This window comes from Kitasatospora sp. NPDC004745, from assembly GCF_042873275.1.
Lineage (GTDB): Bacteria > Actinomycetota > Actinomycetes > Streptomycetales > Streptomycetaceae > Kitasatospora.
This window is the reverse complement of record NZ_JBIALK010000019.1, coordinates 115,140-170,360: the sequence shown is the minus strand read 5'-3', so window position 1 is coordinate 170,360 and position 55,221 is coordinate 115,140. Positions and strand designations below refer to the sequence as shown.

The 55,221-nt window shown below is 73.6% G+C and carries 52 protein-coding genes and 1 pseudogene (2 of these 53 running past the window's edge); 26 read left to right on the top strand and 27 right to left on the bottom strand.

Annotation, left to right across the window (positions count from 1 at the left end; translation table 11 throughout):
• Both greA and ACFYUY_RS27465 read right to left on the bottom strand, forming a co-directional pair.
• Positions 1–104, bottom strand: partial view of a transcription elongation factor GreA gene (gene greA, locus ACFYUY_RS27470; RefSeq protein WP_360210934.1) — the 5' end (the start) only. Its footprint begins 397 nt before the window's first position; 104 of the gene's 501 nt are visible here — the first part of the coding sequence; the start codon lies at positions 102–104; its stop codon lies off the left edge, out of view.
• A gap of 266 nt (positions 105–370) precedes the next feature.
• Positions 371–784 (bottom strand): DUF4307 domain-containing protein, encoded by a 414-nt coding sequence (locus ACFYUY_RS27465; RefSeq protein WP_360210932.1) that lies wholly within the window; start codon positions 782–784, stop codon positions 371–373.
• Between the two features lie 258 nt (positions 785–1,042).
• Here ACFYUY_RS27465 and mca point away from each other — a divergent pair, with 258 nt between their 5' ends.
• The 4 genes from mca (at position 1,043) to ACFYUY_RS27445 (ending at position 4,496) form a co-directional block, all read left to right on the top strand.
• A complete protein-coding gene (mca, locus tag ACFYUY_RS27460) occupies positions 1,043–1,948 on the top strand; it encodes a mycothiol conjugate amidase Mca (RefSeq protein WP_360210930.1) in 906 nt (301 codons plus the stop codon).
• Positions 1,949–1,997: 49 nt separating this feature from the next.
• Entirely contained in the window at positions 1,998–2,189 is a 192-nt protein-coding gene (locus ACFYUY_RS27455) for a hypothetical protein (protein ID WP_360210928.1), read from the top strand.
• 116 nt (positions 2,190–2,305) lie between these two features.
• A complete protein-coding gene (locus ACFYUY_RS27450; protein WP_387904508.1) occupies positions 2,306–4,354 on the top strand; it encodes a thioredoxin domain-containing protein in 2,049 nt (682 codons plus the stop codon).
• Between the two features lie 28 nt (positions 4,355–4,382).
• Positions 4,383–4,496, top strand: a complete 114-nt coding sequence (locus ACFYUY_RS27445; RefSeq protein ID WP_387904505.1) for a GNAT family N-acetyltransferase — start codon at positions 4,383–4,385, stop codon at positions 4,494–4,496.
• Positions 4,497–4,505: 9 nt separating this feature from the next.
• Here ACFYUY_RS27445 and ACFYUY_RS27440 read toward each other — a convergent pair whose 3' ends face one another.
• Positions 4,506–4,862, bottom strand: coding sequence for a hypothetical protein (locus ACFYUY_RS27440; RefSeq protein ID WP_387904502.1), 357 nt, complete (start codon positions 4,860–4,862; stop codon positions 4,506–4,508).
• A gap of 90 nt (positions 4,863–4,952) precedes the next feature.
• Here ACFYUY_RS27440 and ACFYUY_RS27435 point away from each other — a divergent pair, with 90 nt between their 5' ends.
• On the top strand, positions 4,953–6,623 hold the full coding sequence (locus ACFYUY_RS27435) for an alpha/beta hydrolase (RefSeq protein ID WP_387904501.1): 1,671 nt from the start codon (positions 4,953–4,955) through the stop codon (positions 6,621–6,623).
• 117 nt (positions 6,624–6,740) lie between these two features.
• Here ACFYUY_RS27435 and ACFYUY_RS27430 read toward each other — a convergent pair whose 3' ends face one another.
• Positions 6,741–7,673, bottom strand: coding sequence for a hypothetical protein (locus ACFYUY_RS27430; protein WP_360210974.1), 933 nt, complete (start codon positions 7,671–7,673; stop codon positions 6,741–6,743).
• A 262-nt stretch (positions 7,674–7,935) separates the two neighbouring features.
• On the opposite strand from ACFYUY_RS27430, the gene ACFYUY_RS27425 reads away from it, so the two are divergent.
• The 3 genes from ACFYUY_RS27425 (at position 7,936) to ACFYUY_RS27415 (ending at position 10,341) form a co-directional block, all read left to right on the top strand.
• A complete protein-coding gene (locus tag ACFYUY_RS27425) occupies positions 7,936–8,595 on the top strand; it encodes a papain-like cysteine protease family protein (RefSeq protein ID WP_387904498.1) in 660 nt (219 codons plus the stop codon).
• Positions 8,596–8,604: 9 nt separating this feature from the next.
• On the top strand, positions 8,605–9,453 hold the full coding sequence (locus ACFYUY_RS27420) for a hypothetical protein (RefSeq protein WP_387904495.1): 849 nt from the start codon (positions 8,605–8,607) through the stop codon (positions 9,451–9,453).
• Positions 9,454–9,765: 312 nt separating this feature from the next.
• Positions 9,766–10,341 carry a hypothetical protein gene (locus tag ACFYUY_RS27415; protein WP_360210916.1) on the top strand — a complete coding sequence of 192 codons (576 nt, stop codon included), beginning with the start codon at positions 9,766–9,768 and terminating at the stop codon, positions 10,339–10,341.
• Here ACFYUY_RS27415 and ACFYUY_RS27410 read toward each other — a convergent pair.
• A complete protein-coding gene (locus tag ACFYUY_RS27410) occupies positions 10,312–11,001 on the bottom strand; it encodes a hemolysin III family protein (protein ID WP_387904493.1) in 690 nt (229 codons plus the stop codon). The two genes, ACFYUY_RS27415 and ACFYUY_RS27410, sit on opposite strands and share 30 nt — an antisense overlap.
• 276 nt (positions 11,002–11,277) lie before the next feature.
• On the opposite strand from ACFYUY_RS27410, the gene ACFYUY_RS27405 reads away from it, so the two are divergent.
• Positions 11,278–13,104, top strand: a complete 1,827-nt coding sequence (locus tag ACFYUY_RS27405) for a phosphoenolpyruvate carboxykinase (GTP) (protein WP_387904490.1) — start codon at positions 11,278–11,280, stop codon at positions 13,102–13,104.
• 233 nt (positions 13,105–13,337) lie between these two features.
• Here the strand turns inward: ACFYUY_RS27405 and ACFYUY_RS27400 are convergent, their stop codons facing one another.
• Both ACFYUY_RS27400 and ACFYUY_RS27395 read right to left on the bottom strand, forming a co-directional pair.
• Positions 13,338–14,552, bottom strand: coding sequence for a pyridoxal phosphate-dependent aminotransferase (locus ACFYUY_RS27400; protein ID WP_387904487.1), 1,215 nt, complete (start codon positions 14,550–14,552; stop codon positions 13,338–13,340).
• 99 nt (positions 14,553–14,651) lie between these two features.
• On the bottom strand, positions 14,652–15,368 hold the full coding sequence (locus ACFYUY_RS27395; protein ID WP_387904484.1) for a hypothetical protein: 717 nt from the start codon (positions 15,366–15,368) through the stop codon (positions 14,652–14,654).
• Between the two features lie 96 nt (positions 15,369–15,464).
• On the opposite strand from ACFYUY_RS27395, the gene ACFYUY_RS27390 reads away from it, so the two are divergent.
• Positions 15,465–16,175, top strand: coding sequence for a prepilin peptidase (locus ACFYUY_RS27390; protein ID WP_387904481.1), 711 nt, complete (start codon positions 15,465–15,467; stop codon positions 16,173–16,175).
• A gap of 175 nt (positions 16,176–16,350) precedes the next feature.
• Here ACFYUY_RS27390 and ACFYUY_RS27385 read toward each other — a convergent pair whose 3' ends face one another.
• The gene (locus tag ACFYUY_RS27385; protein ID WP_360210904.1) at positions 16,351–17,958 is read right to left on the bottom strand and encodes a carbohydrate binding domain-containing protein; all 1,608 of its coding nucleotides are present in this window, start codon (positions 17,956–17,958) and stop codon (positions 16,351–16,353) included.
• A gap of 381 nt (positions 17,959–18,339) precedes the next feature.
• Here ACFYUY_RS27385 and ACFYUY_RS27380 point away from each other — a divergent pair, with 381 nt between their 5' ends.
• From ACFYUY_RS27380 to ACFYUY_RS27365, 4 genes are all read left to right on the top strand, one after another.
• The gene (locus ACFYUY_RS27380; RefSeq protein ID WP_360210902.1) at positions 18,340–19,134 is read left to right on the top strand and encodes an isoprenyl transferase; all 795 of its coding nucleotides are present in this window, start codon (positions 18,340–18,342) and stop codon (positions 19,132–19,134) included.
• Positions 19,135–19,397: 263 nt separating this feature from the next.
• Positions 19,398–20,732: a PhoH family protein gene (locus ACFYUY_RS27375; RefSeq protein WP_360210900.1), complete on the top strand. Its 1,335-nt coding sequence runs from the start codon at positions 19,398–19,400 to the stop codon at positions 20,730–20,732.
• A 451-nt stretch (positions 20,733–21,183) separates the two neighbouring features.
• Entirely contained in the window at positions 21,184–21,924 is a 741-nt protein-coding gene (locus ACFYUY_RS27370; protein ID WP_360210898.1) for a transglycosylase SLT domain-containing protein, read from the top strand.
• 484 nt (positions 21,925–22,408) lie between these two features.
• Positions 22,409–23,935 carry an AI-2E family transporter gene (locus ACFYUY_RS27365; RefSeq protein WP_360210896.1) on the top strand — a complete coding sequence of 509 codons (1,527 nt, stop codon included), beginning with the start codon at positions 22,409–22,411 and terminating at the stop codon, positions 23,933–23,935.
• Here ACFYUY_RS27365 and ACFYUY_RS27360 read toward each other — a convergent pair.
• The 3 genes from ACFYUY_RS27360 to ACFYUY_RS27350 all read right to left on the bottom strand — a co-directional run bounded on the left by ACFYUY_RS27360 (position 23,922) and on the right by ACFYUY_RS27350 (position 25,559).
• Positions 23,922–24,242 carry a hypothetical protein gene (locus ACFYUY_RS27360; protein WP_360210894.1) on the bottom strand — a complete coding sequence of 107 codons (321 nt, stop codon included), beginning with the start codon at positions 24,240–24,242 and terminating at the stop codon, positions 23,922–23,924. The genes ACFYUY_RS27365 and ACFYUY_RS27360 overlap by 14 nt on opposite strands.
• Positions 24,243–24,461: 219 nt before the next feature.
• Complete coding sequence (locus ACFYUY_RS27355) at positions 24,462–25,004, bottom strand: alkyl hydroperoxide reductase (RefSeq protein WP_360210892.1); 543 nt, start codon at positions 25,002–25,004, stop codon at positions 24,462–24,464.
• Between the two features lie 3 nt (positions 25,005–25,007).
• Positions 25,008–25,559 (bottom strand): peroxiredoxin, encoded by a 552-nt coding sequence (locus ACFYUY_RS27350; protein WP_030397082.1) that lies wholly within the window; start codon positions 25,557–25,559, stop codon positions 25,008–25,010.
• Between the two features lie 190 nt (positions 25,560–25,749).
• Here ACFYUY_RS27350 and ACFYUY_RS27345 point away from each other — a divergent pair, with 190 nt between their 5' ends.
• A complete protein-coding gene (locus tag ACFYUY_RS27345) occupies positions 25,750–26,700 on the top strand; it encodes a LysR substrate-binding domain-containing protein (RefSeq protein WP_387904476.1) in 951 nt (316 codons plus the stop codon).
• Positions 26,701–26,751: 51 nt separating this feature from the next.
• On the opposite strand, the gene ACFYUY_RS27340 is transcribed toward ACFYUY_RS27345, so the two are convergent.
• Positions 26,752–27,378 (bottom strand): TetR/AcrR family transcriptional regulator, encoded by a 627-nt coding sequence (locus tag ACFYUY_RS27340; RefSeq protein ID WP_360210888.1) that lies wholly within the window; start codon positions 27,376–27,378, stop codon positions 26,752–26,754.
• 154 nt (positions 27,379–27,532) lie between these two features.
• Here ACFYUY_RS27340 and ACFYUY_RS27335 point away from each other — a divergent pair, with 154 nt between their 5' ends.
• Positions 27,533–29,713, top strand: coding sequence for an MMPL family transporter (locus tag ACFYUY_RS27335; protein ID WP_387904473.1), 2,181 nt, complete (start codon positions 27,533–27,535; stop codon positions 29,711–29,713).
• Between the two features lie 118 nt (positions 29,714–29,831).
• Here ACFYUY_RS27335 and ACFYUY_RS27330 read toward each other — a convergent pair whose 3' ends face one another.
• From ACFYUY_RS27330 to ACFYUY_RS27320, 3 genes are all read right to left on the bottom strand, one after another.
• Positions 29,832–31,673 (bottom strand): SpoIIE family protein phosphatase, encoded by a 1,842-nt coding sequence (locus ACFYUY_RS27330; protein ID WP_387904471.1) that lies wholly within the window; start codon positions 31,671–31,673, stop codon positions 29,832–29,834.
• Positions 31,674–31,744: 71 nt separating this feature from the next.
• Positions 31,745–32,443: a class I SAM-dependent methyltransferase gene (locus ACFYUY_RS27325; RefSeq protein ID WP_360210972.1), complete on the bottom strand. Its 699-nt coding sequence runs from the start codon at positions 32,441–32,443 to the stop codon at positions 31,745–31,747.
• Between the two features lie 536 nt (positions 32,444–32,979).
• Positions 32,980–35,949 carry a BTAD domain-containing putative transcriptional regulator gene (locus ACFYUY_RS27320; RefSeq protein WP_387904468.1) on the bottom strand — a complete coding sequence of 990 codons (2,970 nt, stop codon included), beginning with the start codon at positions 35,947–35,949 and terminating at the stop codon, positions 32,980–32,982.
• Between the two features lie 213 nt (positions 35,950–36,162).
• Here ACFYUY_RS27320 and ACFYUY_RS27315 point away from each other — a divergent pair, with 213 nt between their 5' ends.
• On the top strand, positions 36,163–36,447 hold the full coding sequence (locus ACFYUY_RS27315) for a hypothetical protein (protein ID WP_360210880.1): 285 nt from the start codon (positions 36,163–36,165) through the stop codon (positions 36,445–36,447).
• A gap of 294 nt (positions 36,448–36,741) precedes the next feature.
• Here ACFYUY_RS27315 and ACFYUY_RS27310 read toward each other — a convergent pair whose 3' ends face one another.
• A complete protein-coding gene (locus ACFYUY_RS27310; RefSeq protein WP_387904466.1) occupies positions 36,742–37,026 on the bottom strand; it encodes a hypothetical protein in 285 nt (94 codons plus the stop codon).
• Between the two features lie 199 nt (positions 37,027–37,225).
• Here ACFYUY_RS27310 and ACFYUY_RS27305 point away from each other — a divergent pair, with 199 nt between their 5' ends.
• Complete coding sequence (locus ACFYUY_RS27305) at positions 37,226–37,984, top strand: GntR family transcriptional regulator (RefSeq protein ID WP_360210876.1); 759 nt, start codon at positions 37,226–37,228, stop codon at positions 37,982–37,984.
• 170 nt (positions 37,985–38,154) lie between these two features.
• Here the strand turns inward: ACFYUY_RS27305 and ACFYUY_RS27300 are convergent, their stop codons facing one another.
• Positions 38,155–39,822 (bottom strand): fumarate hydratase, encoded by a 1,668-nt coding sequence (locus tag ACFYUY_RS27300; RefSeq protein WP_360210874.1) that lies wholly within the window; start codon positions 39,820–39,822, stop codon positions 38,155–38,157.
• 145 nt (positions 39,823–39,967) lie between these two features.
• On the opposite strand from ACFYUY_RS27300, the gene ACFYUY_RS27295 reads away from it, so the two are divergent.
• Together ACFYUY_RS27295 and ACFYUY_RS27290 are read left to right on the top strand one after the other, a co-directional pair.
• Complete coding sequence (locus tag ACFYUY_RS27295) at positions 39,968–40,783, top strand: DUF1707 domain-containing protein (protein WP_360210872.1); 816 nt, start codon at positions 39,968–39,970, stop codon at positions 40,781–40,783.
• Positions 40,784–41,114: 331 nt separating this feature from the next.
• Positions 41,115–41,522, top strand: coding sequence for a WhiB family transcriptional regulator (locus tag ACFYUY_RS27290; protein WP_387904535.1), 408 nt, complete (start codon positions 41,115–41,117; stop codon positions 41,520–41,522).
• A gap of 99 nt (positions 41,523–41,621) precedes the next feature.
• Here ACFYUY_RS27290 and glpX read toward each other — a convergent pair whose 3' ends face one another.
• Positions 41,622–42,662 (bottom strand): class II fructose-bisphosphatase, encoded by a 1,041-nt coding sequence (gene glpX / locus ACFYUY_RS27285; protein WP_360210868.1) that lies wholly within the window; start codon positions 42,660–42,662, stop codon positions 41,622–41,624.
• A 215-nt stretch (positions 42,663–42,877) separates the two neighbouring features.
• On the opposite strand from glpX, the gene ACFYUY_RS27280 reads away from it, so the two are divergent.
• The gene (locus ACFYUY_RS27280) at positions 42,878–43,414 is read left to right on the top strand and encodes a DUF4245 domain-containing protein (protein WP_360210866.1); all 537 of its coding nucleotides are present in this window, start codon (positions 42,878–42,880) and stop codon (positions 43,412–43,414) included.
• Positions 43,415–43,561: 147 nt separating this feature from the next.
• On the opposite strand, the gene ACFYUY_RS27275 is transcribed toward ACFYUY_RS27280, so the two are convergent.
• The 4 genes from ACFYUY_RS27275 to ACFYUY_RS27260 all read right to left on the bottom strand — a co-directional run bounded on the left by ACFYUY_RS27275 (position 43,562) and on the right by ACFYUY_RS27260 (position 47,277).
• The gene (locus ACFYUY_RS27275) at positions 43,562–44,164 is read right to left on the bottom strand and encodes a malonic semialdehyde reductase (RefSeq protein ID WP_360210864.1); all 603 of its coding nucleotides are present in this window, start codon (positions 44,162–44,164) and stop codon (positions 43,562–43,564) included.
• A gap of 112 nt (positions 44,165–44,276) precedes the next feature.
• Entirely contained in the window at positions 44,277–44,534 is a 258-nt protein-coding gene (locus ACFYUY_RS27270; protein WP_360210862.1) for an exodeoxyribonuclease VII small subunit, read from the bottom strand.
• Between the two features lie 78 nt (positions 44,535–44,612).
• Positions 44,613–45,836: an exodeoxyribonuclease VII large subunit gene (gene xseA, locus ACFYUY_RS27265; protein ID WP_360210860.1), complete on the bottom strand. Its 1,224-nt coding sequence runs from the start codon at positions 45,834–45,836 to the stop codon at positions 44,613–44,615.
• Positions 45,837–45,912: 76 nt separating this feature from the next.
• On the bottom strand, positions 45,913–47,277 hold the full coding sequence (locus ACFYUY_RS27260) for an APC family permease (protein ID WP_360210858.1): 1,365 nt from the start codon (positions 47,275–47,277) through the stop codon (positions 45,913–45,915).
• 87 nt (positions 47,278–47,364) lie between these two features.
• On the opposite strand from ACFYUY_RS27260, the gene ACFYUY_RS27255 reads away from it, so the two are divergent.
• Together ACFYUY_RS27255 and ppgK are read left to right on the top strand one after the other, a co-directional pair.
• Positions 47,365–48,339 carry a 4-hydroxy-3-methylbut-2-enyl diphosphate reductase gene (locus ACFYUY_RS27255; RefSeq protein WP_360210856.1) on the top strand — a complete coding sequence of 325 codons (975 nt, stop codon included), beginning with the start codon at positions 47,365–47,367 and terminating at the stop codon, positions 48,337–48,339.
• 155 nt (positions 48,340–48,494) lie between these two features.
• Positions 48,495–49,241 (top strand): polyphosphate--glucose phosphotransferase, encoded by a 747-nt coding sequence (ppgK, locus tag ACFYUY_RS27250; RefSeq protein ID WP_360210854.1) that lies wholly within the window; start codon positions 48,495–48,497, stop codon positions 49,239–49,241.
• A gap of 29 nt (positions 49,242–49,270) precedes the next feature.
• On the opposite strand, the gene ACFYUY_RS27245 is transcribed toward ppgK, so the two are convergent.
• Positions 49,271–49,756, bottom strand: a complete 486-nt coding sequence (locus ACFYUY_RS27245; protein ID WP_360210852.1) for a DUF6542 domain-containing protein — start codon at positions 49,754–49,756, stop codon at positions 49,271–49,273.
• A gap of 392 nt (positions 49,757–50,148) precedes the next feature.
• Here ACFYUY_RS27245 and ychF point away from each other — a divergent pair, with 392 nt between their 5' ends.
• The gene (gene ychF, locus ACFYUY_RS27240; protein ID WP_360210850.1) at positions 50,149–51,222 is read left to right on the top strand and encodes a redox-regulated ATPase YchF; all 1,074 of its coding nucleotides are present in this window, start codon (positions 50,149–50,151) and stop codon (positions 51,220–51,222) included.
• 134 nt (positions 51,223–51,356) lie between these two features.
• On the opposite strand, the gene ACFYUY_RS27235 is transcribed toward ychF, so the two are convergent.
• Together ACFYUY_RS27235 and ACFYUY_RS27230 are read right to left on the bottom strand one after the other, a co-directional pair.
• A complete protein-coding gene (locus tag ACFYUY_RS27235) occupies positions 51,357–51,620 on the bottom strand; it encodes a type II toxin-antitoxin system RelE/ParE family toxin (RefSeq protein WP_360210848.1) in 264 nt (87 codons plus the stop codon).
• A complete protein-coding gene (locus tag ACFYUY_RS27230) occupies positions 51,613–51,882 on the bottom strand; it encodes a type II toxin-antitoxin system Phd/YefM family antitoxin (RefSeq protein ID WP_360210846.1) in 270 nt (89 codons plus the stop codon). The genes ACFYUY_RS27235 and ACFYUY_RS27230 overlap by 8 nt, the downstream gene beginning before the upstream one ends.
• Before the next feature lie 179 nt (positions 51,883–52,061).
• On the opposite strand from ACFYUY_RS27230, the gene ACFYUY_RS27225 reads away from it, so the two are divergent.
• Entirely contained in the window at positions 52,062–52,493 is a 432-nt protein-coding gene (locus ACFYUY_RS27225; protein WP_360210844.1) for a hypothetical protein, read from the top strand.
• A gap of 2 nt (positions 52,494–52,495) precedes the next feature.
• Positions 52,496–54,325: a caspase family protein gene (locus ACFYUY_RS27220; protein WP_387904458.1), complete on the top strand. Its 1,830-nt coding sequence runs from the start codon at positions 52,496–52,498 to the stop codon at positions 54,323–54,325.
• A gap of 35 nt (positions 54,326–54,360) precedes the next feature.
• Here the strand turns inward: ACFYUY_RS27220 and ACFYUY_RS27215 are convergent, their stop codons facing one another.
• Positions 54,361–55,026, bottom strand: coding sequence for an HAD-IA family hydrolase (locus ACFYUY_RS27215; protein ID WP_360210840.1), 666 nt, complete (start codon positions 55,024–55,026; stop codon positions 54,361–54,363).
• 73 nt (positions 55,027–55,099) lie between these two features.
• A pseudogene (locus ACFYUY_RS27210) lies at positions 55,100–55,221 on the bottom strand (dihydrofolate reductase family protein) (it continues 1,008 nt past the right edge of the window).

Genomic DNA, 55,221 nt, shown 5'->3' with positions numbered 1-55,221 from the left:
GCGATCTCGATGCGCCAGGGCCCGGTCAGGTGATCCAGCTCGGCCTTGAGCTGGTCGTAGCCGGCCTGAGTGAGCCAGGTCACGTTCTCACTGGTCTGGGTCACGGGTGCTCCTCGTAGGTGCTGGGGCTGTGCTGAGGGTGTGAGTCGTCAGCAGGGTTGGTGGTGATAACGGTCGTAACTACAAAGCAACGCCCGCTCCCGTACCATCCGGTGCGGAAGGGGCGAAACCACGAGCCTAACAAGTCCTGCCGACAAGCGGGAGGGTCGTTGGCGCGCCATTGACGTCGGCGTTGCGCCACGGTGTACAGAACGGGGTGCGGGACTTCCTACGGATGCCCGCTCGCCCCGTCGAATATGCGCCGACGGTCCTACTTGGCCGGCGTGCAGCCCAGCAGCTCGGCCGTACTGCCGCGGGCGGTGGTGCGCAGCGTGACCACGGCGTCGTAGCTGGAACCGTCGGCCGGGACGGGGAAGTCCGCGACCCCGACCACCGCGCCGTCCCTGCCCTGCGAGCGGACGGTGCAGCTGCCGGCCGTCCCGTCGCTCTTGCGCACCGCCAGGTGCAGCTGCACCTCGGAGTCGGAGACCGCCTGGAAGGTCGGCACCGAGCCGTTGATCGCGGTCTCGCGCATCAGGTAGGAACCGCCCAGCCAGGCCACCAGGCCCAGGCCCAGCACGCCGCACACCGCGCCGACCGCCTTCAGCCGGCGGTCCGAGTCACGGTCGCCGCTCCGGCCGTAGCGCCCCTCGGGCAGCTGCGGGGTGGTGGTGCTCGCGTTCATCCGACCCGGTCCTCTCCTGGGGGAGGGGCCGCGCGGGTGGTGCGGGGGAATGCGACGCTCCTCCAGTCCGTCACTATAGGAGGGGCACGCCCGCGGCCGGTCCGGCGGGGGCGGGGCTCGGTCGCGCCGGGGTCGCTTCGCGGGCCGGTCCGGCGGCCGCGCGGCCCCGAGGTGAGCGGCCCGCACGGCGGGCGCTCGTACGGTGGGCGGGTCCGGACTTTCGCGGAACGCCCGACGATGTGGAAGGAACGCAAGGCGTTGACTGAGCAGTTGCGACTGATGGCGGTGCACGCCCACCCGGACGACGAGTCCAGCAAGGGCGCGGCCACCATGGCCAGGTACGTCGAACAGGGTGTGGACGTGCTCGTGGTCACCTGCACGGGGGGCGAGCGCGGGTCGGTCCTCAACCCCAAGCTGCAGGGGGACCCGTACATCGAGGAGAACATCCACGAGGTGCGGCGCAAGGAGATGGACGAGGCCAGGGCGATCCTGGGCGTCCGGCAGGACTGGCTGGGCTTCGTCGACTCCGGCCTGCCCGAGGGCGACCCGCTGCCCCCGCTGCCCGAGGGCTGCTTCGGCCTGCAGGACGTCGACGAGGCGGCCGAGCCGCTCGTCCGGCTGATCCGGGAGTTCAAGCCGCAGGTCATCACGACCTACGACGAGAACGGCGGTTACCCGCACCCCGACCACATCATGACCCACAAGATCACCATGCGGGCCTTCGACGCCGCCGGCGACCCGGACGCCTACCCGGAGGCCGGCGAGCCCTGGCAGCCGCTGAAGCTCTACTACAACCACGGCTTCCCGATGGGCCGCATCCGCGCGCTGCACCAGTACCTCACCGAGCACGGCCACGACTCGCCCTATGGCGAGTGGATCGCGGGCTGGGAGAAGAGCGGCCGCAAGGAGCGCGAGATCACCACCCGGGTGCGCTGCGACGACTGGTTCGAGACCCGCGACCGCGCCCTGATCGCCCACGCCACCCAGATCGACCCGGACGGGCCCTGGTTCCGCGTCCCGCTGGAGGTCCAGCGCGAGGTCTGGCCCACCGAGGACTACGAGCTCGCCCGTACCCTGATCGATGTGGACCTGCCGGAGGACGACCTGTTCGCCGGCCTGCGCACCCCCACGCTGGCGGCCGACGTCGCCGACGCGCGCGACTGAACCACCCCCCGATGGCCCGGCTCCCCGTGAGCCGGGCCACCATAGAGATATGAGCGCCCCCGTGAACCTCGTCCACCTCGCCGCCGACCTCGCCGTCGACGACGCCAAGGTCACCCCCGGTCTCCTCGGCTTCGTCGTCTTCGCCGCGCTCGGCGTGGCCACCTGGTTCCTGGCCAAGTCGATGAACCGGCAGTTCAAGAAGGTCGACTTCGTGGAGGAGCCGGAGGCCCCCAAGGAGTAGCGGGCCCCGCCCGCCCGGCGGGCGTGGACACCGCACCCGCCGGCCCGCGCCGGCCCCGCCCCCGTACCGGCCCGACCTGCCGCCTGCCCGGGGCCGGATGCGCGAGGATGGGGGCCATGCCGAACCGTCTCGCGGACGCGACCTCGCCGTACCTGCTGCAGCACGCCGACAACCCGGTCGACTGGTGGCCGTGGGGGGTGGAGGCCTTCGAGGAGGCGCGGCGCCGCGGCGTACCGGTACTGCTGTCGGTCGGGTACGCGGCCTGCCACTGGTGCCACGTGATGGCGCACGAGAGCTTCGAGGACGCCGGGCTCGCCGAGTACCTGAACGAGCGGTTCGTCGCCGTCAAGGTGGACCGGGAGGAGCGGCCCGACGTCGACGCCGTCTACATGGAGGCGGTGCAGGCCGCGACCGGGCAGGGCGGCTGGCCGATGACGGTCTTCCTCACCCCCGACAAGGAGCCGTTCTACTTCGGCACCTACTTCCCGCCGCAGCCCCGGCACGGCATGCCGTCCTTCCGTCAGGTGCTCGAAGGCGTCGACGCGGCCTGGCGCGACCGGCGCCAGGAGGTCGCCGAGGTCGCCGGCCGGATCCGGGCCGACCTCGCCGAGCGGGCCGCCGTCTACTCCGCCGGGGCCCACCACCCGCCCGCCGACGCGGACCTGCACCAGGCCCTGGTCGCACTCACCCGGGAGTTCGACGAGCGGCGCGGCGGCTTCGGCGGCGCGCCCAAGTTCCCGCCGGCCATGGTGATCGAGTTCCTGCTGCGCCACCACGCCCGCACCGGCTCCGAGGCGGCGCTGGAGATGGCCGTCCGCACCGGTGAGGCGATGGCCGGCGGCGGGATCCACGACCAGCTCGGCGGCGGCTTCGCCCGGTACTCGGTCGACGCCGGCTGGGTGGTGCCGCACTTCGAGAAGATGCTGTACGACAACGCCCTGCTGCTGCGCGCCTACCTGCACCTGTGGCGGGCCACCGGATCCGACCGGGCCCGCCGGGTCGCGCTCGCCACCGCAGACTTCCTGCTGCGCGAACTGCGCACCCCCGAAGGGGCGTTCGCCTCCGCCCTGGACGCCGACAGCCTCGACGAGGAGACCGGGAAGTCCGTCGAGGGCGCGTACTACGTCTGGGAGCCCGGCCAGTTGGTCGACCTGCTCGGACCCGCCGACGCGGCCACCGCCGCCCGGCTCTTCGCCGTCACCGCCGAGGGCACCTTCGAACACGGCACATCCGTCCTCCAACTCCTGTCCGAGCCCGAGGACTTCGCCGAGTACGAGGCCCTGCGGGCCCGCCTGTTCGAAGCCCGGGCCCAACGGCCCGCACCCGCCCGCGACGACAAGGTCGTCGCGGCCTGGAACGGCCTGGCGATCGCCGCCCTCGCCGAGACCGGCGCACTGCTCGACCGCCCCGACCTCGTCGAGGCCGCCGAACGCGCCGCCGACCTGCTGCTCGCCGTCCACCTCACCCCCGACGGCCGGCTGCTGCGCACCTCCCGGGACGGCCGGGCCGGCACCAACGCCGGCGTCCTCGAGGACTACGCCGACACCGCCGAGGGCTTCCTCGCGCTGTACGCCGTCACCGGCGAGGCCGAGTGGCTCGAACTGGCCGGCGCGCTCCTCGACACCGTCCTCAAGCACTTCACCGACGAGGCGTCCGGCGCGCTCTACGACACCGCCGACGACGCCGAGGAGCTCATCCGGCGCCCCCAGGACCCGACCGACAACGCCACCCCCTCCGGCTGGACGGCCGCCGCCGGCGCCCTGCTCGGCTACGCCGCCTACACCGGCTCCGACCGGCACCGGACCGCCGCCGAACGGGCCCTCGGCATCGTCGGAGCGCTCGCCGCGCGGGCGCCCCGCTTCATCGGCTGGGGCCTCGCCGTCGCCGAGGCGCTGCTCGACGGGCCGCGCGAGATCGCCGTGGTCGGCGCGGCCGGCGACCCGGCGACGGACGCGCTGCGCCGCGCCGCGCTCCTCGCCACCGCGCCGGGGGCCGTGGTCGCGGTGGGCGCGCCGGGCGACGGGGCGGAGGTCCCGCTGCTCGCGGACCGGCCGCTGGTCGGCGGGGCGCCGGCGGCGTACGTCTGCCGGCACTTCGCCTGCGAGGCGCCCACCACCGATCCGGCGGAGCTCGCGTCGCGGCTCGGCGTGGTCGTGGAGCCGTAGCGGCGGGTGCGCACCGGGCGCCGCCGAGGTGCTGCTGTACACCGACCTGGCCAATCCGACCAGCAACTCCATTTACCAGCAGATCGGTTACCGGGCGGTGGAGGACTGCCTGAGCGTGGACTTCGCGGGTCAGAACACCTAGGACCGCCCGTCACGCGCCGTCGGTCGGGCGCCCGTCGGCGGGCTTCGTGCCGAAGGGGTCGGCGGCGCCGGTCGCCCCGGGCGCGGGCAGGTGGTCGGAGTCCTGGTAGGCCCGTGCGCAGGTGAGCAGGTTGGTGCCGGCCGCCCGCATGTCACCGGCGAGGCCGTCCAGCAGGGCCGTCCAGGCGGCGCCGCACCCCTGCAGCGCCGCTCCCGTCCGCCAGCCGGGCAGGCTCCCGGCCGCCCTCGCGCCGGGCTCCGCCAGCTTCGCCGTCTCCTCCGGCACCTTGCCGGCGACGGTCAGCGCGTTGTGCCCGGCCGCGGTCAACTCGCCCGGCCTGACGGTGAATCCCGGGTCTGGTGCCATCGCGTCCCCTTGCCGGCGGTGTCGGTCGCGGGCGCTATGGTAGCCGTGCGTACCCGGGCGGGCACGCAGCGTCGGTAAAGGGGGTGGGGGATGGACCTCGCGGGCCTGAGGGACGCCGGCCTGGCGGACCTCCACACCGCGGCGGACGCGTACGACGCGCTCTGCCGGGCGTACGCCCGGCACGTCGCCGACTGGAGGGGCGGCACCGCCGATCGGGTCCGCGGGTCCGGGTGGAGCGGCCCGGCGGCCACCGCCGCGGCGACCGTCCTGGACGGTGTCACCGGCAAGCTGGACGCGGCGATGACCGAACTCGGCTGCATCGGCCGGGAACTGCGCGCCTGCGCCGACTCCCTGGCCCTCGCCCAGGGCACGCTCCACCAGGCGCTCGCGGACGCCCGGGCCGAGGGCTTCGCGGTCGACGGCGCGGGCGCGGTGAGCCGGCCAGTGCCGGACAACCCCTTCCGGGCCGTCGGCTGGGAAGCCCGGCAGAAGGCCGCCGCCGAGGACATCGCCCGGCGGATCGGCTCGGCGCTGTCCGCGGCGACCAGGGCCGACGAGGGCCTGGCCGCGGAGCTCGACCGGTTCGCGCGCCAGGCGAACGACGCGTCCGGTCTGGACGGGCGGACGGCCGCCGCGGACGTCCTCCGGGAGGAGCGTGCCGACCCGCTCTGGAGGCGGAACATGCCAGCCGGGGGCGCGACGCCGACGGAGGTCCGCGCCTGGTGGCAGGGCCTCGGCCCGCAGGGGCGGCAGTGGTTCCTCGACCACCACCCGGAGGAGCTCGGCAACCTCGACGGCGTCCCTGCGCAGGTGCGGGACCAGGTGAACCGGGCGCGGCTGGAGGCCCTCCTGAGGGCCGCCCGGGACAGGGCGGCGGCGGGCCTGCCGCCGACCCCCGGCGACCGGGCGGCCCTCGCCCGTTACGGGCCCGTCGCCGACCGGCTCGGAACGGGCCGGGGCGAGCCGCCGCTCTATCTGCTCGGCCTCGGCGAAGCGGGCCGGGGGCGGGCGATCCTCTCCTACGGGAATCCGGACACCGCCACCGACATCGCCGTCTACGTGCCGGGGATCACCACCACCACCGAGAGCCTGGGCACGGCGGGAAACGTGCACGACGGCACCAACGAGGCGGAGAACGCGCTGAGCCTCTACCGCGCCGCCGGCGCCAGGGCCCCGGCGGGGCGCGCGGTCGCCTCGATCGTCTGGCTCGGCTACGACCCGCCGGGGGCCGACTTCGGGGCCGCCTCCACCAGGGCGGGCAAGGACGGCGCCCCGGCGTACGCGAGGTTCCTGAGCGGGCTGCGGGCGAGCAACGAGGGGGTCCGCCCGCCGCACGTGACCGCGGTCGGGCACAGCTACGGCTCGTACCTGGTGGGCCGGGCGGCCGGGCTGGCGGCCAAGCCGGGGTCGCCGGACTCGCCCCCCGACGACGTGGTCCTCCTCGGCAGTCCGGGCGTCGGCGCGGACCGGGCCTCCGACCTGGGGCTGCCCCCGGGCCGGGTCTGGGTCGGTGCGGCCGACAACGACGTGGTGACGCACACCCCGTCCAGGCTGAGCATCGATCCGGACGAACGCTGGTTCGGGCGGGATCCGGCCAGCAGGCACTTCGGCGCGAACCGCTTCACCGTCGACGACTGGAGCCGGGGGAACCCCGTCGACGCCCACACCAAGTACCTGACCGGCCGGGGCGGGCCCTCGCTGGGCAACGTCGCGGCCATCGTCACGGGCAGCGGCGACGTCCGTCTGACGGGCGGGCGCTGACGACCGGGTGCTGACGACCGGGCGGGCGGCGGAGCCGGGGCGGCGGACGCCTGGATGGCGGGCGCCTGGGCGCCCCGGGCGCGGCGGCGGCCGTACGGGGCGTACCGGTCGGCGCCGTCACGCCCAGTCCCACCGGATCCCGAGGATGCACGGCCGCAGCGCCGTCGCGACCAGGTGAACGCAGTGGTGCCCGTCGAGGGTGAGTTCCTCGGTCTCGTAGGGCGTTCCTCCGGGGGAGTGCAGGGCGAAGCGGTGGCAGCGGACGGGGAGGGCCGCGGGGTGGAAGGTGACCTGCAGGACGTACTGGCCGGCGCCGGAGTTGAAGCCGCGGACGTACTCGCAGCTGGGGTCGGGGGAGGGGGCGTCGTCGAAGCCGTAGCCGAGGAGGTGGGTGTCGCCGGCGCGCAGCCGGCGGTCGAGGAGGAGTTCGGCGACGAGCAGGTGGTGGGCGCGGTCGTGGCGGATCCGGCCGGGGCGGCAGTTCTCCTCGGCGCGGACGCCGACGCCGGTGATGTCGCAGCCCGGGTCGCCCTGGTAGAGGGCGAGGTAGCGGTCGGTGCCGTCGCGGTGGGCGCGCAGGGCGTGTTGGGAGTCGCGGCGGGTGATCTGGCGGTCGGGGCCGAGGCGGACGCGTTCGATGTGGGTGATGGTGTGCAGGCCGGTGTCGCGGGGGCCGGCGATGGTGGCGAGCAGGTCGTCGACGGCGGTGGCGGGGGAGATGAGGTCGCGGTAGGGGCGGACGGGCGGTCCGGCCGGGGTGGTGTCGGCGGCGCGGCGGGGGCCGAGCAGCCGGGTGAGGGAGCGGTCGGGGAGGTCGAGGACCTCCTCGAGGGCGGCGACGGCGCGGAGCGATTCGGGGCGTTCGGGGCGGCGCCGGCCCTGTTGCCAGTAGCTGAGGCTGGTGAGGCCGACGTGGACGCCGCGCAGGGCGAGGTGGCGGCGGATGCGGTGGAGGGCGAGGCCGCGGGTGGCGATGGCGGTGCGCAGGGCGAGGTGGAAGGGGCCGGTGCGCAGGGCGGCTGCGAGGTCGGCCTGGTCGGTGCGGTGGATGACGGCCTCCTGGTGTGGGGGTGGGCAGACCGTGTTTGACCGTGAATATTCACATCCGGTCGGGGGTTTGTCACCGGTTCCGGCTCGTCGCGCGGGGGTTTCCGGGGTGGCGTTCACACCGGGGACCGCCCGTTCACACCCGAACTCGGGTGGCCTCGGAGGCCGTTGACCGGATCCGGCCACGGCGCGATGCTCATGGCGCGATCCGGACCGCGCCCCCACACAGCACTTCGCTTCGCTCGTGCAAGGAGGCACCTCCCCCATGCCAGTTCCACGCATACGGCTGCGCCGTGCGGTCTCACTGCTCGCCCTCGGCGTGCTGGGCCCGGCGCTGACCGTCGCGGCGACCACCCCCACGGCCGCCGCGACCCCCACCGCCGACCGGGCCGCGGCCCGGGTCCGGCAGGCCGCCGCACCCGGCAGCACGGCCGATCTGGCCGGCACCTACAAGAAGCTCAACATCACCATGCAGCAACAGCAGCAGACCAACTGGTGCTGGGCGGCGAGCGGGAACACCATCGCCACCTGGTTCGGCTACTCCTACAGCCAGAACCAGTTCTGCAACGCCGCGTTCGGCCGCTCGGCCAACTCCGGCTGCCCCAACAGCCAGGCCACCCTGGGCGACGTGCAGAACGGCCTGAGCCGGATCGGCGTCAACCCGGGTTCGTACGTCACCGGGTACCTGCGCTACGGCACGGTGCAGGCCGAGGTGGACGCCGACCGGCCGATCGAGACGCGCATCCAGTGGAGCTCCGGCGGCGGTCACATGCACGTCGTCTACGGCTACGACACCGGCAACAACTGGGTGTACTGGGGCGACCCGTGGCCGTCCAACTACCGCTACAACTGGGCGGACTACTGGTACTACGTGAACAACGACACGTTCTCGTGGACCCACTCCCTGTACCGGATCGGCGCGTGAGGGGCGACCATGACTGACCTCGGAAGGGCCCGTCGGGCCGCCGTCACCGCCCTGCTCGCCGCCGGTCTCGGGCTGGTGCTCGCGCCGGCCGCGCACGCGGGCTCCCCGGCCGGCGCCCCGGCGCCGCTGTCCGCGGCCGACCTGGCCGGGGCCCGCAGCGCGGTCCAGGACCGGGCGGTCCTGGACCGGGTGGGCCACTTCTTCGCCCGCAGGGGCGTCCCGCCGACCGGGCAGCTCACCCTCGGCGCGGCGGAGGAGGCCCGGGCGGCCGGCGCGGCCGCGCCGCGGCTGACCGGCGACACCGTGCCGGTCTACACCCTGGACGCGGCCTTCGTGGCGGGCGCCGCGGGCGTGCCGGTGGCGAAGGCCGAGTTCACCGCGAGCACGGTGGTCGCGGCGGACGGGCAGACGGCCTCGGTGTGGACGGTCCGGCAGGGCGGTGCCTGGAGGGTCGTCAACATCGCGTCCGGCGGTGACGAGGGCGACTACGCGGCGAAGGCGGCGAGCGGTGGCGGCGGCACCGCGTTCCGCGAGCCGCAGGTCAACGCCTGGTACGTGCTGCGCGACGGCCGGGTGCTGCCGCTGGACGACGAGGCGCGGCGCTCGGTGGGCGCGGGCGGGGTGTCGCTGGCCGCGTACCAGCAGCTGGTGCACCAGCGGTACGGGGACAAGCTGCCCGGCTCGGCGTACGACCGGGCGGGTGAGGGCGGCGGCTACCCGCTGGCGGCCGGTCCGGAACGGGCGGCGGGCGGCGGTTCGGCGCTGCCGGCGGTGACGGCGGCCGCGGCCCTGGGCGCCACCGCGCTCGCGGGTGCGGGCGCGGCCCTGCGGCGGCGGAGGGCGGGCGTCCGGGCTTAGCCCCTGGATGCGCCGCACGCGGGACGGGCGGGGTCCGGCCGACACGGCCGGGCCCCGTCGTCGTGTCCGGAGGGTGACGGCGGCCGGGTGACCGGCCGGGTGCGCTCCGTGATGTGTCCTGGAAGTGCAGCTTCCGCACGAGGAATTGACGCAACGTTGATCTGTCGTTCGCCGCCCGGGGGCGGTTCCGGGTGACGGACGGTAGATACGATGTGGCGGTCGGTCAGTGCGGGCCGACGTGTGCCGAGAGCGGGGAAGGGGTGGGGCGGCAGGAGCCGACCACGAGCCCGGCGCCGGGAAAGGGGAGCCGCAGTGGCCGACAGGGATGACAGGCAGTCGAGTGCCCAGGTGTGGGGCGCGGTGGTGGTGGTGGCGTCCGCGCTCGCCGTGGTCGCGGCCTACCTGATCAACGGGGCGGCGCTGGTCCTGGCGGTCGCCGGGGTCGAGGTGCTGCTGGTGATGGTGCACGTCGGTCGCAGGTGGCGTGCGATGCACCGGGAACCCGCCCCGCGCGGACACCGGTCCTCCGCCGCCAGCCCGGACGCCGCGCACTGCGAGCGCTGCCGCCGGGCCCGCGAGGCGCTGGACGCCCGGCAGGCGCGCGGCGGTGCCGCCCGGCCGGTGGTGGCTCCGCGCTCGCAGGCGCAGGCGGGCCCGGCCTCGTGGTCCGGCCCCGCGCCCGTCCCCGGCCCGGACGTCGAGCCGCACCCGGGGGCCGGTCCCGAGGCCGGCCTGGTCGACCGCCCGCCGTACCCGCGCCGCCCGCAGGGCCGGGCGCCGTACGAGCGCCCGTGGACGGCGGAACGGGCGGTCACCCGGTCCGTGGACCGGGCGGCCGCCCGCCGTGGTGCGCCGGGTTCAGCCGGCCGCGCTGTACGCCACCAGTGAGACCCCGACGTACTGCACGATGAACGCGCCCAGGGTGAAGGCGTGGAACACCTCGTGGAAGCCGAACCAGCGGGGTGAGGGGTTGGGCCGCTTGAGCCCGTACACCACGCCGCCGATGCTGTAGAGCACCCCGCCGACGATCATCAGCACCAGGACGGCGACTCCGCCGGCCCGCAGGAAGTCGGGCAGGAAGAAGGCGGCGGCCCAGCCGAGCGCGATGTACACGGGGGTGTACAGCCAGCGCGGCGCGCCGACCCAGAACACCCGGAACGCTATCCCGGCCAGTGCGCCGCCCCAGACCGCCCAGAGCAGCAGCTGCTGGGCGGCGCCCTTGAGCAGCAGCATCGTGAACGGCGTGTAGGTGCCCGCGATGATCAGGAAGATGTTCGCGTGGTCGAGCCGGCGTAGCACGGCGTCGCCGCGCGGCCCCCAGTCGAAGCGGTGGTAGACCGCGCTCACCCCGAACAGCAGCCAGGCGCTGACCGAGTAGACGGTGCAGGCGATCCGGGCCGGCGTGGATTCGGCCAGGCAGATCAGCACGATCCCGGCGGCCACGGTGGCGGGGAACATGCCGGCGTGCAGCCAGCCGCGCCACTTCGGCTTGTGCTCGGTGCTCTCACTCTCCGTGCTCCCGAGGAGCTCAGCAGTCATGCGCTGCATGCTACCCGCTACCTACGGGGCCGTAGGTTACTGGCTCGTAGTGAAGTGGCGATCGTCACTCTTGGACGTTTTGGAGCATTCGGAGAGGGGGTGGAGGCGCCCGGGGCGCGGCGCGGGTGGCTCGTTACTGGCTGGTAATCATACTTACTGTAGTAAAAGATGCGTCAATTTCGCCTTCGTGCCGTGATTCGGCCCCGAGGCCGGAGCTACGCTGCAAGCACCCTCAGACCCCCGCTACGCCATCTCCTCGCCGAGATGGCGTGAAACGGAGCGATCGTGTCGTACGAGATCTCTGCTCTCAGCGCCTCCGCGCCCACCCGTCACCAGCGCCTGCTGGCGTGGGTGAGCGAGATCGCCGAGCTCACCCAGCCGGACCGCGTCGAGTGGTGCGACGGCTCCGACGAGGAGTACCAGCGCCTCGCGGACCTGCTGGTGGCTCAGGGCACCTTCAAGAAGCTCAACGAGGAGAAGCGCCCCAACTCCTACTACGCCGCCTCGGACCCGACGGACGTGGCGCGCGTCGAGGACCGCACCTACATCTGCTCCGAGCAGGAGAAGGACGCCGGCCCGACCAACAACTGGAAGGCCCCCGCCGAGATGCGGGAGGTCTTCCAGGGCGAGAACGGCCTGTTCCGCGGTTCGATGAAGGGCCGCACGATGTACGTCGTGCCCTTCTCGATGGGCCCGGTCGGCTCCCCGCTGGCCGCCTACGGCGTCGAGATCACCGACTCCGCCTACGTCGCCGTGTCGATGCGCGTGATGACCCGCATGGGCAAGGCCGTGCTGGACCAGCTCGGCGAGGACGGCGACTTCGTCAAGGCCGTGCACACCGTCGGCGCCCCGCTGGCCGAGGGCCAGGCGGACGTGCCGTGGCCGTGCAACAGCACCAAGTACATCTCGCACTTCCCGGAGAGCCGCGAGATCTGGTCCTTCGGCTCGGGCTACGGCGGCAACGCCCTGCTCGGCAAGAAGTGCTACGCGCTGCGCATCGCCTCGACCATGGCCCGCGACGAGGGCTGGCTGGCCGAGCACATGCTGATCCTCAAGCTGACCCCGCCGTCGGGCGAGGTCAAGTACGTCGCGGCCGCCTTCCCGTCGGCCTGCGGCAAGACCAACCTGGCGATGCTCCAGCCGACCGTCCCGGGCTGGAAGGTCGAGACGATCGGCGACGACATCGCCTGGATGCGCTTCGGCGCCGACGGCCGGCTCTACGCCATCAACCCCGAGGCCGGCTTCTTCGGCGTCGCCCCCGGCACCGGCGTGGACACCAACGCCAACGCCATCGACACCCTCTGGGGCAACACGGTCTTCACCAACGTCGCCCTCACCGACGACGGCGACGTGTGGTGGGAGGGCCTGACCGAGGAGCCCCCGGCGCACCTCACCGACTGGCGCGGCAACGACTGGACGCCGGAGTCCGGCACCCCGGCCGCCCACCCGAACGCCCGCTTCGCCGTCCCGGCCGCGCAGTGCCCGACCATCGCCCCCGAGTGGGAGGACCAGGCGGGCGTGCCGATCTCGGCGATCCTGTTCGGCGGCCGCCGCGCCACCGCCGTCCCGCTGGTGACGGAGTCCTTCGACTGGCAGCACGGCGTCTTCCTCGGCGCCAACATCGCCTCCGAGAAGACCGCCGCCGCCGAGGGCACCGTGGGCGAGCTGCGCCGCGACCCGTTCGCGATGCTGCCGTTCTGCGGCTACAACATGGGCGACTACTTCGCCCACTGGCTGAAGGTCGGCGCCCAGGCGGACGCCGCCAAGCTGCCGAAGATCTACTACGTCAACTGGTTCCGCAAGAACGCCGAGGGTTCGTTCGTCTGGCCCGGCTACGGCGAGAACAGCCGCGTGCTGAAGTGGATCGTCGAGCGCCTGGAGGGGACCGGCGACGGCGTCGAGACCCCGATCGGCGTGCTGCCGACCGTCGAGGGCTTCGACCTCGGCGGCCTGGACCTCTCGAAGGAGGACCTCGACCTGCTCTTCACCGTGGACGCCGACATCTGGCGCCAGGAGGCCGCACTCGTGCCGGCCCACCTGGAGCTGTTCGGCGAGCACACCCCGAAGGAGCTGTGGGACGAGTACCGGAGCCTGGTCGCGCGCCTCGGCTGAGCCTGAGCCTCAGCCGAGCGAGAGGCGGGGGCGCGGCACGAACCGCGCACCCGCCGAGCGACAGGACGGCCGGAGTTCCGCCGGACGGTCTTTCCCCGACCAAGGAGACCGTCCGGGCCGGAACTCCGGCCGTAGTGCTTTTCCGGGGCGCCCGCGGGGCGCCCGCGGGCGTCGCCCGGGCGGGGTCCTCTCGAGGGGCGTCCTTTCGAGGGGCGTCCTCCGAGGCGGGTCCCTCAGGGCTGGGTGTAGCCGCTCAGGAAGTCGCCGATCCTGGTCACCGCGTCGGTGATCTCCTCCGCCCGCGGCAGGGTGACCAGCCGGAAGTGGTCCGGTTCGGGCCAGTTGAAGCCGGTGCCCTGGACCAGCAGGATGCGCTGGGAGCGCAGCAGTTCCAGCACCATCTGCGCGTCGTCCTTGATCTTGTAGACCTTGGGGTCCAGCCGGGGGAACGCGTACAGCGCGCCCTTGGGCTTGACGCAGCTGACCCCCGGGATCTCGTTGAGCAGCCGGTAGGCCGCGTCCCGCGAGGCCAGCAGCCGCCCGCCGGGCAGCACCAGGTCGCGGATCGACTGCCGGCCGCCGAGCGCGGCGGCCACCGCGTGCTGGGCGGGCATGTTGGCGCACAGCCGCATCGAGGCGAGCACGGTCAGGCCCTCGACGTAGCTGCGGGCCCGCTGCCGGTCGCCGGAGAGCACCATCCAGCCGGAGCGGAAGCCCGCGACCCGGTACGCCTTGGACAGGCCGTTGAAGGTGACGCAGAAGAGGTCGGGCGCGAGGGTGGCCAGCGGGACGTGCTCGGCGTCGTCGTAGAGGATCTTGTCGTAGATCTCGTCGGCGTAGACCACCAGCTGGTGCCGGCGGGCGATCTCGGCGATGCCCTCCAGCACCTCGCGCGGGTAGACCGCGCCGGTCGGGTTGTTCGGGTTGATCACCACGATGGCCCGGGTCCGGTCGGTGACCTTGGCCTCGATGTCGGCGAGGTCCGGGTACCACTCGGACTGCTCGTCGCAGCGGTAGTGCACCGCGGTGCCGCCGGCCAGCGAGACCGACGCCGTCCAGAGCGGGTAGTCCGGGGCCGGGACGAGCACCTCGTCGCCGTCGTCCAGCAGCGCGGTCATGGCGAGCTGGATCAGCTCCGAGACGCCGTTGCCGAGGAAGACGTCCTCGACGCTCAGCCCGTGCAGGCCGCGCTCCTCGTAGTGCATGACCACCGCGCGGCGCGCGGAGAGCAGGCCCTTGGAGTCGCCGTACCCGTGCGCGGACGCGAGGTTGCGCAGGATGTCCTGGAGGATCTCCGGCGGTGCCTCGAAGCCGAAGGTGGCGGGGTTCCCGGTGTTGAGCTTGAGGATGCGGTGGCCCTGTTCCTCCAGCCGCATCGCCTCGTCGAGCACCGGGCCGCGGATGTCGTAGCAGACATTGGCGAGCTTGCTGGACTGGATGACCTGCATGCCTGCCTACTTTAGGGGCACCTGCGGCACCTCGGCGCGCGTCCGGGGACACGCGCCGAGCCCGCTCGAACGGCCCCCTTGGATCGGCAGGCCGGGGTGTCAGCCGACCTTCCAAACCAGGGGCGCGGTGTCCAGGATGTTCCCGTACGTGAGGAAGCTGGGCGGGGTCTCGTTCGGAACGAGATAGACGGCACACAGCTTCACGGACTGCCCGTCGGCGAGTGGGACCAGCGACCGGGTGTCGCACTGCGGGATCGCCTTCTGCAGGGTCGCGGCCGGCAGCGCGCCCGCCGAGTGGTCCCGGGGCTTCACCCAGACCCGCATCATGTAGGCGTCCTCGCCCAGCGGGGCGCCGGTGCGGTTGGTGAAGGTGACGGTGACGTAATAGGGGGTCTTGCCGTCGGTGCTCGCCGCGGGGAGGCGGAACGGGGCGATCTCGGCGGCGGTGCCCTTCACGACCGAGACGGCCGAGGCGTCCACCACCGAGCTCTTGCCGACGTAGCGGCCGGTGGCGCCGAGCGGCAGCGGGCGGTCGTAGCTCACCTGGGTGACGTTGCCGCCGCCGGCGGTCGCGGCCGGCTGCGGGCCGCCCCCGCCGGCCGGAGCTCCTCCACCGGCCGGGGCGGAGGCCGCCGGCGGGGGAGCGGCCGGGGCCGAGGAGGGGGCGGTGGCGGCGGGCGCGGTGGTCACGGCGACCGGCGCGGTCGGATCGGCCACCGGGTCGGCGTTGTCCGGCCCGCAGGCCGACACCGCCAGGACGAGTGCCGCCGCCGGCAGGCCGGCCGCGAGCGCGCGGGTGGATCGGGTCTTCTTCACGGTCGTTCCCCCGTTGGATGATGTGGTCCGTGCGTCCCGCCCCGTCGCCGGGCGCCGCACGCCGTGCGGGCGCGATCGAGAGGGGGTGCGCCGGTGATGCTAGCCGCAGCCGGCGCGGTACTGGCCGGTTTTCTGGTGGCTCCGCTGGTGCGCGGCCTGGTCGCCCGGTTCGCCGTTCCCGAAGGTGAACCCTGGTGCGCTGCCTGTCCGTTGTGCGGGCGGGAGGTGCGCCTGCTGCCGCCGGGCGGGCGCTGCCCGGGCTGCCGGGGCCGGCTGGGCGCGGGCCCCTGGTCGGTGGAGCTGGTGGTGGCGGCCGTCGCCGTCGCGGTGGCGCGCGCGGCGGACGGGCCGTCGGCCGCGGCGCTGGGCTGGACGGCGGTGCTGGGCGTGGTGCTGGGGTTCGTCGACGCGCGGGTGCGCCGGCTGCCGTACCCGCTGACCCTGCCGCTGGCCGGCGGGGTGGCGGTGCTGCTGGCGGTGGCGGCGCTGACGGAGGGGCGCCCCGGGGTGCTGCTGCGCTGCCTGCTGGCGGCCTGCACGGTCGGTGCGCTGCTCGAACTGGCCGTCTGGCTGGGCGCCCTGGGCCCGGGTGACTCCCCGTTGGGGTTCGCCCTGGGCGGGTTGCTCGGCTGGTTCGGGTGGCGTGCGGCGGCCGGCGGACTGCTGGCCGCGGTGGTGCTGGCCGGGCTCTGGGCGAGCCTGCGGGCCGCGGTGGAGCTGGCGCGCCGCCGGCCGGTGCGCGGACTCGACGTTCCGGTGGGGCCGTTCCTGCTGCTCGGCGCGCTGCTGGCGGTGCTGGCCGGGTAGCGACGGACACGGCGGGGCCCGCCGTACCGCGTGGGTACGGCGGGCCCCGCCGCCGGCGCGCGGGCTCCACCCTCGAGGAGCGGCGCGCCGCGGGCCTGTCCCCGGTGCCCCGTCCACCGGGTGCCCCCCGGTCCGCCCCGGGCGGACGACGGGGTGGGGCGACAGGCCCCGGGAATTACGGCATCTTGTGGACGAACGGGCCGACCGCGTTGGAGAACGCGTTGCCGTTGTTGGCGTCCCAGTTGGTGGACCAGGTCATCGCGCCGCGGATGGTCGGCCACTTGGCCGGCGGGACGAAGCTTCCGCAGTTGTTGCCGGTGGCCAGGCAGTCCAGCGCGTTGTTCACCACGGTCGGCGAGACGTAGCCGCCGCCGGCCGCCCGGGTGGAGGCGGGGACGCCGATGCCGACCTGGTCGGGCCGCAGGCCGCCCTGGATGTGGGTGCAGACCTGCGAGGTGATGAAGTCGATGGTGCCCTGGTTGTAGACCTTGCCGTCGCAGCCGTTCATGCCGCCCGAGTTGTAGAACTGGGTGTTGACGACGGTGAGGATGTCCTTGGTGTTCAGCGCCAGCTGGAAGTAGGCGCCGGCGGTGCTGTACATCCCGATGGTCTCGGGCGCCATGGTCAGGACGAAGCCGGGGCCGACCTTGGCCTGCAGGGCGTGCAGCGCGTTGCCGAGCGGGCCGGCCTGGACGCCGTTCTCCAGGTCGACGTCGATGCCGTCGAAGCCGTAGTCCTTGATGATCGCGTAGGCGCTGTTGACGAAGTTGTTCCCGGCGGTGGCGTCGCCGACGGTGATCGCCCCGTTCTGGCCGCCGATGGAGAGGATCACCTTCTTTCCGGCCGCCTGCTTGGCCTTGACGTCGGCGCGGAACTGCGCGTCGGTGTAGCCGCCGAGGGCCTTGGACAGGCCCGGGTCCAGGGTGAAGCTGATCGCGCCGGTCTGGGTGGGCACGGCGTCGGCGAAGGAGACCGCGATGATGTCGTAGGCGCTCTGGACGTCGCTCAGGCGCTGCGGGGTCGAGTTGTTGTCGAAGTTCTGCCAGTAGCCGGTGACCGCGTGCGCGGGCAGGCCGGTGACCGGCGGGGTGGTGGCGGTCGCGGTGGCGGTGGGGGTCGGCGTCGCGGTCTGGGTGGGGGTCGCGGTGGCCGTCGGGGTCGGCGTGGCCGTCTTCGTCGGCGTGGCGGTGGCGGTGGCGGTGGCCGTCGGCGACGGGGTGGGGGTGGCGGTCGGGCTCGGCGTGGAGGTGCCGCCCGGGCCGGCCAGTGCGACGTCGTCGGCGAGGTAGGCGCTCTGGCCGTACCAGCCGTGCAGGTAGACGGTGACGCTGGTCGCGCTGGCGCCGGTGGTGAAGGTGGTGGACAGCTGGTTCCAGCTGTTCTGGTTCGACCAGGTCGACGGGTCGGTGCCGCCGGTGCCGCGGGCCCCGAGGTAGACGTACGGGCCCTGGACCCACGCGCTCAGCGTGTAGCTGGTGTTGGGCAGCACGCTGATGGTCTGGGTGCACTCGGCGGTGTCGCCGGCGCCCGGGGTGGCCTGCAGCGCGCCGGTGCCGGAGTGGACCGGGGAGGACACCGTGGTGGCGGCGCCGGCGCAGTTCCAGCCGCCGAGCCCGCCGTCGAAGCCGCCGTTGGTGACCAGGTTGCCGACCGCGGCGTTGGCGCCCCCGGCGAAGAGGGCCAGACCGCCGCCGGCCAGGGCGAGGGCGGTGGCGCCGGCCGCGACGGCCGGGAGGGTGCTGCGCCGGCGCTTGTGCGCGGGCTGGTTCAGCGAACGGGCCATGGGGTGACGCTCCTGGGGGAGGAGCGGCCGCCGCGGTGGGGGGCGCGGCGGCCGCGTGTGGGGGAGGGGAGGTCCGCGATGGGGCTCGGGTGGGACGGGATCCGTGGGGTTCGTTCCGTCCTGGGTCACAAGCTGGACTAGACCATTGCGGGTCGTCAAGCATCGGGCGGTCGGCTTACGGGTCCCTTAAGGATTCGGAGACCGTTCCGTGTCCGCCGACGAACCATCCCCGGCCGAGCCCGGCGCGCCCGCCGGAACAGACTCCGCACAGGACCGTGACCAGACCGCTACCTGCGGCTTTACCGTGCGCCTGCCTGCCGGAGTAGGCTGCGCCGGGGTGGTGACGCACCAGCTGAACGAGTACGGAGGGGTCCGGAAAACATGGGTCTGCGCGATGTCGCCGAACGGACGCCTGGGCTGCGCACCCTGCTGGGCGGGATGTACGGGCTCTACGGCCGCCGGGTCGAGGTCCACCTGGCCCGCACCCCGCACCACATCGGCGTGATCCTCGACGGCAACCGCCGCTGGGCGAAGGCGACCGGCGGCTCCACCGCCTACGGCCACCAGCGCGGCGCCGACAAGATCAGCGAGTTCCTCGGCTGGTGCGACGAGACGCACGTCAAGGTCGTCACCCTGTGGATGCTCTCCACCGACAACCTGGACCGGCCGGCCGACGAGCTCGTGCCGCTGCTCGGGATCATCGAGGACGCCGTCACCGGCCTGGCCTCCGCCCGCCGCTGGAAGGTCCACCCCGTCGGCGCGCTGGACCTGCTCCCGCAGCACACCGCCGACGTGCTCAAGCGCGCCGCCGACGAGACCGCCGACATCGACGGCATCACCGTCAACGTCGCCGTCGGCTACGGCGGCCGGCACGAGATCGCCGACGCCGTCCGCTCGCTGCTCCAGGAGCACGCCGGGCGCGGCACCTCGATCGAGGAGCTGGCGGAGATCCTCGACGTCGAGCACATCGCCGAGCACCTCTACACCCGCAACCAGCCCGACCCCGACCTGATCATCCGCACCTCGGGCGAGCAGCGCCTGTCCGGCTTCCTGCTCTGGCAGAGCGCGCACAGCGAGTTCTACTTCTGCGAGGCGTACTGGCCGGCCTTCCGCAAGGTCGACTTCCTGCGGGCGCTGCGCGCCTACGAGCAGCGGAACCGCCGCCTCGGCCTGTAGCGGCCCGACCAGGGGATCCGGCCTCCGGGGCCCGCGGCCGGGCTCCCCGGGGCGGGTCGGCGCGAAGTGACCGCCGTAGGGCTGGCCTACCCCCACGCGGCGCGAGGCCAAACGTTCACCGGCAATGATCCGTCAGTTCGCCGGGGACGCGAATGCACCGCCCCTCGCCTGGGAATACTCCACTCAGTCCGGTCCCGAGGCCACCGGGGCAGCGGGGGCCGGCATGCCGCGGATGACGCAGGGTCATCCGCTCTGGAGGCCTAGTGGTCAGTTCCAAGAGCCGCCGGACACCAGACCGGCGCACGTACGTTCTCGACACCAGCGTGCTCCTCGCGGACCCGCTCGCCATGACCCGCTTCGACGAGCACGAGGTCGTCCTGCCGGTGGTCGTCGTCACCGAGCTGGAGGCCAAGCGGCACCATCCGGAGCTGGGCTACTTCGCCCGCCAGGCGCTGCGGCTGCTCGACGACTACCGCATCCGCCACGGCCGGCTCGACGAGCCGATCCCGGTCGGAGAGCTCGGCGGCACCATCAGGGTCGAGCTCAACCACTCCGACCTGTCGATACTGCCGGCCGGCTACCGGTCCGGCGGGGGCGAGGCGGACACCCGGATCCTCGCGGTCGCCCGCAACCTGCAGGCCGAGGGGTACGACGTCACCGTCGTCTCCAAGGACCTGCCGCTGCGGATCAAGGCCAGCTCGGTGGGCCTGCTCGCCGAGGAGTACCGGGCCGAGCTCGCGATCACCTCCGGCTGGACGGGCATGTCCGAGCTGCACGTCCAGGCCGATCAGGTGGACGCGCTGTTCGCGGCCGGCCACGACGCCGCGGTGGACGTCGAGGGGGCCGCCGAACTCCCGGTCCACACCGGGCTGGTGCTCACCTCGGAACGCGGCCGGGCGCTCGGCCGGGTGACGGGCGACGGCAGGGTCCGGCTGGTGCGCGGCGAGCGGGAGGCGTTCGGGCTGCGCGGGCGCAGCGCCGAGCAGCGGGTGGCCTTGGACCTGCTGCTCGACCCGGACGTCGGGATCGTCTCGATGGGCGGCCGGGCGGGCACCGGCAAGTCCGCCCTGGCGCTGTGCGCCGGTCTGGAGGCGGTGCTGGAGCGGGGGCAGCACCGCAAGGTGATGGTCTTCCGGCCGTTGTACGCGGTCGGCGGGCAGGAGCTCGGCTACCTGCCGGGTTCCGAGACGGAGAAGATGAGCCCCTGGGCGCAGGCGGTCTTCGACACCCTCTCCGCCGTCACCACCCCGGACGTGATCGAGGAGGTCATCTCCCGGGGGATGCTGGAGGTGCTGCCGCTGACCCACATCCGGGGGCGCTCGCTGCACGACGCCTTCGTGATCGTGGACGAGGCCCAGTCGCTGGAGCGCAACGTCCTGCTGACGGTGCTGTCCCGGATCGGCCAGGGGTCGCGGGTGGTGCTCACCCACGACGTGGCGCAGCGGGACAACCTCCGGGTCGGCCGCTACGACGGCGTGGTGGCGGTGGTGGAGAAGCTGAAGGGGCATCCACTCTTCGCGCACATCACGCTCACGCGCTCGGAGCGTTCGCCGATCGCGGCGCTGGTCACGGAGATGCTGGAGGACATCAGCCCGTGATTCCGCCCTGATCGGGGCATAGTAGGACAATAAGGTCAACTCATGGCGTGGGGCCCGCTCCTGACGGAGCGGGCCCCCGTCCCTTTCATCACATCGAGTGCTTTCTGTCCGGAGAACTCCCGTGCGGTGAATGTGACATGCGCCACGCGGGCGGGAATTGCGTCGACAGTGCCGGGTACGGCATGGTGAGGGTTCTGTCAGGCCCCGCGTACGGTGCGGCAGGGCTTCCGGACCCCGGAAGTCAGGCCCCGGATGGTCCACCAACTCCGGTCGGTGGACAGACAATTGAACACCGATGAGCCGTACGCCGCCCGATTCCAACGCCCGGTCGCCTCACCTCGGCCGGACGCCGGGCCAGCACCTCCCGTGACCAGAGCACCTGCGGAGGTCAGTGCCAAGGGGCATGTTGCGCCCGCACGGTCACGCGTGGGCGATGCTGGAAGGAATCCATGTGACTCGGATCTCGGTCCGGGGAGTCGCTGTGGCCTCCGCCACCGCCGTCACCGCAGTCGGTGCCGTCGTGGGTGTGGCCTCGGGCAGCGAGGGCAAGACGACGCAGACGGTCGACGTCGCCGGCGCGACCCTGCTTGCCGAAGTCCCCTCTGGCGCCCAGGCGCAGACCATCAGTGACAACATCGGCCAGCAGGCCTCCGCCCAGCAGGCCTCGGCCGACGCTGCGGCCAAGGCCGCCGCCGAGCAGAAGGCCGCCGAGGAGGCCGCGCGCCAGAAGGCCGCCGCGGACGCCCAGGCGAAGGCCGACGCCCAGGCCAAGGCCGACGCGGAGAAGGCGGCCAAGGCCGCCGACGACAAGCGCAAGGCCGACGAGGCCGCCGCGAACCGCTCCAAGGCCCGGTCGGCGATGGCCGCCGTCGACAGCAGCACCCCGCCTGTCTCGGTGAGCCCCGGCTCCGTCCAGGACACCGCGCGGCAGATCGTCGGCGACGACACCCAGTTCCAGTGCTTCAGCCAGATCGTGAAGCGCGAGAGCGGCTGGGACTACACCGCGACCAACAAGAGCTCCGGTGCGTACGGTCTGGTCCAGGCGCTGCCCGGCACCAAGATGGCCTCCGCCGGTGCCGACTGGCGCACCAACCCCGCCACCCAGATCAAGTGGGGTCTGAGCTACATGAACAGCCGCTACGGCAGCCCCTGCGGCGCCTGGTCGTTCTGGCAGGCCCACAACTGGTACTAGGAGCACCGCCGCCACGGCGTGCACTCCCGACGGCCCCCGGCCGTCCGTCCTTCGGGGCGGGCGGCCGGGGGTCGTCGCGTCGTGCGGCCGTCGGAGCCGCCGGGCCCTCGGGGCGGAGTCGGGCCGCGCCGCCCGGGCTGCGCTGACCAGTGCGCCCACGGGCGGTGCGGGCCCGGGTGCGGACGCGGGGCGCGGGAAGGGGTCCTGGTTGCTTCCCGCACCGGCCGGTCCGCCGACGGTTGGCTCGCGGGGGCGACTCCGTGTTCCCCGGGGTCTCGCCCGACTCCTCCCCCGCGCTGCGCATCCGAAACCATCTGAAACCTGGTCTTTTGTCCAGTTTTGCCGGTGAGATTGTTCGGGCCGAACCCACCGGCGGCCGGACTCCCCGGGCCACCGCCGGGTAGCGTCATCCCTGACGGCCGTGGCGGGACCCACGGCGTTCCGCCGGCGGCGGCGGTTCGGCAGGGGAGCGGCGGTAACGGGGATGGCACGGGGCGGAAAGGCCTTCAAGGCCGTGGCCAAGGGCATGGCCGTGGTGGCGAGCGCGGCCGCCGTCATCGAACGGCGCCGGCGCGCCGCGATGGCGGCCGACCCGCACGAGCTCGCCGTCCCCGAACTGGCGGGCGCGCCCGAGCCCGTTCCGGCCCCCCGGATCGAACCCGCCCGGCCCGCGGACCTGCCGCCGGCCCCGGCCCAGGCCCCCGCGTCGGCCGGAGCCGCGCCCACCGTGGCCCCCGTCGCCCCCGTGCCGGTCGCGCACGCCGGGCTCGGGCGGGAGTACCACCCCGGCCGGCCCGCCACCCCCGCCGAGGCGGTGCCGTGGAGCCTTCGGGTGGCCGCCGAGTCGACCTGGCGGCTGCTGCTGCTCGGCGCCGCGCTCTACGCCGTCTTCTACATCGTCGACATGCTGCGGCTGGTCGCCTTCGCGGTGCTGGCCTCCCTGCTGATCTCCGCGCTGCTGGAGCCCTCGGTCTCCTGGCTGCGCCGGCGCGGGGTGCCGCGCTCGCTGGCGGCGGGCGGGGTGTTCCTCAGCGGCCTGGCCGGCATCGGCCTGGTCGGCTGGTTCGTGGTCTGGCAGGTGACGACCAACCTGTCCAAGGTGACCACCCAGGTCAAGGACGGCGTCAACCAGCTGCGCGACTGGATGATCACCGGGCCGCTGCACCTGACCCAGCAGCAGATCACCGACTTCGCGAACCAGATCACCAAGGCCATCACCACCAACACCGACCAGCTGACCTCGGCCTCGATCACCGGTGCCCAGATCGCCGTCGAGGTGCTGACGGCGGTGCTGATGACCTTCTTCACCACCTTCTTCTTCCTCTACGACGGCGGCCGGATCTGGAACTGGGCGCTGCGCGGCCTGCCCAGGCACTCCCGGTTCGCGATGGCGGGGGCCGGGCCCAAGGCCTGGGCGACGCTCACCGCGTACGTCCGCGGCACCGTCTGCGTGGCCTTCATCGACGCGGTCTGCATCGGCGTCGGGATCGACCTGCTCGGCGTGCCGCTGGCGATGCCGCTGGCCGTGATCATCTTCCTGGGCGCCTTCGTCCCGCTGGTCGGCGCCCTGGTCACCGGGACGGTGGCGGTGCTGATCGCCCTGGTCACCCAGGGGCCGTGGACGGCGCTGATGGTGCTGGTCGTGCTGGTCGCGGTGATGCAGATCGAGAGCCACATCCTCCAGCCGCTGATCCTCGGCCGCGCGGTGCGGGTGCACCCGCTGGGCGTGGTGCTCGGCGTCGCGGCGGGCGGCATCATCGGCGGCATCGGCGGAGCGGTGGTCGCCGTCCCGCTGATCGCCGTCACCAACACCGTGGTCACCCACCTGCGCCGCCGCAACGAGGCGGGGCAGGAGGTCTTCACCGCGCTGGAGGCCGCCCGGGAGGCGGCCGGCCGCAGCGCCGCGGCGAACGCGTCGGGCCCGTCGGGTCCGAACGCCTCCGGCGCGGACTCCGCGGCCGGGCACCCGCCCACCGCGCACCCGGAGGCGGCGCCGGTCACCAGCCCCTGAGGACCGGGACGAACGGCACCGCGAGGACGCCCAGCAGGGCGGCCTCGCCGACCAGGGCCACCCGCACCGCGCGGGCCCGGGTGCGGGCGGGGGTGAACGCGGTGAGGGCCCAGCCGAGGAGGGCCCCGCCCAGCGGGCCGGCCACGGGGGCGAGCAGGCCGAGGGCGACGACCGGGCCGTGGCCGAAGTCGGTCCAGATGAACGCGATCGGCAGCCACATCCCGATCGCGACCGCGACCAGGCCCCACGAGATCCAGGCGAAGGTCGGCCAGGCCGAGCCGGGCGGCAGTTCCCTCAGGTCGGACACGGTGTTGTTCTCCCCCCGGAGTCGATCTTCCGTTGCCTACACGCCGGTTCCGGCCGCCCCGGTTCCGGTCTGCCGGCTCCGGTCCGGGACCGCTGGGGCCGCGGCCGGGGGCGGTCCGGGGGCGGTCCGGACCGGGCCCGGGAACCGTCCGGGAACGCCGACGGGCCCCTTCCGGACGCGGTGTCCGGAAGGGGCCCGTCGGGCCGGGTGCACGATCCGTCAGGCGTCGACGGTGGCGAGGGCGGCCTCGGCGTCGAGGACGCCGGCCACGGCCTGCAGCACGGCGGCGATCTTCATCGAGGCCTGGACGACCTCGCGCTCCACGCCGGCCTTGCGCAGCACGGCCTCGTGCGAGTCGAGGCACTGGCCGCAGCCGTTGATGGCCGAGACCGCGAAGCACCAGAGCTCGAAGTCGACCTTCTCGACGCCCGGGGTGCCGATGATGTTCATCCGCAGACCGGCCCGCATCGTGCTGTACTCCTTGTCGGAGAGCAGGTGCAGGGTCCGGTAGTAGACGTTGTTCATCCCCATGATCGCGGCCGCGCCCTTGGCGGCGGTGTACGCCTCCGGGGAGAGGTTGGCCTTCGCCTCGGGCTCCAGCTCGCGCAGCAGGCCGGCGCTACGGGTGGCCATCGCGCAGGACAGCACGGTGCCCCAGAGCTGCTGGGCGGGGAGGTCGGAGTTGCCGATGACCGAGCCCAGGTTGAGCTTGAGGTCCTTGGCGTAGTCCGGGAGGGCGGCCTTGAGGTCGTCGAGGGCCATGGGTCAGCCCGCCAGCAGGGCCTGGGCGTCGAGGGTGTCCTCGCCCTTGGTCCAGTTGCACGGGCACAGCTCGTCGGTCTGCAGGGCGTCGAGCACCCGCAGGACCTCCTTGGGGTTACGGCCGACGGAGCCGGCGGTCACCATGACGAACTGGATCTCGTTGTTCGGGTCGACGATGAACACCGCGCGCTGGGCGGTGCCGTCGGCGGCCTCGACGCCGCAGGCGCGCATCAGGTCGTGCTTGACGTCGGCCAGCATCGGGAAGGGCAGGTCGCGCAGGTCCTTGTGGTCCTTGCGCCAGGCGTGGTGCACGAACTCGGAGTCGCCGGAGACGCCGAGGATCTGGGCGTCGCGGTCGGCGAACTCGTCGTTCAGCTTGCCGAACGCGGCGATCTCGGTCGGGCAGACGAAGGTGAAGTCCATCGGCCAGAAGAAGACGATCTTCCACTTGCCCTCGTAGGACTTGTGGTTGATCTCGGCGAAGGCGTTCGCGGCGTCCAGGTCGACGCAGGCGTTGAGTTCGAACTCGGGGAACTTGTCACCGATCGTGAGCACGTTCGCTTCTCCTGAAGTGAGATGAGGGGCGTTTGTCCGGATTCCGGACACGTCCTACGTTTCCACATCGTGGACTGATCGGGGAAATAGCTAGACTGGATGTGTCTGATCGGAGATGGCTATCAGTACCGAACCTCCCACGTCCAAGCCCCGCAGTCGCCGTCCCGCCGCCGCGAGACCCGAGCGGCCTGTGGCGAGCGCCACAACCCGCAGCCCCCGGACGCCGACCGTCGCCCAGCTCAGGGCCTTCGTCGCGGTCGCCGAGCACCGGCACTTCCGGGAGGCCGCGGCGGCCACCGGGACGAGCCAGCCGGCCCTGTCCGGCGCGGTCGCCGCGCTCGAGGAGGCGCTGGGCGCGCAGCTCGTCGAGCGTACGACGCGCAAGGTGATCGTCACCCCGCTGGGGGAGCGGGTGCACGCGCACGCACGTCGGGTGCTGGCCTCGCTGCAGGCCCTCACCGAGGAGGTCGAAGCCGCCCGCCGGCCCTTCACCGGCCCCCTGCACCTCGGCGTCATCCCGACCGTCGCGCCCTACCTGCTGCCCACGGTGCTGCGGCTGGTCCGCGACCGCTTCCCGGAGCTGGAGCTGCACGTCCACGAGGAGCGCACCCCCTCGCTGCTGGAGGGGCTGGCCGCCGGACGCCTCGACGTCCTGCTGCTCGCGCTCCCGGCCGGCGGCGCCTCGCCGACCCGGGACATCCCGCTGTTCGACGAGGACTTCGTGCTGGTCACCCCGCCCGGGCACCCGCTCGCCGGGCGGATCGACGTCCCGCGCGACGTCCTGCTCGACCTGGACGTGCTGCTGCTGGAGGAGGGGCACTGCCTGCGTGACCAGGCCCTCGACATCTGCCGGGAGGTCGGCGCCGACCCGTCCGGCTCCACCACCCGTGCGGCGGGGCTGTCCACCCTCGTCCAGCTGGTCGCCGGCGGGCTCGGCGTGACCCTGCTGCCCGCCACCGCGCTGGACGTCGAGGCGGGCCGCACCGACCGGCTGGCCGCCGTCCGCTTCGCCGCGCCGGCGCCCGGCCGCCGGATCGGCCTGGCCACCCGGCCGGGCTCGGCGCGCAGTGCCGAGTACGAGCGCTTCGGTGCCGCGCTGCGCGAGGTGCTGGCCGACCTCCCGGTCCGGATCGCCTCCTGACGCTGCGCCCGGCGCCGGGGCTGTCGGCGCGCGGCCGGCGCCGGGCGGGCCCTAGCGGATCGCGGCCGGGGCGCCCAGGCAGAGCCCGACGGTGGTGGCCACCAGAAGGTCGAGGGCGCGCAGGGTGTCCTGGTCGGGCTGCTCGCCGGGAGCGCGCAGGGCCAGGTAGCGGTCGGTCAGGCCGTCGAAGCCGGTGAGGAAGTGGACGGCGATCTCCCGGGCGGGCATCGCCAGGTCGAGGCCGTGCGCCTCGGCGAGTGCGGTGAGCATCTCCGCCGCGGTGCCCTCGATCCCGTGCTGGAGCGCCCGCATGATCTCCTGCAGGTCCGGGTCGCGCATCGCCAGTGCGGCGAACTCGCTCAGCAGCACGCAGCGCCCGTCCTCGCCGGTCGAGCTCTCCCAGAGTGCGTGGACCAGCGTCCCGACCTGCTCGCCGAAGGTGCCGTCGCCCGGGTAGGCGGCGCGGACGTGGCCGATGAACTCCGCGGTCAGCTGCTCGACCACGGCCCGGTAGAGGTCCTTCTTGGTGCCGAAGGTGTAGTGCACCGTGGCCTGGGCCACGCCCAGCTCGGCCGCGATCGCCCGGGTGCTGCCGGCGGCGACGCCCTCCCGGGTCATCAGGTCGAGGGCGGCCTGGACCAGTTGCGGGCGGCGTTCGGAGGCGGGGACGTGAGCCATCCAGCCAGGGTAGCGCCATGGTCGGTCAACCGCGTCGAATGATTCTGTCGATCGATCCTGTCGGTCAACTTGGTCACCCGACAAACTTGCGCGTACGGTGGGACGCGACCGTCCAGGCGCCCGCCTGCCCGACGACCTGACCGAGGGGTCACCCATGGCCACGTACCTGTACCGACTGGGCCGCCACTGCTTCCGGCGGAGACGGGCCGTGCTGGCCGTCTGGATCGCCGTGCTGATCGCGATCGGCGGGGCCGCGGGAGCGTTCGCCGGGAAGACCAGCGACGAGTTCAAGGTGCCGGGCACCGAGGCGCAGACCACCCTGGACCGGATCAAGGACACCTTCCCGGAGCAGGGCCACGGCTCCGCCCAGGTGGTCTTCGCCGCCCCCGCCCCCGGCGGCGCCACCGCACCCGGGACCGGCCGGGCCGTCAGCGAGGCGGTCGGCCGGATCGCCGCCGTCCCGGGCGTCGCCGCCGTGCCCGACCCGTACGCCACCGGCGCCGTCTCGCCGGACGGCCGGGTCGTGATCGCCCTGGTCTCCTTCGACCACAAGCTCGCCGACGTCACCGACCAGCAGCGCGAGGCCGTCCGGGCCGCCGCCGAACCGGCCCGCTCGGCCGGGCTGGACGTCGCCTTCGGCGGCGACGCCTACAACCGGATGGCCCAGGTCGACGGCGGCGAGGCGGTCGGCCTGGCCGTCGCCGGGGTCGTCCTGGTGGTCACCCTCGGCTCGCTGGTCGCCGCCGGTCTGCCGCTGCTGACCGCGCTGGTCGGGGTCGGCGTCGCGATGGCCGGGATCATGGCGCTGTCCGGCTCCTTCGAGATCATCACCACCGCCCCGGTGCTGGCCCTGATGGTCGGCCTCGCCGTCGGCATCGACTACGCGCTGTTCATCCTCTCCCGCCACCGCCGCCACCTCGACGAGGGGCTGGAGCCCGAGGAGGCCGCCGCCCGGGCCACCGCCACCGCGGGTAGCGCGGTCGTCTTCGCCGGTCTGACCGTGGTCGTCGCGCTCGCCGGACTCGCCGTCGCCGGCGTCCCGTTCCTCACCGTGATGGGCCTGGCCGCCTCCGGCGCCGTCGTGGTGGCCGTCCTGGTCGCGATCACCCTGCTGCCCGCGCTGCTCGGCTTCGCCGGCCGCGCCATCGACCGGCTCCCGGTGTGGCGGCGGGCGCCGCGCACCGGTGGCCGCACCACCCTGGGCGAGCGCTGGGCCCGCTTCGTGGTCCGTCGCCCGCTGGCCGTGCTGCTCGTCGGCCTGGCGGGCCTGGGCGCCCTCGCGGTGCCCGCCGCGAGCCTCAGCCTGGGACTGCCGGGCGGTGGCTCGATGGCGGCCGGCACCGACGCGCGCAAGGCCTACGACCTGGTCGGCGGCAGTTTCGGGCCGGGCTTCAACGCCCCGCTGGTGGTCGTGGTGGACGCCCACGGCACCCCGCAGCCGCAGCAGGCGGTCCAGGGCGTCGCGGCGAAGCTGCAGACCCTCCCGGGCGTCCAGACGCTGCTGCCCCCGTCCGCGGACGGCACCGGCCGCACCGCGCTGCTGACCGTCATCCCGCGGACCGGCCCGGACCACGCCGACACCAGGGCCCTGGTCAACGAGATCCGCGACCAGCGCGCTCCGCTGCGGGCCGCGACCGGCGCGGACATCGCCGTCACCGGCACGACCGCCGCCAACATCGACGTCTCCACCAAGCTCGGCCAGGCCCTGCCGCCGTTCCTCGCGGTGATCGTCGGGATCGCGGTGGTGCTGCTGGCCCTGGCGTTCCGCTCGGTGCTCGTTCCGCTGAAGGCGGTGGCCGGCTTCCTGCTCAGCGTCACGGCCTCGCTCGGCGCGGTCGTCGCGGTCTACCAGTGGGGCTGGCTGGACGGCCTGATCGACGTGCCGAAGGTCGGGCCGGTGGTGAGCTTCGTGCCGATCCTGCTGATCGGCGTGCTGTTCGGGCTGGCGATGGACTACGAGCTGTTCCTGGTCTCCGGGATGAAGGAGCAGTACGTCCACGGCAAGGCGCCGCGCGAGGCCGTGGTGGCCGGGGTGCGGGGCGGCGCCCGGGTGGTCACGGCCGCCGCGCTGATCATGGTGTCGGTGTTCGGCTCGTTCGTCTTCGGCCACGACCCGATCGTCCAGCCGATCGGCTTCGCCCTCGCGGTGGGCGTGCTGGTGGACGCGTTCGTGGTGCGGATGGCGCTGGTGCCGGCCGCGATGGCGCTGTTCGGCCGGGCCGCCTGGTGGTTCCCGAAGCGGCTGGAGCGGGTCGTGCCGCGGGTCGACATGGAGGGTGAGCAGCTGGTCGCGCAGCTGGAGCGGCGGCCCGCGGAGGAGCCGGTCCGGGTCTGAGCGGGCGCCGGCGGCTGGGCTTGCGCGGCGCTGTCGGAGGCCGGGCGGGTGCGCCGCTGTCGGAGGCCGGGTCCGAGTCGGCGCCGGGGCGCTCGGGCGGTCGCGGCCGCCCGGGCGCTCAGCCCTGTGGCAACCGCTGCTCGAACCAGACCACCTTGCCGGTGCCCAGCCGGGTGGCCCCCCAGCGGTCCGCGCACCTGGCCACGATCTGCAGCCCGCGGCCGCGCTCGTCGTCCGGCCCGGTCCGGCGCGGCCGCGGCAGCAGCGGGCTGTCGTCGCCGACCTCGCAGCGCAGCCGGGTGGTGCGCACCAGGCTCAGGGTCACCGGCCGGGTCGCGTGCTGGACGGCGTTGGTCACCAGCTCGCTGACCATCAGCTCGGTCGCCTCGCTGAGCGAGCCGAGCCCCCAGCGGCGCAGCGTGTGCGCGGCCAGCCGACGGGCCCGGCCGGGCGTCTCGTTGCGCGGCTGCAGGTACCAGTGGGCGACGTCCCCGGCCGGGATGCCGTCGAAGCAGGCGCCGAGCAGGGCGATGTCGTCGCCGCGGTCGCCCGGCGGGAGGATCCGCAGCGCCTCCTGGCAGAGCTGTTCGGGGGCCTGCCAGCGGGCGGCGGCGATCCGGGCGCGGAGCACCTCCAGGCCGTCGCTGATCGCCCGGCTGCGGGTCTCCACCAGGCCGTCGGTGAACAGCAGCAGGGCCGATCCGGGCGGTGCGGGCAGCTCGACGGAGTTGAAGTCCACGCCGCCGACCCCGATCGGCGCCCCGGAGTCCAGCTCCACCAACTCGGCCGTCCCGTCCGGTCGGACGAGCACCGGCGGGACGTGCCCGGCGTTGGCCAGCACCACCCGGTTGGCGATCGGGTCGTACACCGCGTACACGCAGGTCGCCAGGTGCTGCTCGCGGCCGAGCCGCTGGGCCTGCTCGTCCAGGTGGTAGAGCACCTCGTGCGGCGGCAGGTCGAGGGCGGCCAAGGTCTGTGCGCTGGTGCGCAGTTGGCCCATGATGGCGGCCGAGGTGAGTGAGTGGCCCATCACGTCGCCGACGATCAGGGCGACCCGGTTGCCGGGCAGCGGCACGGCGTCGTACCAGTCGCCGCCGACCTGCGCGCCGCGCTCGCCCGGCAGGTAGCGCTGGGCGATCCGGACACCGTGCGGCTGTGGCAGCCGCAACGGCAGCATGCTGCGCTGGAGCTCGTTGGCTATCTCCCACTCGCGGGCGTACCGCAGTGCGGTGTCCACGGCCAGCCCGGCCTGGGTCGCGAGGTGCGCGGCGGTCGCGGTGTCGGCGGCGTCGAAGCCCGGCCGGCCGGTGCGTTCAGGGGGCCGGCGGATCAGCACCAGCAGGCCGAGGACGGCCTTGCGGCCGCGCAGCGGCAGCGCCAGCACCGAGGTGCCGGGTGCCAGCCGGGCCGGCCCGCGGGTGCCGTACAGCTCGCGCAACAGCGTCGCGGTGCGCTCGGCGCCGGGGCTGCCGAGCACCGCGGGCTCGGCGGGACGCCTGCTGAGCAGGGTGTGCGCGAGCACTCCGCCGCGGGTCACCGGGGTGGCCGGGCCGGTGTCGGCGGTCGAGCGGAAGCCGTAGCGGGACCGGTTCCGCTCGTCGACGCCGCCGGGCCGCCCGCGCCGTCCGATCCGGGTGCCGGTGCTGTGGTGGATCCGCAGTTCGTCCGGGAAGCCCGGTTCGCGCTCGACGTTGGGCAGCGGGTCGCGCAGGTGGATCACGGCGGCGTCGGCCAGCGTGGGGACCAGCACCCGGCCGATGTTGCGCAGCGTCGCGGACAGGTCGAGCGCGCTGTTGATCCGGCGGGTCGCCGAGTCGAGGTAGCCGAGGCGGTCCGCCACGTCGTCGCGGGCCGGCCCGGCGGCGGCCGGTGGGAGGGCGCCGGGCGCGGCCGGCTCGGCGCCCCGCGGGTGCGGGAGGGCAGGCGACTGTCCGGCCTCTGGTTTGAGCTGGTCGCGCACGGCTGCCTGTCCTGGACTCGAGGGGTGCTGTGAGGTGTGGTGCTGGCTGGCTTTCCTGGTCCCGCGGTCGATCAGCCGACGCGTCGACAGCACAGGAACAGCTGTTCCTCCGGCGGCAGCGTGGTACTGGCCGGCGCGTACGGGTGCCCCGAGCACTCCTCGACGGAGAAGCCCGCCGCGACCAGAACCCGCTCCAGATCCTCCCTCAGATACCCACTGATCCGCAGCTCTCTGCCAAGGAACGGAAGCGGAACGTGATCCAGGTCGGCCTCGACCATGCCGAGCGCCAGCAGGCCGCCCGGCCGCAGGAGTTCGCGCAGCCGCCCGAGCACCGTCGGGATCTCGTCCTGGGGCAGCAGGATCAGCGAGAAGAACGCGGTGACGGCGGCGAACCCGCCCCGGCCCGAGGGCCCCAGCCCGGGGGCGCCCCAGACCCGCTCGGCGCGCTCGGTGGCCAGATCGAAGAGGTCGATGCGATGGAACACCGGCGGGTGCTCGCCGGGGTATCGGGCCTCCGCGGCCAGGGTGAGCATCACGTCCGAGAGGTCCACCCCGGTGACCCGCAGGCCGCCGGCGGTGAGCTGGCGGACCGTCGGCTCACCCGTCCCGCAGCCGACGTCCAGGACCGGGGCGCCCGGTTCGAGCTCGGCCAGCAGCCGCTGCCCGCAGGCCAGCTGGCCGTCCTTCGCCGGGAAGGCGTCGCCGTACCCGGCTCCGATGGTGTCGAAGGCGACCGCCTGGAGGGCCCGCGCGGCCCGGCGCCGCCGCAGGTCGGGATCGTCGTCACCCGCGTCCTCGTCGACGGGGAACGCGTCGGATATCTGTCCGGTCGTCACGATTGAGAGGCACCCTTCCACCCGTGGCCTCCGGGCGGCTGCACGCGGCCGCACGGGTCCGGGCCGCCGTCCGCCCCGGCGCCCGCCCTGCCTCGCCGGCCCACACGGTGTCGGCAGACACTCGTGTGTGTACTGGCATCCGAGAATATGCGCGATCACCGTGCCATGGGGTCCCTTTCCGGCCAACTCGTCATGCTTGGGCCGGTGTGGACGGGCTTGCGGAAGCACGACGGTGCGGGCCAGGGTGGTGCGGACCGGCGCCGCACGCCGCATGGCGCGCCGTGGTGAGGCCGCTGACCTGCGATGCCGCCGATCCGCAGGCTGACAATCGGACGTTTATCGAACGTCAATCGCCCCGGTGCAGAGTGGAGTCCAGCGCCGGGGAAGCGTTGAGGGCGCTCCCGCAGCCGGGGGGCTGCGGGAGCGCCGACGCGCGGATCGGGGGAGGAACTCCGCTGGGGGGCGGAGGCCTACGGCGCGGGGGGAGGGGAAGGGAGGGGCTCGGTGTGCTGTCGTTCGATGAGGGCCGCCACGGGGGAGGCCTCAGGCACACCGAGCCGCGTGAAGATCGCGTGCGCCTCCTGCAGACACGCCAGCCCGCGCGCGGGCTGCGCGAGCGCCAGCAGCGCCTCGCCGAGCGCGGCGTTCGCCAGGCCCTGGCAGTAGGCGGAATCCATCTCCCGGCCGATCGCGAGTGACTCCTCGGCCGCCTCGGCCGCCTCCGCGTGCTGACGTGCGGAGAGGAGGGCGGAGGAGAGCCGGGCCAGCGTGTACCCCTCCCAGAGGACGTTCTGCTGGGACCGGTACAGCTGGTGGGCCTCGCGCAGGTGCGGTACGGCGTCACCGGCGGTGAGCACCACCCCGAGCTGGTAGAGGGTGTGGGCGAGGCAGGGGCCGTTCTCGGACTTCCGGGCTGCGGCGACGCCGTCGGTCGCGGACTGGATCGCCGTCTCCGTCATGCCCAGCCGGTTCTGCACCCGGGCGATGTTGCTGATCAGTCTGGCCTCGCCGATCGCCGTGCCGACGATCCGGCTGATGGCGAGGGCCTGTTCGAGGAACGGCAGGGCCTCGGCCGTGCGGTTGCCGACGCTGAGGATCCACCCGAGCGTGTTGGCCGTGGCCAGGCGGAGGACGGTCGCGTCGTCCGGGGCCTGGAAGCCGAGGCTCCGGAGGAGGGACTGCTCGGCGCCGTGGAAGTCGCTGGTCACCGACTGCAGCGTGCCGAGCGCGAAGTGCACCCGGGCGAGCGCGGCCGCGTCGTCGCGCAGCTCCGAGTCGCCGCCCGTGATCTCCAGGATCCGCCGGACCCGGGGGCCGTGCGTCGGGTCAGGGCCGAGTCCGTAGAGGAGGATCAGCAGGTCGATCGCCGACCGCTGCAGGGCGACGGGCCCGTTGGCGGCGGCTTCGATGGCGCTGAGCAGCAGGGCGCCCTCCGTACGGAGCCAGTCCTGTGCGGACGCGCCGGTCGGGAGGCTGAGCCCCGGTGAGACGAGGGTGGTGAGCAGTTCCGGCAGCGGGTCGTCCGGCTCGATGGCCTGGGCGGCGTTGTGGACGGTCGGGATCAGCAGGTCGAGGAGCCGGAGGACGGCCTGCTCCTGGTCCCCGGAGTCCCCGATCCGCTCGTTCTGCCGCTGGGCGTAGAGCCGGAGGAGGTCGTGGTACCGGTAGCGGCCGGGCGTGAAGCACTCCAGCATGTTGGCTTCGACCAGTGCTTCGGTGAGGTCCTCGGCGGTGTCCTCGTCCACGCCGAGCAACGCCGCGGCTGCCGCGAGGGGTATGTCGGGCGCGTCGATCAGGGAGAGCAGCCGAAAGGCCCGGGCCTCGGGAACGGAGAGCTGTCCGTACCCGAGCCCGATCGTGGTCTCCACGGCGAGGTTGCCGAGTTGCAGTTCGTCCAGGCGCCTGCGCTGGTCGGCTAACCGCCGAGCCAGGTCGGAAACGCTCCACCGGGGGCGACTGGCCAACCGTGCTGCGGCGATCCGGACCGCGAGCGGAAGGAACCCGCAGGCGGTGACGACCGCCATGGCCGCCTCCGGTTCGGCGGCCACCCGTTGTTCCCCGACGATGGCGGAGAACAGCGACAGTGCCTCTTCAGGAGTCAGCTCCTCGACGTCGAACAGCTGCGCCCCGGGGATCCCGGCCAGCCGGGACCTGCTGGTGGCGAGCACCGCACAGCCGGAGACGCCGGGGATGAGGGGCCGGATCTGCTCGGCGTCCCGCGCGTTGTCCAGCAGGATGAGCATGCGTCGGCCGGCGAGCTGCGACCGGTAGAGGGCGGCTCGTTGTTCGAGTGAGTCGGGGTTCTCGGTGACCCCGAGCGCGTGGAGGAAGTCGCCCAGGACGACGACGGGGTCGGCCGGGGAGGCGCCGGCTCCGCGCAGGTCGACGTACAGCTGCCCGTCCGGGAAGTCGGACCTGACGCGGTGGGCGACGTGGACGGCGAGCGTGGTCTTCCCGACTCCGCCGATTCCTGCCAGGGAGGTCACCAGCACCGCCTGGCCGGTGGCGTTCATCAGGACGGTGGAGAGGTCGGACACCAGATCGGTCCGCCCGCTGAAGTCCGAGACATCGGCGGGGAGTTGCGCCGGTGCCGGTGGTCCGGCCGGGCTCTCCTCGCGGGCCGCCCCGTCGGCCGTCGAGACCGGGAGTGCCAGCGCGGGATCGGCGGCGAGGATGCGCGCGTGCATGGCCGACAGGCCGGCGCCGGGTTCCACGCCCAGCTCGTCGATGAGCAGCTTCCGCGTGTCGGTGTAGACGCCCAGGGCCTCGGCCTGCCGCCCGCAGCGGTACAGCGCCAGCATGAGCAGTTCACGGAGTCGCTCGCGCAGGGGGTGTTCGGCGGTCAGGCCGTTGAGCTCGCCGACGATCTCGGCGTGCAGCCCGATGTCGAGGGCGGCGGCGCACAGGTCCTCGGACGCGGCGACCTGACGTTCGGCCAGTCGCAGCCGCTGGCTCTCGGCGTAGGGTCCCGGGATGCCCGTGAGCGGGCGGCCGCTGAACAGGCCGAGGGCCTGGACCAGCAGGCGGTGGGCCTCGGGCTTGTTGCCGGCGGCCCGGGCGGACGTCGCCTCGGCGGAGAGCCGTTCGAAGACCGTCAGATCGACTGCTTCGCCGGGGATCCGCAGGGCGTATCCGTCCGCGACCGAGACCAGGAGCTCGGCGGGCGCCCGTACTTCGCGGCGCGGCTCGATGACGGCCCGCAGCCGGGAGACGTAGGTGCGGAGCGCGGCCACGGCCTGTGCCGGCGGGCGGTCGCCCCAGAGCGCGTCGACGAGGTCCTGCGTGGTGACCGGGCGCCCGGCGTGGAGGAGGAGCGTGCTCAGAACGGCTTGTTGTTGCGGGGAGCCGAGGGAGACGGGCTTGTCGTCGAGCCAGGCCTGGACCGGGCCGAGGACCTGGAAGCGCAGCGCAGGTGCCGGCGGCGTCTCCCGAAACTCCATGAAGTCCCCCGATGGCCTGTGGTGTTGATTCCGCGAAGGGCGCTCGGCGGTCCGCCGCGATGGTTCAGCCTAGGCGGACGCCCGACTCTGCCGGATGGCACTGCAAGCCGCACGATGTTTATCGGACATTTAATCAACCCTACGATACTGTCCGCGCGCCCGCGCCAAGCAGGTCGGGCTGAACACATTTGATGACCGAAAGGCGGCCGCCCAATGGCCAACAACCAGAGCGAGACCTCGGAGCCGTCGACGCCCGACAACGCGGCGCGGACCTCGGCCCCGGAGGCTGCTGTGGAGGCGGGCAAGGCTGTCGAGGGCGCGGTGACCGCCTCCTCGAACCCGACCGGATACACCGAGCCCACTCCCGAGCAGAAGGCGGCCCTCGAGGGCGAACTGTTCGGCGACGAGGCCGAGCACGTGGTGGAGCCCGCCGAGCCGACGACGGGCGAGCCGGGCAAGAAGTACGAGCCGGAGAGCATCATCTCCAGCCACCCGTAAGCACCCGCAGAACCGTCTGCCCCGGTATCCTCGGCCAGCCGCAATCCGACTGGGACGGCGCCCCCGCTTTGCTTGCCGCGAAGGTGGGGGCGCCGGTCGTTATGCCGGGGAATGGGGGATTGGGCGCTGCGGTACGGTCGATTCCGGCACCTGGCGCCCGGCCGGTGACCAGCGCCTCCCGTGTCGTGCCGGGGGGTGGGCGGGGCGTTCCGGAATTTCGGATTCACCGGGGATTGCCAGGTCCGAAATGCTTGGTTTGAGCGGATTCCGGAGCAATTCCAGCGAATCGTGATCTCAGGCGCAGGCGCGGAGCCGAGCGCTGTCGGAGAGGTCCGGCGCGCGGCCCGGCGGCCGTCTCGCGGGGTCGGGGTCGGGGTCGTCGGTGGCGGGTGGGCTCGTGGGGGCGGGGGAGAGGTGGCCCGGTTCGGCGGTCCACTCGCAGCCGCCGGTCTCGGGGCGCAGGTAGTGCTCTCCGCCGAGGGTGTCCATGTAGATGCCGGTGCGTCCGGTCCTCCGGTCGAGGACGAGTTCACCCACGTGCGGCCGGTAGGCCGCGGCGTCGCGTTGACGGGTGCTCACCGCACTGCTCCCTTGCTCTGGTGCGGGTGCGGCACCGGGTGGGGCCGCCCCCTGGTCGCTGTCCGTGCGTGTGTGGTGCTGCTCGGCGACTACCCAGCATCTCTAGAGAAGCTAATATCTCTAGAGATGTCAACGGTCGTATCTCCTTACCGGCGGCCGTGGGCGCGCCTAGGATTTGTCCGAGGGAGAGGGAGCGGCGATGACCGGCAGCAGTGGCGACAAGCAGCCCAAGTACCAGCGGATCGCCGACTCGCTGAAGGCGGCCATCGGCACCGGCCGCTACCGGGCCGGGGACCGGCTCCCGGGCGAGAACGACCTCATGGACGAGTACGGCGTCGCCCGGATGACGGCCCGCCAGGCACTGGGCGTGCTGCAGAGCGAGGGCATCGCCGAGGCGCGCCGGGGTGCCGGGGTCTTCGTGCGGGACTTCCGGCCGCTGCGGCGGCGCGGGATCCAGCGGCTGGCGCAGGGGCAGTGGGGGTCGGGCCGGTCGATATGGTCGGCCGACATCGACAACCGGTCGCTGGTGGTCGACCAGGTGTCGGTCACCGAACTGGGCGCGCCCGAGCACGTGGCGGGGGTGCTGGGGGTGGACCCCGGCGCGCCGATGTGCGTGCGGCACCGCCGCTTCGTCCTGGACGGCAAGCCGGTGCTGCTGTCCACCTCCTACCTGCCGGCCGGGCTGGTCGCCGGCACGGCCATCACCCGCGAGGACACCGGCCCGGGCGGCACCTACGCGCGCCTGGCCGAGATAGGCGCCAAGCCCGTCCACTTCCGGGAGGAGGTCCGCTCCCGGATGCCCAGCGGCGAGGAGGGCGCCCGGCTGGAGCTCTCCGCCGGGACCCCGGTCATCCTGATCTGCCGGACCGCCTTCGCCGACGAGGGCCAGGTCGTCGAGCTCAACGAGATGATCCTCGACGCGGCCTCCTACGTCCTGGAGTACGACTTCGACGCCTGAGCGGCCCCGGCCCGGCCCAACTCGCCGGCCCGCACGCGTCCGACGCCCCGGCCCGCACCGGCCCGCACCGCACCGGCCCGCACCGCACCGGCCCGCACCGGCTCGCCCCCCGGAACGCCGCCGCCCCGGGCGCGTGGTGCGGCCGGGGCGGCGGTGGGGCGGGGCGGGGGCTACTCCTTGGAGCGGACCCGCAGGTTGGTGATCAGCGGCCCCTCGGTGGTCTCCCGGAAGAAGTCGTTGCCCTTGTCGTCGACGACGATGAAGGCCGGGAAGTCCTCGACCTCGATGCGCCAGACGGCCTCCATGCCGAGCTCGGCGTACTCCAGGACCTCGACCTTCTTGATGCAGTCCTGGGCGAGGCGGGCGGCCGGGCCGCCGATGGAGCCGAGGTAGAAGCCGCCGTGCTGGGCGCAGGCGTCGGTGACCTGCTTGCTGCGGTTGCCCTTGGCGAGCATCACCATGGAGCCGCCGGCGGCCTGGAACTGGTCGACGTAGGAGTCCATCCGGCCGGCCGTGGTGGGGCCGAAGGAGCCGGAGGCGTAGCCCTCGGGGGTCTTGGCCGGGCCCGCGTAGTAGACCGGGTGGTCCTGGAGGTACTTCGGCATGCCCTCGCCGGCGTCCAGGCGCTCCTTGATCTTGGCGTGCGCGATGTCGCGGGCGACGACCAGGGTGCCGGTGAGCGAGAGCCGGGTCTTGACCGGGTACTTGGACAGCTCGCCGCGGATCGCCGACATCGGCTGGTCGAGGTCGATGCGCACGACGTCGTCGTCGAGGTGCTCGTCGGTGGTGTCCGGCAGGTACTTGGCCGGGTCGGTCTCCAGCTGCTCCAGGAAGACGCCCTCGGCGGTGATCTTGCCGAGTGCCTGGCGGTCGGCGGAGCAGGAGACGGCCATGGCCACCGGCAGCGAGGCGCCGTGGCGCGGCAGGCGGACGACGCGCACGTCGTGGCAGAAGTACTTGCCGCCGAACTGGGCGCCGATGCCGATCTTCTGGGTCAGCTCGGTGACCTTGGCCTCCAGTTCCAGGTCGCGGAAGCCGTGCCCGGTCCTGGCGTCGCCCTCGGTCGGCAGGTTGTCCAGGTAGTGCGCGGAGGCGTACTTGGCGGTCTTGAGCGCGAACTCGGCGCTGGTGCCGCCGATCACGATGGCCAGGTGGTACGGCGGGCAGGCCGCGGTGCCGAGGGAGCGGATCTTCTGCTCCAGGAACGAGAGCATGCTCGCCTCGTTCAGGATGGCCTTGGTCTCCTGGTACAGGTACGACTTGTTGGCGGAGCCGCCGCCCTTGGCCATGAAGAGGAACTTGTACGCGTCGCCGTCGGTGGCGTACAGCTCGATCTGGGCCGGCAGGTTGTTGCCGGTGTTCTTCTCGTCCCACATGGTCACCGGGGCCATCTGGGAGTAGCGCAGGTTGAGCTTGGTGTACGCGTCGAAGACGCCCCGCGCGATGGCGGACTCGTCGCCGCCCTCGGTGAGCACGTTCTGGCCGCGCTTGCCCATGACGATGGCGGTGCCGGTGTCCTGGCACATCGGGAGGATGCCGCCGGCCGAGATGTTGACGTTCTTCAGCAGGTCGAGCGCGACGAAGCGGTCGTTGGGGCTGGCCTCCGGGTCGTCCAGGATGCGGCGCAGCTGGGCGAGGTGGGCGGGGCGCAGGTAGTGCGAGATGTCGTGCATCGCCTCGGCGGTGAGCAGCCGCAGCGCCTCGGGCTCGACCTGGAGGAAGGTGCGACCGCCGGCCTCGAAGGTGGAGACACCCTCGGAGGTGAGCTTGCGGTACGGGGTCGGGTCAGCGCCCAGGGGGAGCAGGTCGCTGTACTCGAAGTCTGGCGTGGGAGCCATGGGGGCGGTCCTTAGGTTTCCAGTGATCCGGCTGCGTCGGCGAAGCACCATCCAGGGTAGGACCCGGCCTTGCGTCGCATGCGGACAGGGCAGCCTGCGTGACGGGGCTCACTCGGTCAGGAGTGCGAGCGACTAGGCTTGCGCCGTGGACAACTCGCCGCCGCAGGACGATCCGGGGCAGCCGCCGGTGCCGGCGCCCGTGCCGATGACCAAGCCCGAGACCCGACCGGAGCCGCAGCCGGACCGCGCGCCGGCCCCGCGGCCCCAGCCGCAGGCCCAACCCCAGCCGCAATCCCAGCCCCAGGCGCTGCACGCGCCCGTCGCGCAGGCGGACCTGCGGGTGTCCGACGCCGACCGCGAGCGGATCGCGGAGCTCCTGCGGGACGCCTACGCGGAGGGTCGGCTGGACGCGGAGGAGCACGCGGAGCGGATCGGGGCCGCGTACGCCGCCAAGACCTTCGGCGACCTGGTGCCGCTCACCCGGGACCTCCCCGGCCACCGGCCGCTGTCCTTCGAGAAGCCCCCGCTGGAGGCCCCGGCACCGCGCCCGGTGGCCCCCGCGCTGCCGCCCGCGCGCCAGGAGTCGCCGTCGATGGTGGCGGTCTTCGGCGGAGCCTCCCGCAAGGGTCGCTGGCGGGTGGGTTCGCACCTGAGGGCCTTCGCGGCCTTCGGCGGCGTGGAGATCGACCTGACGGACGCGGTGTTCGAGTCGCCCGAGGTGGAGATCGAGGTGACCGCGCTGTTCGGCGGCGTCGAGATCCGGGTCCCGGAGAACGTGAGCCTGCATGGCAGCGGTGTCGGCATCTTCGGCGGGTTCGACGTCCGGGAGCAGACGGCGGCGGATCCGTACGCGCCGGTGGTGCGGGTCAAGGGCGTTGCGATCTTCGGTGGTTGCGAGGCCAAGCCGCGGCGCGGCAAGAAGCTCAAGGAGTGGGTGCGCAAGCAACTCGGCACGGAATAGCCGGGGTTGTCCCACTCGGCGCCCGACCGGAAATCAACTCCCGGTCGGGCGCTCGGCGTTGCTCCGGGTGCGCTGTGTAGTCGATTGCGTGCAGTGTGCATGAATCGCGTCCGGCGGGGTAGTTCCTTCCGCACATCGCTTCTTGTACGGCTGCACACCGGAGGCGGCCCAGCGGCCGGTTCGGGGGTTGGACAGCGGGGGCTCGCAGCCGGGCAGGGGAGCGAGCTTCCCCGTGTCCGAGAGTCTCGTCAGGAGTACGGCCGTGCTGCATCCGATCGAGTCCCGCACCACCTCGCCCGTCGCCGCCGCGCAGCTGCTGGAGCGACCTCCGGTGGCCAGGCGGCAGCCGCAGCCCCCGGGCGGGCCGGGTTCCCAGGGCCTTGCCGCGGGGTCCCCCGGCGGGCCCGGCCCGGCCGGCGGTCCGGGGTCGGGCGAGGACAACCCGTGGCACACCGGGGCGGCCTGCCGGCGGGACGAGGCCGGGCTGTTCTTCGCGCCCTCGAAGGAGCCGACGGCGGCGCGGCTGTCGCGCGAGGAGCAGGCGAAGCAGGTGTGCGCCCGCTGTCCGGTGCTGCTGGAGTGCCGTGAGCACGCGCTCGCCCAGCCGGAGCCGTACGGCGTCTGGGGCGGGCTGACGGCGGCCGAGCGGCGGGTGGTGCTGGCCCGGCGGCGGCGCCGGGACGCCGAACTGCGGGAGGCCTCGCGGGTGGCGGCGGGGCAGCGGCGGATAGCCGGCTGACGGCGCGGGCCGGGCCCCGGGGCGGGCATCGCGGCCGGACGCGCCGCGGCCCCGGCGGAGGGGGATTCCGCCGGGGCCGCGGTCGCGGTCGTCCGGGTCTCAGTTGGCGCGGTCGAAGTCGATCGCGCTGTAGGCCCGCAGCTTCGACAGCTTGTGGACGGAGTTGATCTCGCGGATCGTGCCGCTCTTGGAGCGCATCACCAGCGAGCTGGTGGTGGCGGTCTCCGAGCGGTAGTGCACGCCGCGCAGCAGCTCGCCGTCGGTGATGCCGGTGGCGACGAAGAACACGTTCTCGCCGCTGACCAGGTCGTTGGTGGTGAGCACCCGGTCCAGGTCGTGGCCGGCGTCGAGGGCCTTCTGCCGCTCGGCGTCGTCCTTGGGCCACAGCCGGCCCTGGATCACGCCGCCCATGCACTTCATGGCGCAGGCCGCGATGATGCCCTCGGGGGTGCCGCCGATGCCCATCAGCAGGTCGACGCCGGTGCCCTCGCGGGCGGCCATGATGGCGCCGGCGACGTCGCCGTCGGAGATGAACTTGATCCGGGCGCCCGCCTCGCGGATCTCCCGGACCAGGCCGTCGTGGCGGGGGCGGTCGAGGACGACGACCGTGACGTCCTCGACGGCGCTGCCCTTGGCCTTGGCGACCCGGCGGATGTTGACGGCCGGCGGGGCGGTGATGTCGACGAACTCGGCGGCCTCGGGGCCGGCCACCAGCTTGTCCATGTAGAACACGGCGCTGGGGTCGAACATGGTGCCGCGGTCGGCGACGGCCAGGACGGCGACGGCGTTGTTCATGCCCTTGGCGGTCAGCGTCGTGCCGTCGACCGGGTCGACCGCGACGTCGCACTCGGCGCCGGTGCCGTCGCCGACCCGCTCGCCGTTGTAGAGCATCGGGGCTTCGTCCTTCTCGCCCTCGCCGATGACGACGACGCCGTTCATCGAGACGGTCGAGACCAGGGTGCGCATCGCCTTGACTGCGGCGCCGTCGGCGCCGTTCTTGTCGCCACGGCCGACCCACCGGCCGGCGGCCATCGCGGCCGCCTCGGTGACCCGGACGAGTTCGAGCGCGAGGTTCCGGTCGGGAGCCTCCGGCGCGACCTCAAGGGCGCTGGGAAGGTGGTGCGGGTACTGCGTGGTCATCGTCGTTACCTCTCTGTACGCGACGGCCAGTGAGCGCCCGACTACTGCCTGGTCGAACGCCGTGGTGAGGGTCCTGCGATCGTATCTGCCCACGAGATGACTGTCTGTGGCGCGGGTCGCCCCCCGGGTGCGGAGGGTGGCGGTTCGTCCCGCTTCACCCGTTCGTGGGCACCCCGGGTGGCCGGGGCGGTGTGTGGATGAGTCACCATGTGGGGGTGGCTGGAGAGAGCAAGGGCATGAGGGGCCGGCAGACCGTGCGGGACATGGTCCTGTCGATGCTGGCCGTCGGCGTCGTGGTCTGGGTGGGGTACCTGTTCCTGCCGCACGACGCGGACGGCGACCCGGTGCACGTGGTCGAGTACAAGGTGGCGGCGGCCTCCGCGAAGCGCGGTGCGCCCTACCGACTGCTCTCGCCCGAGGGCCTCCCCGACCAGTGGCGGGCCACCTCGGTCGGCTACCAGCCGGCCGCGAACGGCAAGGGCCAGGGCAACGCCTGGCACCTGGGCTTCGTCACGCCGTCCGGCCAGTACGCGGCGGTCGAGCAGAGCGACGTCCCGCGCGACGCGCTGGTCGGCGAGAAGGCCGCGGGCGCCAAGCCGGACGGCACCTCGGAGGTGGCCGGGCGGACCTGGGAGCGCCTGCAGGGCGAGAAGTCCCGCGCGCTGGTCGTGCAGTCCGACGGCGCGACCACGGTGCTCACCGGCACCGCCTCCTACGAGGAGCTGGCCGAGCTGGCGCAGGCGCTCAAGTAGCCGCGGGGCCCCGCGGCCGGCCCGGAGGGGCCGGGTGCGCCCCGGCGGGCGCCCTCGCAGGCCCCCGTGCGACCCCCGGCGCCCCCGTGCGCACACGGAAGGGCCCGCACCGGACGAACCGGTGCGGGCCCTCGTGCGTGCGGCGGATCAGACCGTGGTGACGACCTGGTCGTACGCGAGGCGCGGCGAACGGGCGAACCAGGCGTCGTCGCCCGGCTTGCCGATGTTGACCACGGCCAGCACCGAGTGCTCGCCGTCGCCGAAGAACTCCTTGTTGATGCCCTCGGCGTCGAAGCCGGTCATCGGGCCCGCGGCCAGGCCGGCGGCGCGCACGCCGATGATGAAGTAGGCGGCCTGCAGGGCGCCGTTCAGGGTGGCGGACTGCTCGCGGACGCTGCGCTCCGAGAAGAACACGTCCTTGGCCTGCGGGAAGTGCGGGAGCTGGGTCGGCAGCTCCTCGTGGAACTCGTTGTCCACGGCCAGGATGGCGACCAGCGGGGCGGCGGCGGTCTTGGCCTTGTTGCCGTCCGCGAGGTGCTGGACGAGGCGCTCGCGGCCCTCGGCCGAGCGGACCAGGACCACGCGCAGCGGCTGCTGGTTGAAGGCGGTCGGGCCGAACTTGACCAGGTCGTAGATGGCCTGGACCTGCTCCTCGGAGACCGGCTCGTCGGTGAAGGTGTTCGCGGTGCGGGCCTCGCGGAACAGCAGGTCCTGAGCGGCGGCGTCGAGTACCAGGGCTTCGGTGGTCATGCTTGTCTGCACCTCATGCGGGAGGGGTTCGTCGGAGTGTCCGGCCGGAGCCGGTCACATCATCCCAACATGGGTGAACGTTCAACGATTCCCCGGGGCGGTGTGAGCCGCGTCACTCCCCGGCCGCGGGCCCGCCCTCCTCGGCGGCCAGCGCGGCGTCCAGCCTGGCCCGGGCGCCGTCCAGCCAGCGCTGGCAGACCTTCGCCAGCTGCTCGCCGCGCTCCCACAGGGCCAGCGACTCCTCCAGCGACGTCCCGCCGTTCTCCAGCTGCCGGACGACGTCCAGCAGCGCGTCCCGGGCGTGCTCGTAGCCCAGCGCGTCGTCCGGGGTCGGCGCCGCCGCGGCCTGCTGCTCCTGCTGATCTGCCATGCGTGCCAGCGTAGGGGCTGGCGCCGACAGAACGGCCGCCACCGGACGAACCGGAGGCCGCGGGCCGGGCCGACCGGCTCAGTCCTCGTCGGCGGGCGCCTCCACGCGAACCCCGAAGGAGCCGGCCGCCACCCGGGCGTGCAGCCCCTCGCCGGCCGCGACCTGCCCCGGGTCGGTCACCACCGTGCCGTCCGCCCGCTGCAGCACCGCGTAGCCGCGCTCCAGGGTGGCCGCCGGGGAGAGCGCCACCACCCGGGCGAGGGTGTGCCCGAGGTCGCTCTGCGCGTGGTCCAGCCGGTGGCGCAGGGTGCGCCGAGCCCGTTCCAGCAGTGCCTCGACCTCCTGGCCGCGCCCGTCCAGCATCCGCTGCGGGGCGGCCAGCGCCGGGCGGCTGCGCAGGCCGTCCAGCCCGTGCTGCTCGCGGTCGACCCGGCCGAGGACGTGTCGGCGGGCCCGGTCCCGCAGCTGGCGGACCTTGGCCAGTTCCTCGCCGACGTCCGGAACCACCCGTTTGGCGGCATCGGTCGGGGTCGAGGCCCGCAGGTCGGCGACGAAGTCCAGCAGCGGCTGGTCCGGCTCGTGCCCGATCGCGCTGACCACCGGCGTCCGGGCGGCCGCGACCAGCCGCACCAGCCCCTCGTCCGAGAACGGCAGCAGGTCCTCGACGCTGCCGCCGCCGCGCGCCACGATGATCACGTCCACGTCGGGGTGCTCGTCCAGCTCCCGGACGGCCGCGCTCACCCGCTCCACCGCGCTGACCCCCTGCACCGGGACGTTGCGCACCTCGAAGCGGACCGCCGGCCAGCGCCGCCGGGCGTTCTCCAGCACGTCCCGCTCGGCCGCGGAGCCGCGCCCGGTCACCAGGCCGACGCACTGCGGCAGGAACGGCAGCGGCCGCTTGCGCCCGGCCTCGAACAGGCCCTCCCCGGCGAGCCTGCGCTTCAGCTGCTCCAGCCGGGCCAGCAGCTCGCCCAGCCCCACCGGCCGGATCTCCGAGGCCCGCAGGGACAGCTGCCCGCGTGCCGCGTACCACTCCGGCTTGGCGTGCACGACGACCCGCGCGCCCTCCTGCACGACCTCCGCGACCTGGTCGAACACCGAACGGAAGCAGGTCACGGTGAGCGAGACGTCCGCCTGCGGGTCGCGCAGGGTCAGGAACACCACGCCCGCCCCTGGCCGGCGGCTCAGCTGGGTGATCTGCCCCTCCACCCACACCGCCCCGAGCCGGTCGATCCAGCCGCCGATCAGCGCGGAGACCTTGCCGACCGGGAGCGGGGCTTCGGGGGAGCTGGTGTTGGCCATGCGTACGAGGCTAGCGGTCCCGTCGGACAGGCCCAGGGCCCGACGGCCGGTGCCGGGGCGGCCGGGCGGGGCGGGCTCAGCGGTGGCCGCCGACCGGCCCGCCCGACCCGGTGGAGCCCTGCACGCCCAGCACCACCAGCCCGGCCGCCAGCCAGATCAGTGCGGCGAGCTGCGCGGTCGCCGAGGCCTCGTAGACCACCGCGCAGATCACCGCGATCCCCAGCCCGGGGGCGACCAGGTGCCGCAGCCGGTCGCGCGAGCCGTGCCGCACCGTGTACCAGCCGATCACCGAGGCGTGCAGCAGCGCGAAGGCGGTCAGCGCGCCCACGTTGACCACCGACGTCAGCTGGTCCAGCCCGTCGTCCCGGTTCGCCGCCCAGACCGCCGCGACCATGGTGATCACCGCGGCCGTCAGCAGCGCCCGGCGCGGGACGCCGCTGGCGGGGTCGACCGGGCCGAGGGCGCGCGGCAGCCGGCCGTCCCGGGCCATCGCGTAGACCAGCCGCCCGGCGGCCGCCTGCCCGGCCAGGGCCGCGAAGGCCGCGCCGACGGCCTTGCCGGCCGCCACCAGGACGTGCAGCCAGTGCCCGACGCCGCTCTCCACCGTGTCGTAGAAGGCCGAGCCCTGTGCCGCCGGGTCGGCGGCCAGCTGCTGCGGGGTCGTCGGCTCCAGGAGCGCCGCCAGGTAGGTCTGCGCGGCGAACAGCACTCCGGCCAGGACCAGGCACCAGAGCACCGCCCTGGCGACGGCCGCTGAGGCGCCGACCGCCTCCTCGACGAAGGTCGCGATCGCGTCGAAGCCCAGGTAGGACAGCACTGCGACGGACACCGCGGAGAGCACGGCGGCGAGCGAGAAGCCGCCGACGGCCGTGAACGGGGTGTCCCAGCCCCGCCGGGGGCCGTCCTGGACCAGCGCCACCACGGCCGCGGCGACGAACACGGCCAGCACCGCCAGCTCCATCGCGAGCACCGCGAAGCCGACCACCGCCGCCGTCCGCACCCCGACCAGGTTGAGCGCGGTGGTCACCAGCACCGCGAGCGCCGTCCAGACCCACCGGGAGACCCCGGGCACCAGCGAGTGCAGGGCGATGCCGGAGAACAGGTAGGCGACCGCCGGGATCAGCAGGTAGTCGAGCATCGCCATCCAGCCGGCGATGAACCCCGGCCCCTCGCCCAGCCCGGCCCGCGCGTAGGCGAACACCGAGCCGGTCTGCGGCACCGCGCGCACCATCTGGGCGTACGAGAAGGCGGTCAGGCCCATCGCCACCGTCGCCACCAGGTAGACCGCGGCGACGGCCCCGTGGCTCCTGGCGTCGAGCACGCCGAACACGCCGACCGGGGCCATCGGGGCGATGAACAGCAGGCCGTAGACCACCAGGTCGCGGACGCCGAGGCTGCGCCGCAGGGCGCCCGGCGGCGCCTGATCGCTCGTGGAGCTCATAGACACCACATTTGAGCACCGACGACCGGGTCCGTCCGGAAGGCGCCTCACGTCGGCGCGGCTCGCCGCCGCCCGTACGATGGACCCATGTCCAACACCGCGCAGCGCCGTGTCCTGCTCGCCGCCCCCCGGGGCTACTGCGCGGGTGTCGACCGCGCCGTGATCGCCGTTGAGAAGGCCCTGGAGCAGTACGGGGCGCCCATCTACGTCCGCAAGCAGATCGTCCACAACAAGTACGTGGTGCAGACCCTGGAGAAGAAGGGCGCCGTCTTCGTCGACGAGACGGAGGAGGTGCCCGAGGGCTCGATCGTCGTCTTCTCCGCGCACGGCGTCGCCCCGTCCGTCCACGACGAGGCGAAGGCCGGCAAGCTCGCCACCATCGACGCCACCTGCCCACTGGTCACCAAGGTGCACAAGGAGGCCGTGCGCTTCGCCGACGAGGGCTTCGACATCCTGCTGGTCGGCCACGAGGGCCACGAGGAGGTCGTCGGGACGATGGGCGAGGCGCCGGACCGCATCCACCTGGTGGACGGCGCCGAGGACGTCGCCAACGTCCGGGTCCGGGACGAGTCCAAGGTCGTCTGGCTGTCCCAGACCACGCTGTCCGTGGACGAGACCATGGCCACCGTCGGCGAGCTGAAGAAGCGCTTCCCGGCGCTGGTCAGCCCGCCCAGCGACGACATCTGCTACGCCACCCAGAACCGCCAGGTCGCGGTGAAGCAGATGGCGCCCGACACCGACCTGCTGATCGTGGTCGGCTCCAGGAACTCCTCCAACTCCGTCCGCCTCGTCGAGGTCGGCCTGGAGTACGGCGCCCGCGCCGCCCACCTGGTGGACTTCGCCGAGGAGATCCAGGAGGCCTGGCTGGAGGGCGTCACCACGGTCGGTCTGACCAGCGGCGCCTCGGTGCCGGAGATCCTCGTCGAGGGCGTCCTGGAGTGGCTGGCCGCGCGCGGTTACGACACCGTCGAGACGGTCAAGACCGCCGAGGAGCACCTCACCTTCTCGCTGCCCAAGGAGCTGCGCCGCGACCTGCGGTCCGAGGCCGCCGGCAAGCTGTAGTCCGCCTCCGCACGGAGCCCGGCACCCCGAGGGGGGCCGGGCTCCGTCGCGTCCCGGACCCGTCCCTTCGCTGTGCGCGGCCGAACCCGCTCTCGTAACTTTGTGCACAGGCTGTGGACAAGCGGGTCCGCCGCCACGGGCGGAGGGTGGTCGTGATGACGGCGGTATTCGGCGTGGACATCGGCGGTTCGGGCATCAAGGGCGCCCCGGTGGACCTCGGCCGCGGCGCACTGGCCCAGGAGCGGCACAAGGTGCTCACCCCGCAGCCGTCCGCACCCGAGGCCGTGGTCGCCGCCGTCCGCGAGGTGGTCCGCCACTTCGACCACCAGGGCCCGGTCGGGCTGACCTTCCCCGGCGTGGTGGTCGGCGGCCGGACCAGGACCGCCGCCAACGTGGACAAGGGCTGGATCGGCCTGGACGCCGAGGGCCTCTTCCGCGAGGCGCTGGACCTGCCGGCGACGGTGCTCAACGACGCCGACGCGGCCGGTATCGCCGAGACGGCCCACGGCGCCGGCCACGACCAGTCGGGCGTGGTGCTGGTCCTCACCTTCGGCACCGGCATCGGCAGCGCGCTCTTCGTGGACGGCGCGCTGGTGCCCAACACCGAGCTGGGCCACCTGGAACTGCGCGGCAAGGACGCCGAGCGCCGGGCCTCCTCGGCCGCCAAGGAGCGGCACGGACTGAACTGGGAGCAGTGGGCCGGGCGCGTCGACGAGTACCTGGACCTGGTCGAGATGCTGTTCTCGCCGCAGCTGGTCGTGATCGGCGGCGGGGTGAGCCGCAAGCACGAGAAGTTCCTGCCGCTGCTGCGCCACCGGGAGGCCCGGGTGGTGCCCGCCGAGCTGCGCAACGACGCCGGCATCGTCGGCGCCGCCATGGCGGCGGCCCGGGCGGCGGGCTGAGCCCGGCCCGCGGCTGCCGCGGGCCGGGCTCAGCGGGAGCGGTGGATCCGGCGCTGGGCCACGAACCGGGCGAGCACGATCAGCGCGGCCAGCCCGGTGCCGGAGAACAGCCAGCCGGCCCGCAGCGCCAGCCCGGTCGCCAGCGCCACCACCTGGGCGGTGACCCCGGAGGAGCCGACCGGCCCGAACGCCAGCAGCGCCAGGGCGAACGCGATCGGCCCGCTGATCGGCGCGGCCAGCAGGTCGGCGTAGCGCACCCGGACGGCCAGCTGGAAGCAGACCACCAGGTAGCCCAGGCCGAACAGCCAGCCGAGCCCGTCGAACAGCAGCCGGTCCAGGCCGGCCACCGCGAGCGTGGCCAGCACCGCGACCACGCCGGTGCCGACGGCCGTCAGCCGGGTCGGCCGTCCGGTCCTGCGGCGGCCGTACAGCCGGGGCGCGGAGCGCCCGCGCAGGGGCAGGCGCAACCGCGGCCCGGGCGCGGCCGGGCGGCCCGCGGCGGGCGCGCCGGCCACGGGGCGCAGCCGGGAGGCGGGGGCGCCGGGGGGTCCGGAGGTCTCGGGAGCCCGGCCTGGACCGGGGACGGCGGCCCCGGCCGCGCCGTTCGGCGGTCGGCGTCTGGGCCCTGGCGGCTGGGTACGGATGCTCTGCTCCACCCGCCCAACGTACGGTCCGATCATCGCCACACTGTGTAATGGACCGTTCAGGTCTTGTCCCGTGTCCCCGGACCGGGTACTGATGTGACCGTCGATCAGGGCCCCGACCCGTCCGGCCCCGCTGGCGCACCGTGACCGCCGGACCCGAGCCCCTCCCGGCGGCGACCGGGGGGTGAGGAGCTGCCCGTAGACTTGGGGGTCGGCCCGTACGGTGCCGACCCAACTCCTCCAAGCCCACGGGACTGCGCTTCATGTCGCTCACGATCGGAATCGTCGGCCTGCCGAACGTCGGCAAGTCGACCCTGTTCAACGCCCTGACCAAGAACGACGTGCTGGCGGCCAACTACCCGTTCGCCACCATCGAGCCGAACGTCGGCGTCGTCGGCGTCCCGGACGCGCGCCTGGCCAAGCTCGCCGAGATCTTCGGCTCCCAGCGCGTCCTCCCGGCGACCGTCGACTTCGTCGACATCGCCGGCATCGTGCGCGGCGCCAGCGAGGGCGAGGGCCTGGGCAACAAGTTCCTCGCCAACATCCGCGAGTCCGACGCGATCTGCCAGGTCGTGCGCGCCTTCACCGACCCGGACGTGGTGCACGTGGACGGCAAGGTGTCGCCCAAGGACGACATCGAGACCATCCACACCGAGCTGATCCTGGCCGACCTCCAGACGATTGAGAAGGTCCTGCCGCGGCTCCAGAAGGAGGCGCGCCTCAAGAAGGACACCGCCCCCGTGCTGGCCGCCGCCGAGGCCGCGCAGGCCGTCCTGGAGACCGGCAAGACCCTCTTCGAGGCCGGCTTCGACACCGCCCCGATCCGCGAGCTGCACCTGCTGACCGCCAAGCCCTTCCTCTACGTCTTCAACGTGGACGAGGAGGAGCTGGCCGACGAGGACTTCAAGAACGCCCAGCGCGCGCTGGTCGCCCCGGCCGAGGCCATCTTCCTGAACGCCAAGATCGAGTCCGAGCTGATCGAGCTGGACGACGCCGAGGCGCTGGAGCTGCTCCAGTCGATGGGTCAGGAGGAGCCCGGCCTGGCCACCCTCGCCCGGGTCGGCTTCGACACCCTCGGCCTGCAGACCTACCTCACCGCCGGTCCCAAGGAGACCCGCGCGTGGACCATCAAGAAGGGCGCCACGGCCCCCGAGGCGGCCGGTGTCATCCACACCGACTTCCAGAAGGGCTTCATCAAGGCCGAGGTCATCTCCTTCGCCGACCTCGTCGAGACCGGCTCCGTCGCCGAGGCCCGCTCCAAGGGCAAGGCCCGCATCGAGGGCAAGGAGTACGTCATGCAGGACGGCGACGTGGTGGAGTTCCGCTTCAACGTCTGAGCGGCCGGCACGGCGGCACGTCGCTGACGCCGCTGGCAGCACGGGGGAAGGGGCCGGACTCCGTGGAGTCCGGCCCCTTCGGCGTCACCCGCGCCGGACGGGTGCCGGACGTTCCGGTGCGGGACCGGCGGTGATCAGGTCTCGTAGACGGTGGACCGGTGTCCCACGTGGACGACCCAGACCACCAGCTCCCCGTTGTCGATCGTGTAGACGACGCGGTAGTCGCCGACGCGCAGGCGGCGTCGGTCGGGCCGGGACACGAGTGCGGTCGTGTTGAAGCCGAGCGGGTCGGTCTCCAGCTCGGTCAGCTTGGCCAGGATGCGCAGCGCCGTGTCGCGGGGGATCTTCCGGAGCTCGGCCTGCGCCTCGGGGCGGAAGACGGTCCGGTACTCACTCACCGCGTGCCAGCGTCTCCCTCATGATGTCCTCGATCGGGATACCGGGCGCCGGGGTGGCCATGCGCTCGTCGATGATCCGATTGATCTCGCGCTCTTCCCACTCCTGGTACCTGCGCAGCACCTCGATGGAGACGACGGCCGCGACCTGCTTGCCCCGGCGGGTGATGACCGTGGGCACGTCGTCGCGGTCCGCGCGCTCCACGACCTCCGCCAGGTGGGCGCGCACGTCCCGGATGGACTCTATGGGCAGCGGCTGTGTCATGCGCCCAAGAGTACCGAGTGTCCCATGTGTACACAACGGGAATGCGTTCCGCTCCGGATCGGCCGGGACGGCGGGGCTGGGGCCTTCGGTCGTTCGGGATCCGGTGAAGGGCGGTCCGGCGGGCGGGGGTTCCTCTACGCTGAAGCGGACAACCGGGCTGTGGGGGAGAGGTGTTGGGCGTGGAGGTCGCGCTCGCGGTCGAGCCGGCGGGGGACGGGCGGGAGGGCGAGCAGGCCGAGGCCGCGGGCTCGCTGCGCCGGTGGCTGCTGGCGGAGCCCGAACTGCGGGGCAGTGAGGTGCGGGCCGGGGCGGCCGATCCGGCGGAGGGCCGGATGGGGGAGGTCCTGGAGGTCGTCAACGTGGTGCTGGCCAACGGCATCGCGCTGGCCGGCCTGGTCACCGCCGTGGCGACCTGGCGGGACGCGCGCCGGGGGAGGCCGCGGGTGCGGATCGAGTGCGGCGGCGCCACGGTGGTGGTCGAGGGCGGCTCCGCCGAGGAGGTCCGCCGGATCCTGGAGCAGCTGGAGCGGCCCGCTCCGCCCGGGCTCCCGGCCCAGTCGGCACGGCCGGGCGCTGCGGCGCCGGTCCCGGCGACCGGAGACGCCGAGTAGCCGTGGCCGCACTGGCGGACCCGGGCCGGTCGGCGGCCGTGCTCATCGGGGTCCACGACTACCTCCACCTGGAAGGGCTGCCGGCCGTGGCGGCGAACCTGGAGGCGCTGCGCAGGGTGCTCACTGACCCGGCGGTGTGGGGGCTGCCCGCCGGGGCGTGCACGGTGATCGCCCAGCCGGGCAGCGCGCGGCAGGTGCTGGACACCGTCCGGGAGAAGGCGCGCGAGGCCACCGACACCCTGCTGGTCTACTACGCCGGCCACGGCCTGACGGACGACTACACGGACGAGCTGCACCTGACCCTGCCGGACACCGTCCGCGACTCCGAGTACACCGCGCTGCGGTACGAGTCCCTGCGGCGCGCGGTGCTCGACCCGCAGGCCCGGGCCCGGCGCACGGTGGTGGTGCTGGACTGCTGCTACAGCGGCCGGGCGCTGGCCGGCGCGATGAGCGCGGGTGAGCACATCGCCGACCAGGCCGTGATCAACGGCAGCGTGGTGCTCACCGCGACCTCGGCGACCAGGGCCGCCCTCGCGCCTCCCGGGGAGCGCTACACGGCCTTCAGCGGGGAACTCATCGGGCTGCTGGAGGCGGGGCTGCCCGGCGGGCCGGACCTGCTCGACATGGAGACCCTCTTCCGGCAGCTGGCGCAGCGGCTCTCGGAGAAGTCCCGGCCGATACCGCAGAAGCGCAGCCGGGACGACGGCAGCCGGATCGCGATCGCCCGCAACCGGGCCGCCGCGGTGCGGCCGGCGCCGAGCGGCGCGCCGGGGCACGGCGAACGGCGCGCGGGCGAGGAGCGGCGCCGGACGGCGGAGGCGGACGCCCGGGAGAAGCTGCGTCAGGCGGCCCGGCTGGTGGCGGTGCTGGCGGCCAAGCCGGATCCGGACTTCGCGCTGTTCTGGCTCGCGGTGCCGGTGGCGCGCGAGCTCTTCGGGGAGGGCTCGCTGGAGCCCGTCGGTGTGGTGGAGCCGGGGACGTGGTACCTGGCCGTCGACGGGCAGGGCGGCGCCCTGCGGGTGCAGCTGGCGGACGGCACGACGGGGTTCCTGCTCGACGTCGACGGGATCCAGAACGGCAACGCCGACCCGCCGGAGGCCGCGGAGCCGGAGGGCGGGGGACCGGAGGCCGCGGAGCCGGAGTTCTCGCCGTACTGGCTGGCAGTGCCCGCGACCCGTCCGCTGCTCGCGCTGGACGGGTCGTGGAATCCGGTGGGCGAGGTTCGGCCGGGCACCTGGTACCTCGGTGTCGAGGAGCGGGGGGCCGCCCTGGTCGTCCAGCTCCCGGACGGAACGCAGGGACTGTTGCTCGACCTGAGCGGGATCCAGCGGGACGGCACCGACCACGCGGAGGCCGGGGAGGTCGACTTCGTGCCGTTCTGGTTCGTGCTGCCGCTGGAACACCACCCGTTGATGGCGGAGGACGGTTCGGACCGCAGGGTGGGGGTGCTGGAGGCGGGGCGGTGCTACCTGGCCCTGCAGCATCGGGGCCAGGGCCTGCTCGTCCAGGCGTCGGCCACCGCCCGGGGGCTGCTCCGTACGACGCACGGTGTCCGGCGGGGGACCAAGGGCCGCGCCGGGGACGTGCGCCGGCTGTCCAAGCTGATCGACGCCGCTTCGGCGACCGGTCCGAGCCCGGACTTCCAGCCGTTCTGGTTCGCGGTTCCGGAGGTGCGTCCGCTGTTCGGGGCGACGGCCCGGGAGCCGGTCGGAGTCCTGCTGCCGGGGTCGTGGTACCTCGCGCTCGAGGCCCGCGGCACCGCCCTGGTCGCCCAGCTGCGCAGCGGCCGCAAGGGCCTGCTGCTCGACGCGGCGGGCATCCAGCGCGGGTGACCGCGCCGGACGGGTGACCGCGCCGGACGCACCGGTCAGCGGCGGACGGTGACGGTCAGGGTGCCGTCGGGGCCGGCGGTGACGGTGACGTCCCGGAGGGTGTCGGCGTGGGCGTCGGGGCGGTGGGCGAGGGCGCGCGGGCCGATGCCGACGACGCGCACGCCGGCCGCGCGGGCGGCCTCGATGCCGGCGCCGGAGTCCTCGAAGGCGAGGCAGTCGGCGGGGGCGTGGCCGAGGGCGGCGGCGCCCTTGAGGAAGCCCTCCGGGTCGGGCTTGCTGGCGCCGACGGACTCGGCGGTGATCAGGACGGGCGGCAGCGGCAGGCCGGCGGCGGCCATCCGGACGGTGGCGAGCGGCTCGTCGGCGGAGGTGACCAGGGCGTGCGGCAGGTCGGCGAGGGCGGTCAGGAAGGCGGGAGCCCCGGGCACGGGGACGACGCCGTCGGTGTCGGCGCGCTCCTCGGCGAGCATCCGACGGTTCTCGGCGAGGTTGACCTCGACGGGGCGGTCGGGGAGGAGGGCGGCCATGGTCGCGTGGCCCTGGCGGCCGTGGGCGACGGCCAGGACGGCGGCGGGGTCGAGGCCCTGCCGTTCGGCCCAGCGGCCCCAGCACCGCTCCACGACGGCGTCGGAGTTGACCAGGGTGCCGTCCATGTCGAGGAGGAGGGCGTGGGCGGTCAGCTGGATCGGGGCGGCGGGCATGGGGAGGCTCCTCGCGGGCGCGGCGGACGGACGACGCAGGGCTGAGTCGTTTGTTCCTCGATGATACAAAATATCATCCGAGCAAGTGGGCGTTGACCGCCCGGGCCTCCTCGGCGAGCTCCGGCAGCTCCACCACCTCGACCCCCGCCGCCTCCAGCAGCGCGGCCCCCTGGCAGTCGGTGACGAAGAGGTCCG

Excerpts from the sequence above, each read along its gene's own strand:
- ACFYUY_RS27425 (WP_387904498.1), top strand. The coding sequence starts at position 7,936 with ATGCCAGTTCCACGCATACGGCTGCGCCGTGCGGTCTCACTGCTCGCC.
- ppgK (WP_360210854.1), top strand. The coding sequence starts at position 48,495 with ATGACGGCGGTATTCGGCGTGGACATCGGCGGTTCGGGCATCAAGGGC.
- ACFYUY_RS27455 (WP_360210928.1), top strand. The coding sequence starts at position 1,998 with ATGAGCGCCCCCGTGAACCTCGTCCACCTCGCCGCCGACCTCGCCGTC.
- ACFYUY_RS27420 (WP_387904495.1), top strand. The coding sequence starts at position 8,605 with ATGACTGACCTCGGAAGGGCCCGTCGGGCCGCCGTCACCGCCCTGCTC.
- ACFYUY_RS27215 (WP_360210840.1), bottom strand. The coding sequence starts at position 55,026 with ATGCCCGCCGCCCCGATCCAGCTGACCGCCCACGCCCTCCTCCTCGAC.
- ACFYUY_RS27355 (WP_360210892.1), bottom strand. The coding sequence starts at position 25,004 with ATGGCCCTCGACGACCTCAAGGCCGCCCTCCCGGACTACGCCAAGGAC.
- xseA (WP_360210860.1), bottom strand. The coding sequence starts at position 45,836 with ATGGCCAACACCAGCTCCCCCGAAGCCCCGCTCCCGGTCGGCAAGGTC.
- ACFYUY_RS27440 (WP_387904502.1), bottom strand. The coding sequence starts at position 4,862 with ATGGCACCAGACCCGGGATTCACCGTCAGGCCGGGCGAGTTGACCGCG.
- ACFYUY_RS27410 (WP_387904493.1), bottom strand. The coding sequence starts at position 11,001 with ATGCAGCGCATGACTGCTGAGCTCCTCGGGAGCACGGAGAGTGAGAGC.
- ACFYUY_RS27230 (WP_360210846.1), bottom strand. The coding sequence starts at position 51,882 with ATGACACAGCCGCTGCCCATAGAGTCCATCCGGGACGTGCGCGCCCAC.
- glpX (WP_360210868.1), bottom strand. The coding sequence starts at position 42,662 with ATGACCACGCAGTACCCGCACCACCTTCCCAGCGCCCTTGAGGTCGCG.
- ACFYUY_RS27390 (WP_387904481.1), top strand. The coding sequence starts at position 15,465 with ATGCTAGCCGCAGCCGGCGCGGTACTGGCCGGTTTTCTGGTGGCTCCG.
- ychF (WP_360210850.1), top strand. The coding sequence starts at position 50,149 with ATGTCGCTCACGATCGGAATCGTCGGCCTGCCGAACGTCGGCAAGTCG.
- ACFYUY_RS27315 (WP_360210880.1), top strand. The coding sequence starts at position 36,163 with ATGGCCAACAACCAGAGCGAGACCTCGGAGCCGTCGACGCCCGACAAC.
- ACFYUY_RS27450 (WP_387904508.1), top strand. The coding sequence starts at position 2,306 with ATGCCGAACCGTCTCGCGGACGCGACCTCGCCGTACCTGCTGCAGCAC.
- ACFYUY_RS27255 (WP_360210856.1), top strand. The coding sequence starts at position 47,365 with ATGTCCAACACCGCGCAGCGCCGTGTCCTGCTCGCCGCCCCCCGGGGC.
- ACFYUY_RS27400 (WP_387904487.1), bottom strand. The coding sequence starts at position 14,552 with ATGCAGGTCATCCAGTCCAGCAAGCTCGCCAATGTCTGCTACGACATC.
- ACFYUY_RS27385 (WP_360210904.1), bottom strand. The coding sequence starts at position 17,958 with ATGGCCCGTTCGCTGAACCAGCCCGCGCACAAGCGCCGGCGCAGCACC.
- ACFYUY_RS27275 (WP_360210864.1), bottom strand. The coding sequence starts at position 44,164 with ATGACCACCGAAGCCCTGGTACTCGACGCCGCCGCTCAGGACCTGCTG.
- ACFYUY_RS27320 (WP_387904468.1), bottom strand. The coding sequence starts at position 35,949 with ATGGAGTTTCGGGAGACGCCGCCGGCACCTGCGCTGCGCTTCCAGGTC.
- ACFYUY_RS27340 (WP_360210888.1), bottom strand. The coding sequence starts at position 27,378 with ATGGCTCACGTCCCCGCCTCCGAACGCCGCCCGCAACTGGTCCAGGCC.
- ACFYUY_RS27365 (WP_360210896.1), top strand. The coding sequence starts at position 22,409 with ATGGCACGGGGCGGAAAGGCCTTCAAGGCCGTGGCCAAGGGCATGGCC.
- ACFYUY_RS27260 (WP_360210858.1), bottom strand. The coding sequence starts at position 47,277 with ATGAGCTCCACGAGCGATCAGGCGCCGCCGGGCGCCCTGCGGCGCAGC.
- ACFYUY_RS27465 (WP_360210932.1), bottom strand. The coding sequence starts at position 784 with ATGAACGCGAGCACCACCACCCCGCAGCTGCCCGAGGGGCGCTACGGC.
- ACFYUY_RS27380 (WP_360210902.1), top strand. The coding sequence starts at position 18,340 with ATGGGTCTGCGCGATGTCGCCGAACGGACGCCTGGGCTGCGCACCCTG.
- ACFYUY_RS27335 (WP_387904473.1), top strand. The coding sequence starts at position 27,533 with ATGGCCACGTACCTGTACCGACTGGGCCGCCACTGCTTCCGGCGGAGA.
- ACFYUY_RS27300 (WP_360210874.1), bottom strand. The coding sequence starts at position 39,822 with ATGGCTCCCACGCCAGACTTCGAGTACAGCGACCTGCTCCCCCTGGGC.
- ACFYUY_RS27435 (WP_387904501.1), top strand. The coding sequence starts at position 4,953 with ATGGACCTCGCGGGCCTGAGGGACGCCGGCCTGGCGGACCTCCACACC.
- ACFYUY_RS27270 (WP_360210862.1), bottom strand. The coding sequence starts at position 44,534 with ATGGCAGATCAGCAGGAGCAGCAGGCCGCGGCGGCGCCGACCCCGGAC.
- ACFYUY_RS27305 (WP_360210876.1), top strand. The coding sequence starts at position 37,226 with ATGACCGGCAGCAGTGGCGACAAGCAGCCCAAGTACCAGCGGATCGCC.